Below are 57671 nucleotides of genomic sequence, written 5' to 3'. Positions count from 1 at the left end.
CCGAGATCGGCGCGGCGATCGTCCTCGCCTACGACACCGACGGCGCGAACGCCGTGCTGGCCGGTTACTTCACCGCCGCTGAACGGCTCGACCCGGGCGCGCTGCGCGCCGCGCTGGCCGATGTCCTGCCGAGCTACATGGTGCCCACGCAGCTGCGGCAATTGGAGATCTTGCCGCTCACCGCGAACGGCAAGGTCGATCGCGCGGCCTTGCCGCGCCCGGAGCCGCACGCGCGGGAATCCCGCGCCCCCGGCACCGATCTGGAACGTGCCGTGTGCGCGGACTTCGCCGAGGTGCTCGCCGCCGAGCGGGTCGGCCTGGACGACAACTTCTTCGAACGCGGCGGCAACTCGCTGCTGGCCACCCGCTTGGCCGTCCGCCTGAGCGCGGCGCTGGGCGAGCAGATCCCGGTGCTCTGGCTGTTCGCCGCGCCGACGCCGGCGCGCCTGATCGCCCAGCTGGAGCAGCACCGCTGCGGTCGCGGCCGGGTCGACGCGGCCGCCGCGTTCGACGTCGTGCTCGCGCTGCGCACCGGCGGCGCTCGGGAGCCGCTGTTCTGCATCCATCCCGCCGGTGGTGTGGCGTGGTCCTTCGCGGGTCTCGCTGCGCACCTGGACCCGGAGCGGGACGTGTACGGCATCCAGTCGCCGGTGCTGAACCCGGGCGAGGCCCTTCCGGAGTCCATCGACGACTGGGCGCGCCGGTACGTGCGGGAGATCCGCGCCGTGCAGCCCGAGGGGCCGTACCACCTGCTCGGCTGGTCGCTCGGCGGCGTGCTGGCGCACGCGGTGGCGACGCAGTTGCAGGAGCAGGGCCAGCGGGTCGCGGTCCTGGCCATGATGGACAGCTCGCTGCGGGTCGACGCGGAGGAGGCCACCGCCCTGCCGGTCGCCGATCTGCTCGGCGGGTTGCTCGGCGAAGCGGCCGATGACGGGGACGCCGAACTGGACCTGCCCCGGCTCGCGCGCAGGCTCGCGCGACTGCCCGAGCCGTTCGCCTCGTTCGGCGCCGACCACCTCGACCGAGTGCTGAGCGCGGGGGCCGGGTCACTGGAGTTGATCCGGCGCTACCGCCCCCGCCCGTACAAGGGCAACCTGCTGTACTTCACCGCCGCGCTGGACGATCCCACCGGCGCCGCGGGCGCCGCGAGCTGGGCCGACGCCGTGGACGGCACCGTGCACAACCACGCGGTGCACGCCTCGCACTGGCGGATGACCTCGGAGTCCGCGCTGGCGCGGATCGGCCACGTCCTCACCGCGGCGCTGGCGGACACCGAGCGCCCCTAGATCCCCCCCCGACCCGACCAGGAAGAAGGAAATCCGAAATGACCAATCCGTTCGAAAACGACGACGCCAAGTTCTACGTCCTGATCAACAAAGAGGGCGAACACTCCCTGTGGCCGGTCTTCGCCGCCGTCCCCGGCGGCTGGACCATCGCCTACGGCGCCGCCAATCGCAAGTCCTGCCTGGAGTACGTGGAGACGCACTGGGTGGACATGCGCCCCAAGTCGCTCATCGAGGCCATGTCCAGCGAGGCGAACTGACCACCTGAATGCGCGGGGCGCGCCGGTCCCCATCCCCCCCTGCCGACCGGCGCGCTCCGCCTCAGGCCTTGACCTGTGCCGAGTCGATCACCGCGTGCGCCCGCTGACGCCATTCACCGACGGCTCTGGTGCGCAGCCCGCCGAGCGCCGAGTCGAACTGCTTGGCGCGCTGGGTGACGGTGAGCCCGACGTAGGTGTGCGCGTTCGTGATGGCGCTGGTCGCCACCGCGCAGGCTTCCTCGATCTCGCCGGAGGCCAGCAGCGCCGTGGCGTGCTCGAAGCGGACCAGGGCGGGCTCCATGGTCTCCGACGGGTCGTACAGCGCCATCGCGCGGGCGGCCGCCACGGCGGTCTCGTCGGCTCGGCCGAGGCGGGAATATCCGATCGCCTGATAAAAGGCGAGTTTCTCCGGGCGGAAAGAAAAAATACCGACCGAAAGGTCTTCCGGCCCGACGTCTTCCAAAGCCGATGCCGATCGCGTGATACAGCGCGCGAATTCGTCGGCGTGCCCGAGACTGGCGTGCGCGCGCGCCGCCATTCCCCACAACCATGCGGCGGCCGGGCCGTAGGACGGATTTTCTTGCAATCGGCCGTCGAGTAACTGCAAAACTTCCTTCGGCTTATCGCTATAGGTGGGCAAATACGCGAGCCCGGCCAGTGCGATGTCCTCCGAATAGCGGTCGCCGATGTCCTGGGCGGCATGGATCGCGGTGGCATACCACATCCGCGCCTGGCCGAAATGCCCCTCGTTGAACAGGATCTCGCCGACCACGTTCGCCAGTCTGCCCGCCGTGCGCACCAGCCGGACCTGATGATGGGTGGGCTGCCGTTCGCCGAGACAGCTTCGGACCATCCGGAATTGCTCGAGCCCGGTCTGCAGCAGTTCGTGCGGCGGCACCTGCACCACCCGTGTGCCGAGGACCTCGGCCGACTGCTCCAGGAACGCCAGTCGCCGTTCGCTGATCGACCCCGCGTCGAGGGTTGCCAGCATCCGTTCCGGTTCGCTCGCCACCAGGTCTGCCGCCTGGCCTGCCAGGCCCGCGCCGATGCAGGCCAGCAGTTCTCGCCTTCTCACGTCGTCTTCCTCGACTTCCTTGTCGAGCCCGATTTCCCTACCGAGCTTGGTGTGCCTTTCGGGCGCCGAATCAGCGCTTTCGTAGTCGGGGGCGGTCGCCCGGCCCGTGGCGATCGCACGCTCGAATCGTTCGGCGACGACGGAATCGACCTGCGACAGGACTCTGTCGAGGAGACGCTGGCTAGCGGCGTGCATCCGGGTTGTCCGGCCGTTCTCCCACAGGACCACGGTGCGCGGTGTGACGCCCACCAGACGCGCGAATTCATAACGGCTTCGCTTCATCGCCGTGCGAAGCGCATGTACAGCTTCGCCCGTCCAGTCGACCTCCACCATAGGTCTCTCTTCCTCGCTCCAGGCCGCTACAAACGGAAAGTACTCGCAATTACCGCATTCGGGTCTGTTATCTACCGAATCGCAACGCGCACTGTTGAACCGCACCCGGCATCGGGGGTCCGCCCAAACCCTGTCGAGGGCGCCCGTTGTCCGGAACCCGGCGCACGGTCCCGACACGGCCCGATCCATCCGTGTCGAGCGCGATCCGGCGGCGCCTTCTCGGTGCCGGGTGCACTGCTCAAGTGGAGGTGAAAGATGGACGTGTTGCACTCGGACGTCAGAGAATTGTGGCTGGTGCAAAGCCGCGACTGCACACAGGAACCGCTCGGTCTGACCTACGACCGCGCACGGTTTCTCTGCGCCGTCCACGCGGGACACGGCGCGACCTGCCGTCAGTACCTAACCGCCTCGGCGTTCTGTTCCCGGCAGGCCGCCGGCCAGTAATCCGCCGTGGAACCGCTGCTGGGCATGCTCGGCGCGTGCACGCTGCTGGTGGCCGCCATCATCGGTGTCGGATCGTGTCTGCCGCACGGCGGCGCCGAGGACGCGCACCGCCCGCCCGAGCATCCGTTCACCATCGAACAGGCGCATCGGGTGATGCAGGGTCACCGCCCTTGCCGCGCCGACGCCTGCCCCCGCAAGCAGGCGGCCTTCCGCACCCTGGTCGCGTCCGGCCGCGTCATCCCCGACAGCCGGGCCGACGGATACTCGCGCTGACCGACCGTCGGCGCACCGAACTCGTTGCCGCCCAGCGTGATCCGCTCGGCAGCGCAGTTCACCCCACCGGTCGGGACTCGGCGAGGGAGTCCCGACCGGTACCACCGTCCCCCCCATACTTCCAATCCAGAGTCGATGTCGGAGGGGAACATCGACCCACGCCCATCTCGCCGCCGCCGCTTGTGAGTGGCACAGATGTGCCACTCGGGCGGCCGGTTCCCGGCTATCCGGTTGCTGCCGAGAGGGCTTCGAATTCCTCGTCCGTCAGCGTGATTCGCGCGGCGGCGATGTTCTCCTCGACGTGCGCGACGCTCGAGGTGCCGGGTATCGGCAGCATCACGGGGGAGCGGCGCAGCAACCAGGCCAGGGCGAGTTGGGCGGGGGACGCGCCGTGGTCGGCGGAGATGGCCGCCAGCGGACCGCCGGGGGCGGCGAGTTCGCCCGTGGCGATCGGGAACCACGGGATGAATCCGATGTTCTCCTGCTCGGCGTAGTTCAGCACGTCCTCGTCGGCGCGGTTGGCCAAGTTGTACAGGTTCTGCACCGAGACGATGGTGGCGAGTTCGCGTGCCTGGCGCAGCTGTTCGACGGTGACCTGGGAGAGGCCGATGTGCCGGATCTTGCCCTCCTGCTGGAGCGCGACGAGTTCACCGAGCTGGTCGGCCAGCGGTACCTGGGGGTCGATGCGGTGCAGCTGGTACAGGTCGATGCGGTCGACGCCCAAGTGGCGCAGGCTGAGTTCGGCTTGCTGACGCAGGTATTCGGGCCGGCCGACCGGACGCCATTCGTTGGGGCCCTGACGCGTGAGACCGGCTTTGGTGGCGATCACCAAGTCCTCCGGGTAAGGCCGCAGGGCCTTACGGATCAGCTTCTCGCTGACGAACGGGCCATAGGAGTCGGCGGTGTCGATGAAGTTGACGCCGAGCTCGACCGCGCGGCGCAGAACGCGCACCGCTTCGTCCGGGTCCTTGGGATCGCCCCACACCCCGGGGCCGGTCAACTGCATCGCGCCGTACCCGAGCCGATGCACCGGAAGATCGCCGCCGATGGCGAAGGTTCCGGACGCCGCCGCGGTCTGCGCGTCGAGATCTGTGCTCATGTGGATGTTCCTTCCGAAGTCGGGAATGCTCTACGGGCGTCGCGCCGGTCCGGGCGCGCGCTCTCCTGCCGCAACAGCGCTGTCGCGAGGTCGATTCCCACCGCGGTGTTCGCCGGTGGCGTGAACACCCACCGGGTCCCCGGCCGACCCGACATCGACACCTGCGCCCATGTCCGGCGCACCGGCATCCCCCCGGTGAATGGCACGGGCCCCACCGTACTCCGCCCACCCGCGGCGAGTGGCACACCACCGAGGGACCTACTCGCGAAATGGCGCAGCCATGTGCCACCGGTGGGGCGTTTCGGCCGCGAATCGGCGGGCTACGGCGTGGGGACCGCGGGCCGGTCGAAGAGGATCGCCTGCATCAGGCGGATCACGCGGCGCGGCGAGCACGCCGGGTCGGTGGAGCCGAAACGCTCGCCCAGGTCGACGACCAGTGCGAACGCGGCGTGCACCAGCAGGCGCGCCTCGGCGGCCGATAGCTCGGGCCGCACGCCGACCAGCAGTTTGGCCCACTCCTCGACATTGAGGCGCTGGATGTTGCGCAGCACGGTGCGCTCCTCCGGCGGCACGTTGCTGATCTCGGCGTAGTAGACGAAGGTGAGCTCACGCTCGGCGAACGAGCCCGCCACGTACAACTCGATCAGAATGTCGAGCGCTTGCCCCGGCGTCTCGGCGGCGGCGACGGCAGGTCCGATGGCGGCCGACACTCGATCCGCCGCCCGGCGGAACGCCGCCGTGAGGATGTCGCCCTTGCCGCGATAGAACCGGTACACCGCCGAGGAGGCGGGCAGCCCGGCGGCGGTCGCGATGTCCTCCACGCTGACGTTCGGGTATCCGCGCTGGTGGAACAGCTCGACCGCGCGCATCAGCAGCAATTCGTGTTTGAAGGTCAGCGGGATCTCGGTCGCGGCGAAGCTCTCCGCTTCGGCGTTACCGGCAGGCGGCAGCTCGCACGCGGCGAGTGCGCGGCAGGCCGCGGTCAGTTGTGCGGTGAGCGCCCGCACCGGAATCGACACGTGGTGATCGCCGATGCTGCTGAGCACACTCAGCTCCGCGGCGGCGAGCACGGAGCGGTCGGCCTTGGGTAGCGCGGGCCTGGTCTCCGCGAGCAGCGAGGTGAGCGCCGCGTTCACCCCCGCGAGCTGATCGGCCAGGGTGGCCGCGTCGGCGTCCTCCAGGTAGCGCCGCTGCCAACGCAACAGCGCGGCGCTGCGCCGGTTGGCGATCGCCGCGTCGATCAGGGCGTCGAGCACGCGTTCGAGCCGTTGCGCCGGGGGCAGGCCGGTGGCATCCGGCAGCCGGGCCGCTTCCTGACTGACCGTGCCCAGCCGCAGCACTTCCTCGCAGAACAGCGCGTACTTGCTCGGATAGTGGCGGTACAGCGCCGCGGAGCTGATGTCGAGCCGGGAGGCGATGTCGTCCATGCTGACGCCGTGGTAGCCCAGCGCGCCGAACGCCTCGGCCGACGCGGCCGCGATCTGCGCGCGGCGGTCGCGTGGGCGGCGCCGGATCACCCGTGCCGGTGTCCCGTCGGCCGCCTTGTCCGCAGCGTGGCGGTCCTGGGCACCCATGCCGCGATGGTAGCCCAAGCCAACGTTTGGTACATCGATGCTGCCCCGCCTGGGGAACAACTGAATGATAGATCACAAAGAAGCTGTGAACCGGCCTTCATGTCGCGCTATGCAGCTGATCGATCGAGAATTCTCGATAACATACCGGGCTAGCGCGCGGGCCGCCCGAACAGCACCAACTGCATCAGCAGCCGCACCCGGTCCTGGGCGGCCAGCGGCTCGTCGCCGAAGGCCCGGCCCAGATCGACCACCACCGCGAAGGCGGCGTGCACCAGAATTCGTGCCTCCGCCGGAGCGAGTTCCGGGCGCACCTCGCGCAGCAACCGGGCCCACTCCTCGACGCTGAGCCGCTGGATATTGCGCAGCACCGTGCGCTCCTCGACCGGAACGTGCTGGAACTCCGTGTAATACACGAAGGTGAGCGCGCGTTCGGCGAACGATCCGGCCACATACTGCGCGATCAGCGCCGTGAGCGCGTCCTCGGAGCTGGTGGCCGCCGCCACGGCGGGGCCCACGGCGCCGGAAACACGTTCGGCGGCCCGCCGGAACGCGGCGGCCAGGATGTCGCTCTTGCCGCGGTAGAACCGGTACACCGCCGAGGCGGCCGAAAGCCCTGCGGCCGTGGCGATGTCCTCGACGCTGACATTGGGGTAGCCGCGCTCGTGGAACAGCTCGACTGCCTTGCGCAGCAGCAGTTCGTGTTTGAAGGAGTCCGGGATCTCCACCACCGCGACCGGCTCGGCCGGCCGGGTGGCGGGCAGCTTCGCGTGCGCGACCGACCAGCAGGCCGAATGCAGAAGGCGGGCAAGAGGTTTCGCCGGGAGCGCGGCGTGGTGGTCGGCGATGCTGGTGATCGTGCTGAGCAGGGCGGCGCGCAGCACGCGCACGTCCTGCTCGGCGAGTTCGGGGCGCAGCGCGGCGAGTTGGCTGCCCAGCGCGCCGAGCACCGTGGCCTGCTGGTCGTTGAGCGTGATCTGGTCGTCCGGCTCGAGGTACCTGACCTCCCAGCGCACCAGCGTGATGGTGGGGCGATTGTCGATGGTGACCGCGATCAGCGCGTCGAGGACGTGCTGGAGCCGCTGTTCGGCGGGCCGGTCCGCCGCCTCCTCGGGCAGCTCCACCGATTCGGTCATCGCCCGGCCGACGCGCAGCAGTTCCTCCCGGAACAGCGCGTACTTGCTCGGATAGTGGCGGTACAGCGCCGCGGAGCTGATGCCGAGCCCGGAGGCGATGTCGTCCATGCTCACGCCGTGGTAGCCGAGCGCGCCGAACGCGGCCGCCGACGCCGCGGCGATCTGGGCACGGCGATTCTTCGGCCTGCGCCGGATCTCCCGAGGTGCCGAGTCGCCGCTGCTCGCCTTCCGCGCCGTACGGCGATTGTCGACACTCATGAGGAACATCGTAACGACCTGGCCGTATGGCCGGGGTCGCCGCGTCACGGGATACGGCTCCCGGGGATGAGCGGCCCCCGGGAGCTGTACCTGTTCTCCGGTGCGCGCCGGCATGCGACAAGGCGGGATGTGCGCGCCGGTGCGTCCGGAAGTCGACAACCGGACTCGGCCGAGCGCCGGGGCACCATGCGCGCTGGGCCGGACAGGTTGTCGAACATGGATAAACTTACACCACGATATGGCCAGCACAACAGCAGATCGTGCAAAGAATCATTATTCACATATTTGTCAGCCGCGCGGGCTGATCACCACCCGCGCCCGCCCGCCCGGCACGGTGGTGATGTTGCGGACCTTGCCGCGCTCCGGCTTGCCGTCCGCCGGCAGCGAAAGAGTGTGGCGGAGGAGGATTTCCCGCAGCACGGTGACGCCTTCCAGTAGCGAGAATCCCGCGCCGATGCATCGCCGCACACCCCCGCCGAACGGCAGCCAGGTGTTCGGCGCCACCTCGCCGTCGAGGAAGCGGGCCGGACGGAACACGGCGACGTCGGGGTAGGCATCGGCACGCCGGTGTGCGAGGACGATGGAGGTGGCGACAACGGTGCCCGCGGGCAGCCGCCGTCCTCCGATCGTCATGTCCCTGGTCAGTTTTCGATTGGTGCCGGAGATGATGGTGTGCAACCGCATGGCCTCCTTGAGCACCGCGTCGAGGTACTTCTCGTCGCCCGTGCGCGCGGCCTCCGCCGCCGACCGCTGGATCTCGGGGTCGGCGGCGAGTTCGTAGAGCGCCCAGGACAGCGCCGAGGCGGTGGTCTCGTGCCCGGCCAGCAGCAGAGTGATGAGTTGGTCGCGCAGCTCGGCATCGGTGAGCGGCGCGTCGTCGTCGCTCGCGCCGACCTGGAGCAGGCGCGACAGCACATCGGCGCGCTCGGCCAGATCGGTCGCGCGCCGCCGTTCGGCGATCTCCGCGTAGAGCAGGTCGTCCACCGCCGCCAGGTTCTCGGCGAACTTCCGCCACGGCCCGATCCGGCGCATGCGGTCGCTTTTGAGGCCCAGGAAGATCAGCGGGTTCAGGTGGACGATCCGGTTCAGTCGCGGGCTCAGTTCGGCTTCGGTCCGCTCGTCGGTGACGCCGAAGACCACCCGCGTGATCACCTCGAGGGTGAGCGCGTTCATCCGGTCCAGCATGCGCATCGTGGACCCGGCCGCCCAGCTCCCCGCCTCCGCCGCCGCGATCTCGGTGATCAGTGCCCGGTAGCCGCGCAGTGCGGAACCGTTGAAGGCGGGCATGAGCAACCTGCGCGCCCGCGCGTGCTCGGCCTCGTCGGTCAGCAGCAGCGAATGCGGACCCATGATCGCGCCCAGGATCTGATTGCCCTCGCCCGCGTGCAGATCGTGCGGGTCGCCCGCGAAGATCTCCTTGATGTGCTCGGGGCGGGAGTACACCACCACGCGGTCGGCGAACGGCGGAACCCGCAGGGCGAAGACGTCGCCGTAGCGGCGCGCCATCGCGGTGAGGAAACAGGCCCGGTCCCGCTGGAACAACACGCTCTGCACGAGCGGCGGCAGCGGCGGCCCGGGCGGGAACCCCTCGTGCTCGGTCCGCTCTCGGACGTCCTGTGCGGCCACGATGCCACCTCCACGCGGGTATCGGACTGGTTGTCGCTTCCACGCTAGGAGAAACCCGGACGCCGGTCCATGCCCGATGGCCACCGTCCGGGCGGAGTCGCTGCCCGGAGCCCGCGTTCATCCGGAAGCGCGGACCTCCGAGGAACCGCATACGTCGCGACCACGTTTCGGCCGAATTCGACTGTACCGGTGCGTCTTTCTGGTAAGGAGTTCGTCATGGCCTTGGCTTTGCGCCCGGTGGACCCCATACCGGTGCTGGGCGCCGTGATCGCCGTGGCACGGCGGATCGCGGCGCGCTATCGGCTGACCCCGCAGGAGAAGCGCAACCTGGCCGCCACCCGCGGCGCACGGCCTGCGGTCTTCACCGCGTCCATCGGCGGCCGCGCCTACCGCGGATAGCGCCGACTGCGCCGCGGTGACCTCGCGGCGAGTTCGGCCGGACGGTGGCGTACCGGTCGAGCAGGGGCCGGGACAACGTCGCGACCGGCATTTTCTTTCAGTGCGGGATGCTGGAGAGAACTCGCGGGTACGTATACGCGCCCTGCGCTGGATCGGAGGTATGCATCGAGCCTGGGTGTATTGCTCTGAAGGTTTCCCTGGATATACTCTTGTATATATGAAGACGATGATCGACCTGAACGACGAAGCCCTGGCCCTGGCTGCCAAAGAGCTGGGGACCACCACCAAGAAAGACACGGTGAACGCGGCGCTGGAATTCGTTGCTGAACGGCGCCGCCGAATCGAACAAGTCTTGACCGATCCGTACGGCTTCGGGGTCGGTCCCGACATCGGTGACGCCGAGATAATGCGCGAGGCTCGCCGTTGAGCGAGACCACTCCTCTTCGACTGCACCTCGTGGACACCTCCGCAAGCGCCAGGCTCGGGCACGATCCGGTGCGCGCGGTGATCGCAGGGCTGATCGCCGACCGTGCGGCCGCGACCTGCGTCACGGTAGATCTGGAAGCGGGTTATTCGGGACGCAATCTTGCCGATCTGCAGAACATTTCACAGCGCCGTCGCGCTCTGTACGTCAACCTGCCGATCAATGAGACGATCGCCGATCGTGCACGAGAAGTCCAGCAATTGATGGCACGCAAAGGTCACCACCGGGCCGCGGGCATCGTGGACCTGCTCACTGCCGCCGTTGCCGAATTCCACGGGGCCGTGCTGGTCCATTATGACGCGGATTTCGAACACATCGCGGCGGTGACGAGGCAGCCCCAGGTCTGGGTCGTGCCACAGGGCAGCATCGACTAGATATTCCGTCTCGCGTGGATAAGCGAAAATCCGGGCACTGCGGCCGCTCTCGGGAGCGACCTCAGTCCTGCCCGCCGGGCCGCACGGTGCCGTACCAGTCGAGCAAATCCGGGTTGTCCACCGCGCTGCGTTCGACGACGCGGGCCGGGTCGGCGCCTTGGAACAGTTTCTTGATCGGCACTTCCAGTTTCTTGCCGGTGCGGGTGTGCGGGATGCCGGGGGCGAGGATGATCTCGTCGGGGACGTGGCGGGGGGAGACCTCGGTGCGGATGGTGCTGTTGATGCGGGCTTTCAGCTCGTCGGTGAGTTCGGCGCCGGGGGCCAGCGTCACGAAAAGGGGCATCCAGTAGCCGCCGTCGGGTTGCTCGGCTCCGATCACCAGTGCCTCGGCGATCTCCGGGAGCCGCTCGACGGACTGGTAGATGTCGGCGCTGCCCATCCGGATGCCGTGCCGGTTGAGTGTGGAGTCCGACCGCCCGTGCACGATCACACTGTGGTGATCGGTGATGGTGATCCAGTCGCCGTGCCGCCACACGCCGGGGAACATGTCGAAATACGCGTCGTGGTAGCGCTTTCCGTCCTCGTCGCGCCAGAAGGCGACCGGCATGGACGGCATCGGCGCGGTGACGACCAGTTCGCCCACCTCGCCGCGCACCGGCTGCCCCGCCGGGTCGTAGGCGTCCAGCGCGACGCCGAGATAGGGCGCCGACAGCTCGCCCGGCCACACGGGCACGGTGCGCACGCCGCCGATGAACGCGGACACCACGTCGGTGCCGCCGCTGATCGAGGAGACCTGGACGTGCTCGCCGACGTTCTCGCCCAGCCACAGCGCCGAGGAGGTGGGCAGCGAGGAACCCGTGATGCCGACCGCGCGCAGCGCCGACAGGTCGTGATCGGTACGCGGTACGGAGCCCGCTTTGATGCACGCCAGCACATAGCCGGGGCTGGCGCCGAGCACGGTGGCCCCGACCTCGGCGGCGATGCGCCACAGCGCGTCGGGGGTGGGAGCGGTCGGGCTGCCGTCGTAGGTGACGATGGTGGCCCCGGTCAGCAGGCCCGCGATCTGGAAGTTCCACATCATCCAGCTCGGGCTGGTGTACCAGAAGAAGGTGTCCTCGGGGCCGATGTCGGATTGCAGGGCAACGGCTTTGAGATGCTCGAGCAGCACGCCGCCGTGGCCGTGCACGATGCCCTTGGGCAGGCCGGTGGTGCCGGAGGAGAACACGATCCAGAGCGGATGGTCGAAATCCACCGACTCGGTGGTGATCACCGGCGGCAGCGACTCGGTGCTGGTGATCGCGTCGTCCCATGAGGTCGCGTCCGGTACCTCGAGCCCGAGCCGGGGGACCACGACCGTGCCCTTCAAGCTGTCCAGGCCCGCGCGCAAGGCGGCGACGTCCGCGCGCTTGTCGTGCGCCTTGCCGCCGAAACGGTAGCCGTCGGCGGTGACCAGCACGGTGGGTTCGAGCTGCCCGAGCCGGTCCAGCGCGGCTTTCGGGGAATAGTCCTGCCCGCAGGCGCTCCAGACCGCGCCGATGCTCGCGGTGGCCAGGAACGCGATCACCGCCTCCGGGATGTTCGGCAGATACCCCGCCACCCGGTCACCGGGCCGCACACCCAGCGAACGCAGCGTTTGTGCGAAAGCGGCGGTGTGGTCGATCAATTCGGCCCAGGACACCTCCCGGATCGGCGCGTCCTCGCTGACCGCCTTGATCGCGGGCCGGTCGGTGCGCAGCTGCCGGATCACCTGGTCCACGTAGTTCAGCCGGGTGCCGGGAAACCATCGCGCCCCCGGCATCTCGGCGTTCGCCAATACCTCTCCCGCGACGTCGCCGAGTTGGAAATAGTCCCACAGCGCGTGCCAGAACCCGGCGAGATCCTGCACCGACCACTGCCACAGCGCGTGATAGTCGGCCGTGCGCACACCGGTGCGCTCGGCGACGAATCGCGCGAAGTCGGTGACTTTCGCCGCGGCGATGTCTTCTGCGGTCGGCACCCATTGCGGTTGCATCGCGGTCCTCCTGACTGTGGAAACTCGGTGCTCAGGCGCGGTCGGCGCGCCGCACGATCTGCTCGGCGTGCCGGAATACGGGGCCATCGACCATCCTGCCCTCCAGGGCGAAGACCCCGCGGTGCTTCGGCGCTTCCTCCAGCACTCGCCGGGCCCAGGTGACCTCTTCCTCCGAGGGCGCGTAGGCGGCACGCAGCACCGCCACCTGACTCGGGTGGATGGCGACCTTGGCGTCGAAACCGACCGCGACCGCGTCCTCCGCCTCCGCGCGCAGCCCGTCCAGATCTCGGATGTTCAGATACACCGAATCCAGCGCCAGCTTGCCGTAGGCCTTGGCGGCCAGCAACGTGCTGGAGCGCACGTGGCGGGCCACGTCGCGGTAACTGCCGTCGGCGTGCCTGCTCCCGGTGCCACCGAGCCCGGCCACCAGATCCTCCGCGCCCCACATGACGCCGATCGCGTTGTGCGCCGTCATCACATGGCCGACTGTGAGCGCGCCGAGCGGCGACTCGATCAGCGCGATCACCTCGTGCTCGGGCAGCGCCGTGACCTGTTCGGCCGACTCGCATTTCGGCAGCATGAGCCGCCGGTAGGCGGTACCTGCGAGGGCCGCGAGATCGAGCGCGTGGTCCTCGGTGCCCGCCGCGTTGACCCGCACCACCGTGGTCGCCGGATCCAATGGGGTGTCCACCAGCGCCTTACGCGCCGCCGCCTTGTCGTGCGCGGCGACGCCGTCCTCGAGGTCGAGGATCACCACATCCGCCGCTGCCGCCGCCTTCGCGAAGCGTTCCGGGCGATCGGCGGGGCAGAACAACCAGGCCGGGCCCGCCATCTGCCAGTTCATACCGTTTCCTTCATGCTGTGTCTGCTGTCGGCGTGAGCGGGGGCCTGCGTGGTCACGCTGCGCTGCCGCCTCCGGCCCTGACCGCTCACGCCGAGCCCTCCGGGGCTTTGCGGACCAGCGTCTTTCGGACGGCCGTGGCGATGACGTCGCCGTGCTGGTTGCGCCCGGTGTGCGCGAAGGTCACGATGCCCTCGCCCGGACGGCTTTTGGACTCGCGCTTGTCGGTGACCACGGTCTCGGCGTACATGGTGTCGCCGTGGAACACCGGCTTGGGGAACGCGACCTCGGAGAAGCCGAGGTTGGCCACGATGGTGCCCTGGGTCAGCTGCGCCACCGACAGCCCGATCAAGGTGGACAGCGTGAACATCGAGTTCACCAGCCGCTGGTGGAATGGCGGCAACTGGTCGCTGAACGCCGCGTCCAGGTGCAACGCCTGGGTGTTCATGGTCAGCGTGGTGAACAGGACGTTGTCCGCCTCGGTGATGGTGCGGCCGGGCCGGTGCTCGTAGATCACCTCGGTGTCGAACTCCTCGAACCACAGGCCGCGCTGCACGACCGCACGCCGGGTCACAGGCCCAGCTCCCGGCCGATCAGCATCAGCTGCACCTCCGTCGTCCCTTCGCCGATTTCCAGGATCTTGCTGTCGCGATAGTGCCGGGCCACCGCGTATTCGTTCATGAACCCGTAGCCGCCGAAGATCTGCGTCGCGTCGCGGGCGTTGTCCATGGCGGCCTCGCTGGCCACCAGCTTCGCGATGGACGCCTGCTTCTTGAACGGCTTGCCCGCCAGCATCAGCGCCGCCGCGTCGTAATAGGCGGCCCGGGCGGCGTGCGCCCGCGCCTCCATTCTGGCGATCTTGAACGCGATGGCCTGGTTGCGCCCGATCACTTGGCCGAACGCCTCGCGCTCCTTGGCGTAGCGCACACTTTCGTCCACACAACCCTGCGCGGCCCCGACCGAGAGCGCGGCGATGGCGATGCGCCCCTCGTCGAGGATGCGCAGGAAGTTCGCGTAGCCGCGCCCGCGCTCGCCGAGCAGGTTCTCCTCGGGTACGCGCACGTCGGTGAAGCTCAGCGGATGGGTGTCGGAGGCGTTCCAGCCGACCTTGTTGTACGCGGGCTCGGCGACGAAACCGGGCGTGTCGGTGGGCACCAGGATGGTGGAGATCTCCTTCTTGCCGCCGGTCTGCCCGGTCACCGCGGTCACCGTGACGAGCTTGGTGATGTCGGTGCCGGAGTTGGTGATGAACTGCTTGCTGCCGTTGATGATCCACTCGCCGCCGTCGGCGACCGCGGTGGTCCTGGTGCCGCCCGCGTCGCTGCCCGCGCCCGGTTCGGTGAGCCCGAACGCGGCCAGGTTGCGGCCGCTGGTCAGCTGCGGCAGCCATTCCAGCTTCTGCTTGTCGTTGCCGAAGCGGTAGATCGGCATCGCGCCGAGCGAGACCCCCGCCTCCAGCGTGATCGCGACGCTCTGGTCGACCTTGCCGAGTTCCTCCAGCGCCAGGCACAGCGCGAAGTAGTCGCCGCCCATGCCGCCGTACTCCTCAGGGAACGGCAGGCCGAACAGGCCCATCTCGGCCATGCCCGCGACCACCTCGTACGGGAAGGTGTGGTTCGCGTCGTGCTCGGCCGCCACCGGAGCGACCACCGACCGCGCGAAGTCGCGCACGGTCAGCGCGAGATCCCGGTACTCCTCCGGCAGCGTGCCGGTGGACAGGAAGTCGGTCATGTGGGGATTCCTTCTCGTTCGGCGTGATTCGCTTCGGCCTGCGCGACGACGCGCGCGAGCACCTGGTCCAGGCGCACCTGCGCGCCCGGCTCGACCAGTAGTTCGACGGTTCCGGCGACCGGTGCGGTGAGCGAGTGCTCCATCTTCATCGCCTCCACGATGACCACCGGATCGCCCGCGGCGACCGCGACACCCGAGGCGACCGGCACCGCGATCACCGAACCCGGCATGGGGGAGCGGATCTCGGCGTCGCCCACGTGTTCGTCGCCGCCGCGCACGTTGACCTCGGCCACCTCGCGCAGCGCCGCGATACCGGCGGGTCCGGCCACCCACAGCAGGCCGTCCTGCTCGGCGACCCGGTAGGTGCGGCGCAGGCCGTCCAGCGTGAGGGTGAGCACTCCCGCGCAACGATCACCGGTGAATGCGGCTGTCAGCGAACGTGTTTCACCATTGTCACCGACTCGAACCGCGCCGTCGCCGGGTGTACCGGAGAGATGGACGTGCTCGACCCGCTCCCCGCCCGCGAGCCGGATCGGTGTGGGCGCGTCGGCTCCGATTCGCCAGCCGGACGGGATCTCCCATGGATCGCGCGGCGTGGCGGGCCAGCGGCGCAGCCAATGCCGGGCAGCGGCGGCGGCGAACTCGTCGTCGCCGACGGAAGCGGGACGGAAGTCGGCCACCCGGCGGTCCAGCAGGCCGGTGTCCAGTCGTCCCTCCGCCACGTCCGGATCGGCCAGCAGGAAGCGCAGGAACTCGATATTGCTGGTCACCCCCAGCAGCACGGTGTCGGCCAGCGCCCGATCGAGTTTCGCGAGCGCGGCGGTCCGGTCGGCGGCATGCGCGATGACCTTCGACAGCATCGGGTCGTAGTCGCTGCCGACGCGCGTGCCGATCCGCAAGCCGGAATCGACCCGGACACCGGGGCCCTCCGGCTCGTCGAGGTCGAGCACCGTGCCGCCGGTCGGCAGGAACCCGCGTCCGGGATCCTCGGCGTACACCCTGGCCTCGATCGCGTGCCCGACCATGCGGATGTCGTCCTGCGCCACCGCCAGCTTCTGCCCGGCCGCCACCCGGACCTGGCATTCCACCAGGTCGACGCCGGTGACCAGTTCCGTGACCGGATGCTCCACCTGGAGGCGGGTGTTCATCTCCATGAAGAAGAACTCGTCGGGGCGGTCGGCGGAGACGATGAACTCCACGGTGCCGGCGCCCACGTAGTCCACGCTGCGCGCGGTGTTGCAGGCGGCGGCGCCGATCCTGGCCCTGGTGGCCGCGTCCAGCAGCGGCGAGGGCGCCTCCTCGATCACCTTCTGGTGGCGGCGCTGCAAGCTGCATTCGCGCTCGCCCAGGTGCAGCACGTTGCCGAACTGGTCGGCGAGCACCTGCACCTCGATATGCCGCGGCCGGGTGACGAAACGCTCCAGGAACAGCGTGTCGTCACCGAACGCGGCGGCCGCCTCGCGCCGGGCGCTGCGCAGCGCCTCCGGCAGCCGGGCCGGATCGTCCACCCGGCGCATGCCCTTGCCTCCACCACCCGCCGACGGCTTGACCAGGACCGGATAGCCGACTTCGGCAGCGGCGGCGATCAGGTCGTCGTCGGTCAGGCCGGGCGTGGCGATGCCGGGCACCACCGGGACGCCGAACGCGGCCACGGTGTTCTTCGCGGTGATCTTGTCGCCCATCACCTCGATGGCGCGGGCGGGCGGGCCGAGGAAGACGATGCCCGCCTCGGCCAGCGCCGCGGCGAAAGCGGCATTCTCCGAGAGGAACCCGTAGCCGGGGTGGACCGCTTGCGCGCCGGCGCGCACGGCGGCGGCCACCACCCGGTCGATGGCGAGGTAGCTCTCCCGGGCGGGGGCCGGGCCGAGGCGCACCGCCGTGTCCGCTTCACGGACGTGGCGGGCGTCGGCGTCGGCGTCGCTGTAGACGGCCACCGAGCGGATGCCGAGCGCGCGCAGCGTGCGGATCACCCGCACCGCGATCTCGCCGCGATTGGCGACGAGCACGGTGTCGAACCCGACGGGAACGGATTTGTTCAGCATCGCCATCACATCCGGAATACGCCGTAGGAAACGGGTTCGAGCGGGGCTTGCGCGCACACCGAGAGAGCGAGCCCGAGCACGGTCCTGGTGTCGGCGGGATCGATGACGCCGTCGTCCCACAACCGGGCGGTCGAGTAGTAGGGGTTGCCCTGGCTTTCGTACTGCTCCCGGATCGGGGCCTTGAACGCCTCCTCGTCCTCGGCCGACCAGGGCTGCCCGCTGCTGTCGAGCTGGTCACCGCGCACAGTCGACAACACCGACGCGGCCTGCTCGCCGCCCATCACCGAGATGCGGGCGTTCGGCCACATCCACAGGAATCGCGGCGAATACGCGCGCCCGCACATCGAATAGTTGCCCGCGCCGTAGGAGCCGCCGATGACGACGGTGAGCTTCGGCACGCGCGCGCAGGCCACCGCGGTGACCATCTTCGCGCCGTGCTTGGCGATGCCGCCCGCCTCGTAGTCGCGGCCGACCATGAAGCCGGTGATGTTCTGCAAGAACAACAGCGGGATGCTGCGCTTGTCGCACAGCTCGATGAAATGCGCGCCTTTCATGGCGGATTCGCTGAACAGCACGCCGTTGTTGGCGACGATGCCCACCGGATGCCCGTGGATGTGCGCGAAGCCGGTGACCAGGGTCTTGCCGTAGCCGGCCTTGAACTCGTGGAAGCCGCTCTCGCCCTCCGCAGTCCCGTCGACCAGGCGGTGGATCACCTCACGCACGTCGTAGGGGGTGCGCAGATCCACCGGCACCACGTCGTAGAGCTCGGATTCCGGCGCGGCGGGCGCGATGACGGGCCGGAGGTCCCACGGGACCGGCGTGCGCGGTCCGAGGGTGGCCACGATGCGGCGCACGATGCGCAGCGCGTCCTGGTCGTCCTCGGCCAAGTGGTCGGTGACGCCCGAGGTGCGCGAGTGCAACTCGCCGCCGCCGAGTTCCTCGGCCGTGACCACCTCACCGGTCGCGGCCTTCACCAGCGGCGGGCCGCCGAGGAAGATGGTGCCCTGGTTGCGCACGATCACGGCCTCGTCGCTCATCGCGGGCACATAGGCGCCACCGGCGGTGCACGAGCCGAGCACCGCGGCGATCTGCGGGATTCCCTTGGCGCTCATGGTCGCCTGGTTGTAGAAGATGCGCCCGAAATGCTCCCGGTCGGGGAACACTTCGTCCTGGTGCGGCAGGTAGGCGCCGCCGGAGTCGACCAGGTACACACACGGCAAGCGGTTCTGCGCCGCGATCTCCTGCGCGCGCAGATGCTTCTTGACCGTCATCGGGTAGTAGGTGCCGCCCTTGACCGTCGCGTCGTTGGCCACGATTACGCATTCCCGGCCGGACACCCGTCCGATCCCGGTGATGATCCCGGCGCCGGGGGAGTCGTCGCCGTACATCCCGGTAGCGGCGAGCGGGGAGAGTTCGAGGAACGGGCTTCCCGGGTCCAGCAGCTGGTCCACCCGCTGCCGGGGCAGCAGTTTGCCCCGCGCGATATGGCGCTCGCGCGCCTTCGCGGGCCCGCCCAGCGCCGCGGCGTCCAGCCGGGCGCGCAGGTCGTCGACCAGCGCCGTGTGCGCGGCCCGGTTTCCGACGGCCTCTTCGGTAACGGTCATCACGCCATCCTGTCGTCCAGTTAGTCGACGATAACTGGAATTCAGGTTAGTGTTGATTAACCGAGATGTCCAGGTCGGTGGAGAGGAACGCGTGTGACCAGTGCCGAACCCGTCGCGCCCACCCGTCGCGAGCAACTGAAGGCGCAACGCAGGGCGCAACTGCTGGAAGCCGGAGCGCGGTTGATCGCCGATCGCGGCTTCCTCGGTATGCGCCTGGACGACCTGGGCGCGGCCGTCGGCATCAGCGGTCCCGCGGTCTACCGGCACTTCCCGAACAAAGAGGCACTGCTGGTGGAGCTGCTGGTCGGGGTGAGTCAGCGCCTGCTCGACGGCGGCAAGGCGGTGGTGGCGGGCACGAACTCCGCCGAGCTGGCGCTCGCCGGGCTGGTCGATCACCACCTGGACTTCGCGCTCGGCGAACCGGAGCTGATCCGCATCCAGGATCGCGACCTGGACAACGTGCCCGCCCCGGCCCGCAGGGAGATCCGCCGCACCCAGCGCCAGTACGTGGAGATCTGGGTGGGCGTGCTGCGCGAATTGCATCCGGAGCTACCCGAGGAGACGGCGCGGGTGCAGGCCCACGCCGTCTTCGGCCTGATCAACTCCACCCCGCACAGCGCGGGCGAGGCGACCGCCGCCCGGGCCCGGCCGGTGCTGCGCGGGATGGCGCTGACCGCGCTGGGCTGAGCGCGCCCTCATCGCGCGCTCCACCCGCCGTCCATCGTGTAGGCCGCACCGGTGACCATGCTCGCCTCCGGCGAGGCGAGCCAGCCCACCAGCGACGCGACCTCCTCCGGCTCGACGAGGCGTTTGATCGCGCTCTCGGTGAGCAGGATCTTCTCCACCACCTCCTGCTCGGGCACGCCGTGCGCCTTGGCCTGGTCGGCGATCTGCTTGTCCACCAGCGGTGTCCGCACATATCCCGGGTTGACGCAGTTGCTGGTCACGCCGTGCGGGCCGCCCTCGAGGGCGGTGACCTTCGACAGCCCCTCCAGCCCGTGTTTGGCCGTCACGTAGGCCACCTTGTACTCGGAGGCGCGCAGCCCGTGCACCGAGGAGATGTTGACGATCCGTCCCCAGCCCTGCCGGTACATGTGCGGCAGCGCCGCGCGCACCAGCAGGAACGGCGCCTCGACCATCAGGGTGAGCAGATCGCGGAACCGCTGCGGCGCGAAGTCCTCGATCGGGCTGACGTGCTGCACCCCGGCGTTGTTCACCAGGATGTCGGTGTCGAGTTCCAACCCTTCCAGCGACGCGACGTCGAGCAGATCCACCGCCCACGACTTGCCGCCCAGTTCCCTGGCCACCGCCTTCGCGCCGACATCGTCGACGTCGGCCACCGTCACCGTCGCGCCGCGCGCCGCGAGCACGCGGGCGCAGGCCGCGCCGATGCCGCTCGCGCCGCCGGTGACCAGGGCGCTGCGCCCGGCCAAATCGCTCATCGCACGGTCACTTCGGTCCGCGCGCCGAGGGTCTCGGCGTCGGCGTGATCGATGCTTTCCAAGGTCAGTCCCTTCGTCTCTCGTGCGGCGAGCACGGCGATCGCGCTCACCGCCGCGGCGCCCGCCAGGTACCAGGCGATCGGCACCGCGGAGTGATAGGTGTTCAGCAGGCGGACGGCGATGATCGGCGCGAGCGAACCGGCCACGATCGAGGTCACCTGATAGCCGAGGGACACGCCGGAATAGCGCATCCGGGTGGGGAACATCTCGGCCATGATCGCGGGCTGCCCGGCGTACATGAAGGCGTGGAAGATCAGGCCGATGATGATGGCGGACATGATGACCGCGTTGTGGCCGCTGTCCATCATCGGGAAGGCGAAGAAGCCCCAGGTGCCCGCGGCCAGCGCGCCGACCAGGTAGACCGGTCGCCTGCCGAAGCGGTCGGACAGGTTGCCCACCAGCGGGATCGTCACGAAGTGCACGGCGTGCGCGGCGAGCAGCCACCACAGGATCACCTGGGTGTCGGCGTGTACCTCGACCTTGAGATAGGTGATCGTGAACGTCACCACCAGGTAGTACATGACGTTCTCGCCGAAACGCAGCCCCATCGCGGTGAGCACGCCGCGCGGGTAGCGGCGCAGCACCTCGACCACGCTCAGCGAGGTCGCCTCGATCCGCTCGGCCTCCCGCTGCGCCGCGACGAAGATGGGCGCGTCGGTGATCTTCGTGCGGATGTAGTAGCCGATCAGCACCACCACCGCGGACAGCCAGAACGCCACCCGCCAGCCCCAGCCGAGGAACGCCTCGTCCGACAGCGTGGAGGTCAGCACCAGCAGCACCACGGTCGCCAGCAGATTGCCCGCGGGCACGCCCGCCTGCGGCCAGCTCGCCCAGAATCCGCGGCTGCGGCTCGGGCTGTGTTCGGCGACCAGCAGCACCGCGCCGCCCCACTCACCGCCGACCGCGAAACCCTGGATGAAGCGCAGGGCGACCAGCAGCGCGGGCGCCCAGTAGCCGATCTGTCCGAAGGTGGGCAGGCAGCCCATCAGGAAGGTCGCGCTGCCCACCAGTACCAGGCTGAATTGCAGCAGCTTCTTACGGCCGTATTTGTCGCCGAAGTGCCCGAAGACCACGCCGCCGAGCGGACGCGCCGCGAAGCCGACCGCGTAGGTCACGAACGCGGCCAGGATGGCGTCCAGGTCGCTGGTGTCCTTGGCGAAGAACACCTTGCTGAATACCAGCGTGGCGGCGGTGCCGTAGAGGAAGAACTCGTACCACTCCACGATCGTGCCCGCCATCGACGCGGCCACCACGCGGCGCAAGCCACTGGTCGTCGCGCCCGAATCCGCCGCCGCGGTCGCTGCGGCGCTGTGCTCCCTCATCGCACTTCTCCTTCGTGCCGGGGGCCACACTTCGTTCTCGATGTGACGGCCCCCACAATGCTTGGCTGCACCGAGTATTAGTGCAGACGAATCGTGCCGCAATGACCATTTGTGCAGTGCCTCTCTGCAAAGATGCAGATATGCGTCCGGCGTCGCCTGGTCGTCCCAGTGCCGACGACCTCCTCGTACTCCTGGCTGTGGGGCGGTCGGGCCGATTCGTCACGGCCGCCGAAGAACTCGGCATCAACCACACCACCATCTCCCGGCGCATCGCCGCCTTGGAGCAGACGCTCGGCGGCCGAGTGCTCACCAGGGTCACCGGTGGCTGGGAACTTACCGATCTCGGCAGGGCGGCCCTTGCCGCGGCCGAGGCGGTGGAGTCGGCGGTGAAATCGCTGGCCGCCGACGCCGGCGGCAACCTGGAGGGCGTGGTCCGGGTCTCGGCGACCGACGGCTTCAGCGCCTACATCGCCGCGCCCGCCGCCGCCGAGGTGCAGCGGCGGCATCCGAAGATCTCGGTCGAGATTGTGGCGACCACCCGGCGCGCGTCGCAGCAGCGATCGGGCCTGGACCTCGAGATAGTCGTGGGGGAGCCGCAGGTGCACCGCGCCACCGCCACGCATCTGGCCGACTACTGCCTGGGCCTGTACGGCTCCCGCGAATACCTGCGCGAACACGGCGCGCCCGCCACCATCGACGATCTGGCGCGGTATCCGCTGGTGTACTTCATCGATTCCATGCTGCAAGTCGACGATCTCGACCTGGCCTCCAGCTTCGTGCCCGCGATGCGCGAATCGGTCACCTCCACCAACGTTTTCGTGCACGTGGAAGCCACCCGCGCCGCCGCCGGTCTGGGCCTGCTGCCCTGCTTCATGGCCGACCGGCACGCGGATCTCGTTCGCGTCCTCGCCGATTCGGTGACCGTCACGCTCGGCTACTGGCTCGTTGCCCGCACCGAAACCCTCCGCCGCCCGGAAGTGGCCGCCGTCGTCACGGCGATCCGCGCCATGGTGGCCGACCGGCGCGACACCCTGCTCGGCCGCCCGCGCTGAGACTCGCTGGTCATCGGGAGTGCTCGGCGTCGTCGCCCACGTGCGCGGTCGACGGCTACCCGGACGGGGCCGCCCCCCCCCGTGGCGGCCCCGCGATCCTGGAGCCGGCCCGAGCCGCGAAGTAGCTTCGCGCGGTGCCGAGCGCGGCCGTCAGGGAGTGTCTGCGCGTGCGGCGGTCGCGGCCAGGGTGGTGTAGTCCATCGTGAAGGATCCGCCCAGCGAGTCGATGGCGGCGCCGACCGCGTCCAGTATCTCGGCCAGCTGATCGGCACGCAGTGGGGTGAGGCCGCCTGTGGTGGGGAGCAGCTCGAGCCATTGGTCGCGCGTATAGGGCTGCTGCCAGTCGAATCGCCACTGTTCGGGATCTCCGAATAGTTCGGTCTCGCGGATCTGGTCGGCGAATTTCGCGTATCCCGCTTGGTAGAGCTCGAGGGGGCGCCGAGCCGGTTGGCCGCTGAACGGGGAGTCCGGCGCGACCCGCCGGTAGGCGGCGGCGAACGGTTCCGCGACTTCGGCGGGTGGCTCGTACACGTGCCCGAAGATCGCCAGCCGTCCCCCTGGACGCAGCACGCCGGCCGCCTTCGCGGCACCGGTGCCCGGGTCCACCCAATGCCACGACTGAGCGGCGATCACCGCGTCGAACATCCGGTCGCCCGGCTGCCATGCCTCGAAGGTCGCCACCTCGACCCGCAGCCCGCGGGCTCGCGCGAAGTCGGCCATCCGCGCATCGGGTTCCACGCCGAGCACCGTGCACCCTGCGGCTTGGAACTGGCGACCGGCGATGCCGGTACCGCAGCCCACGTCGAGCACGTCCGTCCCCGGGGCCTCGGCGAGGATTCGCGCCACCAATGCGTCGGGGTAGGCGGGCCGGGCCTGGTCGTAGCGCTGTGTGTCCAACCCGAACGACACGGCCATCTGCTGGAACTGTCCCGGCTGCGCCGGGGGCGGTGCTGGTTGCTCCTGCGGCATTGTGGGCATGCGCCCACCTTAGTGGGCGCATGCCCACTGAGCAATAATGCCGCTGGATCTACGCACGAGAGGATTGGTGAGTGCCGACCGGGATGCACCTTCGCGACGCGCGGCAGCAACTGTTCGACGCCGCCGAGCGCGTGCTGCTGCGCGACGGGCCGAACGGGCTGACCAGCCGGGCTGTCACCGACGAGGCGGGCTGCGCCAAAGGCGTTCTGCACCGGCACTTCACCGACTTCGACACTTTCCTCACCGATCTCGTGCTCGATCGGGCCGCGCGGCTCGAAGCGCAGGCCGGTGCGCTATGCGCCTCCGCGGGCTCCGGCACGGTGGCCGCCAATCTGACCGGCGCTCTGACCATTCTGTTCGGCCCCGTGCCGCTGGCGATCATCCCGCTCATCACCTTCCGCGACGAACTGCGCGCCCGACTGCGGCAAGCCAGGCCCGGCGGCGGCATGGCGATCCTCGCCGAGGCGACGACCGCGATCTCCACTTACCTGACCGACGAGCGCGAACGGGGCCGCATCGCCGCCGACGCGGACATCGACTCACTGACCCTCTCCCTGGTCGGTGGCGCCCACCTGTTGTTCACAGACCGCGACCCCGGCCCCCCGACTACAGCGGCAGTCGAAAAGTTCGTCGCAGCAGTCATCTCCGACGCCGTGCGACGACGACCGGCCTGAACCCGGCCCGCATCGAGGGGACTGTGGATCCAAGGGCTCTTCTCTGTGTCACGCCTTGATGAGCAGAAGGCGCACCCAGACCGGCTGCGGCGGGTACGTCAGTAGGCGGGATCGAACAATTCACGCTGCTCATGGGCGAACTCGGCGAATGTAAACGGTCGTCGGCCGATCAACCGCTCGAGGCCGACCGGGTCGGCGGGCAATGTCGGTGCTCCGGCCGCCTGGATAGCCGCCCCGACCGCGCTGATGTGTGCGGCCATATCGGCGTTGATCATCGTGCCCTGCTGCGCCGCGGCAAGCGCGGTCAAGTCGTCCTGCCACGCCTGGCTGGATATCCCCTCGAAACGCACCGGTCGTCCCAGCTCCGCGGAGAGCACGCCGGCCAGTTCGGTATGCGAGGCGATCTCGGAGCCACTCAGTCGCTCGACGATGGCGCCGGAGAATCGCTCCGGGTGCAGCAGGGCGGTTACCGCCAGCTCTGCCGCGTCCCTGCCCGCGATCCACGGTGCCGGCGCGTCTCCGAAACTATTACCGAAGGTGTTGTTCTCGCGGATCGACTGGGCGTGCAGGACTGCCACATTCTCGTGGAACAACGCCGTGATACGCAGTATCAGCAGATCGATCCCCGCCCAGGTGAGGACTTCCTCGGCCAGCCATTGCGCACGGCCGAGATGGCTGGGGCTGTCGGGGAACGCGGGGCCCATCGACATCACCACCACTCGCGGCGAGCGGCCGACCTGTCGTACAGCGGCGGCGAAGTTGGCAGCCGCCGGGATCACCCCGTCGGCGATGGGGTAGGTCAGGTAGATCAAATCGACACCGTCCAATGCCGGGACCAGGCTCGCCCGGTTGTGCAGGTCGCCGACTACGATCTCGGCCCCCTGCGACGCCAGGTACGTCGTGTGCTCGGTCAACGCGCGAGTGAGCACCCGGACGTCATGGCCTTCCTCCAGTAGGCGACGCACCACATACCGGCCGGTGCCGCCGTGGCGGCCTGTCGCACCGGTGACGAGGATCGGCTTGGCGGGCTGGTTCATCGGTTCTCCTATCCATTTGCCTTGCGTCGCTGCGCGGCTATTCTCAGGCGCTCGTGAATTTCCGGCCCCGCTCCGGGGCCTGCGGTCAGAACGGCTCGCCGTTGGGCGATGGGTTCTCGGGTGGCGGCATCGACGACTATCGGGTCCATGACTGCGCCGTTGTCGCGGTCGATGAGTACGAGAGCCGGTCCTGCCGGGCCCGCCAGGTGGCGGTTGCCCCAAGCGAGCAGGGCCACCACGACGGGGTGAAAGTCGCGGCCTTTGTCTGTGAGGACATATTCGTCGCGCGGCGGTCGCTGACTGTAGCGGTGCCTGACTAGAAGGCCGTTCTCCACCAAGGCGGTTAACCGCCTGGTCAACGTGGTGGGTGCCACACCGAGGCTGCGCTGAAACTCGTCGAACCTGCGCAAGCCCAACATGGCGTCCCGCAGGATCAGAATGCTCCACCACTCCCCGACTTCCTCGAGGCTGCGGGCGACCGGACACTCCATGCCCAAGTAACTAGTCCGTTGCGTCACGATAGTGACAGTACGTGCCTAACTATCGTTATGCAACCAACTCTGGCGCAGGCCCACCGCGCTGTCGTCGTCCGCCGGGCGGTAGATCGATTCGAGCCCCTCGCAAAGCAGGATCGCGCTGGGATGCGCCATGACGATGGAGTTGCCCGCGTATTGCGTCATTGCCCGAGCCTGATCGCACTGCACCGGTGTGCGTCGAAAACGATCGATCGCGAGACACCCTCGGCGGCAACACGTTTGTCCAGGACGATTGTGTAAAGGTTGCCGTGTACGCGGCAATGTCAACCTATCGAGGGTTGGCGATACGCTGCGCCGCGTGCGAATCGGCTACGGGCGCGTCTCGACGCGCGATCAGCATCCCGAAGCACAACACGACGCGTTGACCGCGGCCGGCTCGACCAATCCTGCGCTGCGGATCCTCAAACGCCGGCTCTCCGACGTCGTCTACCGCGCGATGATCGCCGACCTCGATCACCCGTCAGCCGAAACTCCCACCGCTGCTTGACAGAGGAGCAATCCACAGTCCCGCTGGCCGCGTTCACCTCGATTTCAGGTGCTGGGTGGTCGGAGCCGAGAATCCGCTCAGAATCGGCACTGCGAGCTGCGGTGCTGGCTTAAACGGGCGGTGCGGGGCGTTCGGGTCATGCGGTGCGGGTGAGGGTGTCGAATCGAAGGCGGAAGTGTTGGGCGTCGTCGCTGTGTGTGTGGTCGGCGGCTGTGCGGACGGGGCGTAGTTCGGTCAGGAGGCGTGGTGAGTTGACCGGGCCTTCCAGCAGGGTGAGGGCGGTGTGGGCTTCGGTGATCGCGGAGGTGGTGTCGCCGAGGCCGGCGAGGGCGGCGGCGTAGTAGGTGCGGTACGACGCTTCGTCGCGCGGACGCTGGGTGCCGCCGTCACCGATCGTGTCGCGGTAGGTGCCGACTGCCCGGTCGTGCTGTCCCAAATAGACGCGGCCGCGTGCCTCGATCGATCTGATTTCGGTCGGTGTGACGTGATGCAGCCAGACCGGCTCGTCGACATCGTCGAGTCCACGATCGACCTCACGCCAGGCACGAGTCATCGCCTGCTCGAAATCCTGTCGTTCCCCGATTGCCGCGTGCGCCACGGCTTCACGGGCGGACCGGACCGCGTTCAGCCGAGCCGACGGGATGCGACGAGCCAGATGGCTGGCGCGCTGCGCCAGGCGCACCGGTTCTCGGCTGGCCGGTCTCTCGGTGGTCAGAAACGTCAAGCTGGCCAGCGCGTTGGCGAGCAGTTCGTCGTTGTCGGCCTGCTCGGCCATCAACACCGCTTCGATGTAGCACCGCCGCGCGACAGTGATGCGCCCAGCGTCCAGGCAGAGCCAACCAGCGCAGCGCGCAAGGCGGCTCGTCTCGGTCAACAGGCAGAGGCCGGTGTGTCGGCCATACACGCCGTGGTCCAGCAGGCGACGAGCCAAACCGTATTGACGGAGGGCGAACTCGGCGATGTCCCCGCCACCGAAGTGATTGTCGTGATTCCACATGCGCCGAGTCAGCGTCTGGAAGTAGTTCACATGGCCGGACCCGACCTGGAATGACGCGGAAGGTGCCGGGGCGCTGGCGGCCATCGTAGTGATCGTCGCTGCCAGGCCGAATTGTCTGCGGTCCATGTCGTCGGCTCCTTTACCCCCGTCTTCGATGGTCCTCGGATCAACCGGTCCCAGCAAGATTGGAAGCAACGCCTTACGCGGCACCCCCAGTGCGTCGGCGGCGCGGACCAATTCGCGAATGTCGAAGATGGTCCCCACTTCTCCGCGTTCCACCCGCCCCGCGTGGGTGCGGTCCCAATGCAGGAGGGCGCCGAAGTCGGCTTGGGAGAGTCCCATTTCCTTGCGGACGAGGGCGAGGGCTTGTCCGGGCTGCCCTTCGGCGAGCAACTTGCGGAATCGCGGCGTCGTCCACACGCCGTCCATCTCGTATTTGGTCACTTCCGGCCCCCTGACCCGAAATTATTGCTGTGCAAGAAATCTGAGCCACACAGCATGGATTATGCAAAGCAGCGGTGGATTCGCTCAGTTGAACCCGGGCGCTCGACAGTGGCGCGATGTGCCTTCGTACTTCGAGGTTCGAGCTACACGTGCCGTCAGGATGATGTCGTGTGGGCACGGCACTCCGGACGCTGTGAGCTGCGGGCGGTGGCTGAAACGCCCGGCGTTGGACGTTCGGGTCATGCCGTGGCGGCGAGGGTGTCGAATCGAAGGCGGAAGTGTTGGGCGTCGTCGCTGTGTGTGTGGTCGGCGGCTGTGCGGACGGGGCGTAGTTCGGTCAGGAGGCGTGGTGAGTTGACCGGGCCTTCCAGCAGGGTGAGGGCGGTGTGGGCTTCGGTGATCGCGGAGGTGGTGTCGCCGAGGCCGGCGAGGGCGGCGGCGTAGTAGGTGCGGTACGACGCTTCGTCGCGCGGGAAACAGCTCTCGTGGGAGACGCTCTCCCGACACAGCTCGGCCGCTCGCGCGTGGTGTCCGAGCATGCGGAGTCCGCGCGCCTCGTGAGCGCGCAGCTCGGCCTCGTTGACGTGCTCCAACCACGCCGGGTCGTCCGGGCTGTCGAGACCGCGATCGGCCTCACGCCAGACTCGCGCCATCGCGCGGTCGAATTCCTGTTCGTCACCGACGGCCGCGTACGCGGTTGCCTCCTCGGCGGCCTTCAGAGCGTTCATGCGAGCCGACGGTATGTTGCTGACGAGTTCGGTCGAGCGCCGGGCAATGCGCACGGGCTCGGCGAACGAGGCAGGGGAGGAGGCGGCCAGATTCGCGAGGTCTCCGAGGGCAGCGGCCAGCAAGGCGTTGTCACCGCACTGTTCGGCCAGCAGAACCGATTCCGTCAGGTGCCGCCGAGCAGTGCCCGGGTGATTACTGTCGCGAGCCAGCCAGGCAACGGTATTCGACAGCCATCCCGTGGCACTCAGCAATTCGGCTCCAATGCGGTGGCCGTATGACTTGGAGTCGAGCAGCCGCCGCACGGAAGCGTATTGCCGCGATGCGTAGTCGAATGCCCCGCCGCCTCCGTGCTGGTTGTCGTGCTCCCACAGCCGTTGCGTGAGCACACGGATATAGGTGATATGGCCGGTGCCGACTCGAATCGGTTCAGCCGCCCCGGTCGGCGGCATGGAGACGCCCGCCACCGCCGTAATCGTCGCTGCCAGGCCGAATTGTCTGCGGTCCACGTCATCGACTCCTTCGACCCCCCTGTAGTCGATGGTCCCCGGATCGGGTGTCGCGAGCAAGAGTGGCAGCAGCGCGGAGCGGGGAATACCCAGTGCGTCGGCGGCGCGGACCAATTCGCGAATGTCGAAGATGGTCCCCACTTCTCCGCGTTCCACCCGCCCCGCGTGGGTGCGGTCCCAATGCAGGAGGGCGCCGAAGTCGGCTTGGGAGAGTCCCATTTCCTTGCGGACGAGGGCGAGGGCTTGTCCGGGCTGCCCTTCGGCGAGCAACTTGCGGAATCGCGGCGTCGTCCATGCGCCGTTCATCTCGTGGTCGATCACTTTCCGGCCCCCTGTTCGGCGAAATCCGCTGTGATGAGCGAACTTTAAGCACAAGTTCCCAGGTGGGGAGGGACAACGGCAGATATCGCACACCTGGCCTCGCGCGCTTGACAGCGTCGCGGTGCGCTCTGCGTTCCTCGAGGCTCTAGGGGCGCGCGCCGCCGGGGCGATGTCGTGTCGGCACGGCACTCCGGACGCGGTGAGCCGCGAACGGTGGCGAAAGCCCCCGGCGGCGGGCGCTCCCATCGAACGAGAGGTGAACATGAAGCCGAAAGTGGTCGGGTATCTGCGCCGCGACATCTCCGGGCGGCGCGCGCGCAGGCACGAGATGGAAATCCGGGCGCTGGCGAAGGCGTCGGGTTTCGATCTGGCGCGCACGCTGGTCGCCGGTCCGACCGCCCCCGCGTCGCTCGCGGCGCTGCTCACCGTGGTGCGTCGCGTCGGCGCGGTCGCGGTGCTCACTCCGACGCTGAACCATGTGGAATTTCGTGCGGACGAGATCATGGCGGTGTGCGCGCTGATCACTCTCGAATCCCGGCAGATCCCGGCGCAGGGGCTCGGTCGGCGCCCGGCCGCGCCGCCACACCGTGGGTTCCCGGGCCACATGTGAGCGGAGGGACCGACGCGCGGGCCGCCTTCCTCGGCAGCCTTGACGCACCGGAGATCGAATGACCGCTGGACGATAGCGGGTCAGTAGCTTTGATATCGCCGTGCTGTAGCTCGCTCATGTCGCACTCGACGGCACGGCGCCCTCGCCGGAGTCGCTCATCACGCCCGGGTGGAACCGGGGTGCATCTGGAACCGGAGCGATCCACTCGCAGTGACTTCCTCCCGCTCCGGTAGTAGGTTGCTTCCATGAGACGTCAAGTCCGCTCCCGAGATGCCGCTCGGGTCGGAGGTCGTGCCGCTGTCGGACGTCTCGTCGCGGGTGAAGATGAGGGTTCATGGCCGAGTACACGCCGAGTTCGGTGGCGATCTATGACGTCGGTTATGCGCGACCACGCCGCGTAGCCGAATTTCGGTTGGACACCGATGGCGGTGTGACGCTCACCGTGACCGACCCTGACGGATGCTTGTTCGCCGAAAGGTTGTATGAGCGCGGTGTCGCAGCGTTCGACCCGCCCGCGCGGATGATGCCGACCGAAGGTCCGCCTTTCCTGCGTGCGTTGCTGGAGGCGCCGCCGACGAGTTACTACCGCGTCGTCGACGAAAGCCCGGAAGAAGCGCCGCGGCCGGGCCGTCGTACCCCGTGGTCCGCGAACCCGGCATCGGGTTCGGATGGCGCGTCGGCGCCGTCCTCGCGGTGAGAAACAGTGTCACCCCTCTACTTCGCAACATCACCCAACGCCTGACCAGAACCCTCGATCTGGGGTCGAGGAGGGCCGCGGGCACCTATCGGCGCACCAGTAGCACGTTGGACCTCGGTGCTCGCGAGTTCCGGGATGCCGACGAGCGGTCGTCGCATCTGCTGGAAGAGGCGCGTACCCGGATGCAGGTGCATCCGGCGCAGGCGGCTCGGCAGCGAACGTGGGATTACCAGCCCGGTGCGGCCGAATCCGCCATGCGTGCACGTCGGCTGACCACGGATGTCGGGTTCGAGGGCGAGATGAGGGGAGCCGTAGCGAAAAGCTCCACCGCAGTAAGGAGGATGCGCTCGGACGACGGCGAATTGAACATCTACAAACCGATCCATGGTGAGCACTACGACGCGGGGTTGCCTTTCGTGCATGCTCCCGGTGCGTTGACGAGTCGCGAGATCGCGGCATATCGAGTCGATGAACTACTCGGTTTCGGCAGGGTGCCACCGACCGCTCGGACGGACGGTGTGATCGGACCCGACGGCAGGGCCTCAGGGCCGGGCATGATCCAGCAGTTCGTCGAGTCCAAGCCCGCGCGGGCGGTCGGCGACTATCCGAAAGGCCAGCAACAGCAGGTCGCGGTACTCGATTACGTGATCGGTGCGCTCGATCGCCATCCCGGCAACTATCGCACCGTCGAACGCGACGGGCAGCTCGAAGTGGTCGCCATCGATCACGGTCGATCGTTTCCCCTGTCGACTCGACCGCTGGAAATCAATATCGATTCCGATTTCGCCATGGCGCAGAAGGGTGTGCGACTCGAGGGTGATGTGCTGCGCGGGGTTCATGGCGTCGATATGGACCGCTTCCGGGCGGCGCTCGGCGACGCCGGTCTCCACGACAACGCCATCAATGGCGCGGTGGCACGGTTGGAGAGGATACGAGAACTCGGCATGATCCCTGCCGATGCCAGGGTGCTGCCACCCTGATACGCGCATCAGCGGCGGAGTAGTTCTCCGGGGCGCTCGGTCTGCTCGCCCATCCGGAGCGCGGACGCCGTACGGGTCATCCGGCCTGTGGATGCGGGCGCAAGTCGATCGTGTTGCTCGCCCGTGCCCACACCGCCTGCACTTCGAATTCGGGGGCTTGCCACGAGTCGGTGGCGACGCGGACCCGGCCGCGCCATTTCCGCATGATGTCGGTGTGCACCGGCCAGCGCACGAACCGCCGCATGTCCTGCTCGGTTTCCCACACGGAGATCGAACCGCCGCGCGCCTCCGAGGGCCTACCCCACAGCCATAGGCCGACCGCGCCCTGCATCACGGGCCAGGTCCGGCCCAGTCGCATCCCCGTTTTGTAGATCTCCTGAACGTCCTCCTCGGAGGAGGCGAGGAAGTCGGTCACGCTGACGAACACCGGACTTGGTGTGTCGTGTCGCGGCCCGGCTTGCCAGGGCATCAGCACGGTCCCCGCGGAAAACGGCTGTTCGCCGGTGCCGCTGGACCGGTCGTCGGTCTGATGATCGGAGGAGTTAGTAAGCATTCGCAGATGATATGCGTTTGCGTATGAAATTGCCAGTGGGGTCGCCCTGAAGGGCATCCGCGGCGGGAATGTCAGGTGCGGATAGCGCGGTCGGTGCGCGAGTGTCGCGTGCTCGGTCATCGGCCGCGACCTAGGGTGAGCGGATGGCCTCTCTCTCCGATCCCGCAGTGCGCGACTTCCTGTCCCATGGCACCCGCACCGGCAAGGTGGCGTTCGTGGCCGCCGACGGCAGTCCGATGGTGACGCCGGTGTGGTTCGTCATCGACGGGGACGAGCTGGTCTTCAACACCGGCAGGTCCACCGCGAAGGGCAAGGCGTTCGCCAGGGACGGGCGCGTCTCGGTATGCGTGGACCTGGAGGAGCCGCCCTACGCGTCGGTCCAGTTGCGGGGCACGGTCACTCTCTCGGAAGACCCGGACGAACTGCTGCGCACCGCCACCGAGATCGGCGGCCGCTACATGGGCGCCGACCGCGCCGAGGAGTTCGGCAAGCGCAACGGCGTCCCCGGTGAACTCGTCGTCCGCCTGCGGCCCGACAAGGTGATCGCCCACTTCGACGCCACCGCCTGAGCGGCCGGCCCTGCATCCTGGGTGCTGGGTGGGCGGTGTGCGGTCAATACACTCGCGCGCATGACCGTGCACTTCATCGGGGCCGGGCCGGGCGCGGCCGATCTGCTGACGGTGCGCGCGGTCGAGTTGCTGCGCGCGTCGCCGGTGTGCCTGTACGCGGGGACCTATCTCGATCCCGGCGTGCTGGCGTACTGCGCGCCGGACGCCGAGCTGGTCGACACCCAGCACCTGGATCTCGACCAGATCATCGAGCGTCTGGTGCGCGCGGACCGTGCGGGTCAGGATGTGGCTCGTCTGTGCTCGGGTGACCCGTCGCTGTACTCGGCGCTGACCGAGCAGACCCGCAGACTCGACGCGCACGGGGTGCCGTGGGATGTCACGCCGGGCGTGCCCGCCTACGCCGCCGCGGCGGCGGTGCTCGGCGCGGAGCTGACGGTGCCGGAACTGGTGCAGTCCGTGGTGCTGACCCGCACCCAGGCCCGCTCCACCGCGATGCCCGAGTCCGAAGCGCTGGCGAACTTCGCCGCGACCGGCGCCACGCTCGCGCTGCACTTGGCCATCACCCGCATCCGCTCCCTGGCCGCCGAACTGGCCGCCGACTACGGATCGGACTGCCCGGCCGCCGTCGTCTACCGCGCCAGCCAACCCGAGCAACTGGTGTTGCGTGGCACCCTGGGCGACATCGCCGACCAGGTCGAGGCCGCCGGACTGCGGCAGGCAGCGGTGATCCTGGTGGGCCGCGCGCTCACCCCAACGGTCTCGTGCGCCGAATCCCACCTCTACGACCCGGCGCGGATCCGTGGGTCCGCTGCGGATAGCCGACCGGAGCGAGAGCAATCAGAAACCGGGCGGTATCCGCGCCGACGGGACGGAATGCGCTGATGAGGGGGGGTGATTCGGTGCCCGACGCAGACGCCGACGGCCGGTTCGATCTGCTGCTGTGCCGAGCGATTCCGCTGGTTCTCGCCCCGGCAGGTAACGCTGCCGGTCCCCGGGTACGTGGAGTGGTACGCGCTGGCTCCGGGCACGCGCGGATCGTGCTGTCATCCGACGCTGCGATGAGTTCCGGTGTCGCGGTCGATTACGAACTGACCCCCGACGTGGGTGGGCTGCTCGATGTGACCGGCGCGGTCGACCACGCGCGGTTCACCGTCGGGCCCGCTGTCACACAGTTGCTGGCAGTCCACTCGGACCGGCCGCGTGACAGTCACGGCAATACCGTCCTTACCGCGGTCGATTCCGGGTTCGACTACAAGGGCTCGGTAGATTCCGGTGACCAGCGCCTCTTCAGTCTGTTCAGCCTGCTGGTCGGTGGCGGGCTGCCGTGGTTCGCGGATGACTACAGCTTCGCCGGATTCATGTTTGTCGAGGCAGACACCTGTCGGATCTACGTACGTGTCACCCGCACGGACCACACCTACGGCATAGATTTGGCCGTCAGCGGCACCGACGGGCGTCCGACCGGTTACGCCTACCTCGCCCAGGAGCTGGCGCCGTTGGCCCGTAATGGCGACCTCGCGCGCCAACCGGTCCTCGACGACTCCGACGACTATTGCGATGCTGTCGTGGATCTGCGTGCGTGGATGGGACCAGCCGGGTCCAGTGCAGTCACTGCCGTCTGAGGACCGGGTTCGACTCGCAGGACGCCCTCCGCAGTCGTGATCGCCGCGGTGATCTTGGTCTCCGGCGCTCCTTTCGGTGGCTCCGGATGCTCTGCCGCCTCGGCGCGAAAGTGCCGGACTGGCGTATCGGTGACCTCTGTGAGAACCGCAACATCCTTCTGGCAAACCCGTGCGGCGCGTTTGCCTGCGGTGATGTCCAGTGGCTATCAGTGATGGTTGGTCGGGTGCCGGAGGCGACGGTAGATTGATCCGGTGATTCGCAAAGAAGGTCCCGGCGGAGCCGGTCAGTGGGTTCTGGGCACGGTCGAGCCCATGTAACAAGCCCGGCCCGTTGGACAGATAGTTCAAATGAACATTTTTTGCCTGATTTGATGTGAGAACTCAACCTGGAGACGCAGGCGCCACGCTCGGATAGGTGCGCGTCCCCTCCGGGTGTGGTCGGGGAGCGCTTGCGTGGTGTTCCGGAAGCGAGGTTACGGTTGGACCGGCTGGATTTCGGCGGAAACGGCGAAACTGGTGGCGAACGGGCACACGCTGGTTCCGGGGTAGAACCCGGCCTGTCCAGCGCCTTCCCGTTGTCACCTGCTCAGCTGGGCATCTGGTACGCGCAGCACGTGGACCCGCAGGTGCCGGTCAATATCGCGCAGTACGTCGACCTGCGCGGCGAGCTGGATGTCGAGCTGCTCAGCCGGGCCAGCATCGATGCCTCGCATGAGCTCGGCTCCGGCTTCCTGCGCATCGTCGAGCGCGACGGCGAGCCGTTGCAGTTCGTCGACCACTCGATCGCCGACTACGACCGGGTCGAGTACGTCGACCTGCGTGACGAGGACGACCCGGAAGCCGCCGCGCTGGCCTGGATGCGCGCCGAGTACAGCCGCCCGGTGGACCTGACCACCGACCGCCTGATCAAGGCCGCCGCGCTGCGCCTGGCCGACGATCACTGGTACTGGTACTCCCGCTCGCACCACATCGCTCTCGACGGCTTCGGCGCCATGACGAACGTCAACCGGATCGCCGAGCTGTACACCGCCTACGCCACCGGCGCCGAACCCGCGCCGTCCAAGGCGACCGATCTGCCCACGCTCTACGAGCAGGAGATCGCCTACCGGGACAGCACCCGCTTCGCCTCCGACAAGGAGTACTGGGCCCAGCGGGTGGCGGGGCTGGAGGAAGGCACCAGCCTGACCGGCCGTTCCGCGCCGCCGGCCGCGATCAACGGGATCGCCAGCGCCGCGCTGTCGGACGAGCAGAACGTCCAGTTGGAAGCGGCGGTCGCGCGGCACGATTCGTCGCCCGCCGGTCTGCTGCTGGCCGGTTTCGCCGCGTACCTGGCGCAGTGGAACGGCGTCGAGGACGTCATCCTCAGCCTGCCGGTGACCGCGCGCACCACCGCCGCGATGCGCCGCTCCGGTGGTGTGTCGTCGAACATCGTGCCGCTGCGGCTGCACGTCGGCCACGACACCACGGTGTCCGAGCTGCTCAAGCAGGTCCAGGTCGAGGTCTCCGGCGCGCTGCGCCACCAGCGCTACCGGCACGAGGACATCCGTCGCGACGCGGCCGGTGACGGCGTGGTGACCACCGAGTTCTTCGGGCCGTGGGTCAACATCATGCTGTTCCACGACGAGATCGCGCTCGGGCCGGTCGTCGGTCAGATGCACGTGCTGTCCACCGGCAGCATCGAGGATCTGGGCGTCAACTTCTACCAGTCGGTCGCGGGCACCCGCTCGCACATCGACTTCGAGACCAACCCCAACCTCTACACCGAGGACGAGGCGCGCCGTCACCACGGCCGCTTCCTGGAGTTCTTCGACCGCTTCCTCACGGCGGGCGTGGACGAGCGGGTGTGGAGCCTGCCGGTCGCCACCGCGGGCGAACGCGAGCGGACGCTGCTGGAGTGGAACGACTCCGAGCAGGACGTCCCGGAGACCACGCTCGTGGCGCTACTGGACGCGCAGATCCCGCTGACCCCCGACAACATCGCCCTCGACTTCGAGGGCGCGACTCTGACGTACGCGGAGTTCGACGCCCGGGTGAACCGGCTGGCCCGCTTCCTGATCGCCGACGGCGTCGGCCCGGAGTCGCTGGTCGCGCTGGGCATGCGCCGCTCGCTGGAGCTGGTGATCGGCATGCACGCGGTGCTGAAGGCCGGTGGCGCGTATGTGCCGATCGATCCGGATCACCCGGCCGAGCGCACCGCCTACATCCTCGACAGCGCCGCGCCGGTGTGCGTGCTGACGCAATCGGCCGACGAGCTGGAACTGCCGCAGGCGGTGCGCCGGGTGGAGATCGACACCCTGGACACCTCGGCGTACGCGCCGGACCCGGTCACCGACGCCGACCGCCTCGCGCCGCTGCGGCCGGACAACACCGCCTACGTCATCTACACCTCGGGTTCGACCGGTCGCCCCAAGGGCGTGGCGGTCACCCATCACGCGATCGTCAACCAGCAGCTGTGGATGCTCGACGAGTACCGGCTCACCGCGGCGGACGTGTACCTGCAGAAGACCGCGACCACGTTCGACGTGTCGCTGTGGGGCTACTTCCTGCCGCTGCTGGTGGGCGCGAAGCTGGTCATCGCGTCGCCGGACGGGCACCGCGACCCGCTGTACGTGGCGGAGATGATCTCCCGGCACGGGGTCACCGTGACCGACTTCGTCCCGTCCATGCTCACCGTGTTCGTCGCGCACGCCACCCCGGCCCAATGCGCCACGCTGCGCGCGGTTTTCGTGATCGGCGAGGCGCTGCCGCCGGAGACCGCGGCGGGTTTCCGCGCGATCACCGACGCGGGCTTGCACAACCTGTACGGCCCGACCGAGGCCGCGGTCTCGGTGACCTACTGGGAGGCGACGGCCGCCGACACGGTGACCGTGCCGATCGGTATCCCGGAGTGGAACGTCCAGGTGTACGTGCTGGATTCGCGGCTGCGCCCCGCCGCGATCGGCGCGCCGGGTGAGCTGTACCTCGGCGGGCGTCAGCTCGCCCGCGGCTACCGCGGCCGTCCGGATCTGACGTCGGATCGCTTCGTCGCCAACCCGCTGTCGAGCACGGGTGAGCGGATGTACCGCACCGGCGACCTGGTGCGGTGGAACGACGCGGGCACGCTGGAATACATCGGCCGCACCGACTTCCAGGTGAAGTTCCGCGGCCAGCGCATCGAGCTGGGCGAGATCGAGACCGACCTGCTCGCCCATCCCGCGGTCAGCCAGGCCGTGGTGCTGGTGGTGGACACCGCCACCGGTCAGCAGCTGGTGGCCTACGTCGTTCCCGCGCCCGGCCACACCGTGGAACCGGTGGAGCTGACCAGGTTCGCCGCCGAGAAGCTGCCCAGCTACATGGTGCCCGCGTCGATCATGGTGCTGGACGCCTTCCCGCTCAACACCAGCGGGAAGCTGGACCGCAAGGCCCTGCCGGAGCCGGTGTTCAGCGCCGACGCCGGTGATTTCCGCGCCCCGCGCACCCAGGCCGAGCAGATCGTGGCGGGCATCTTCGCCGACGTGCTCAGCCAGGAGCGCATCGGCATCGACGACAACTTCTTCGAGCTGGGCGGCAACTCGCTGGTCGCCACCCAGGTGGTGGCGCGCATCGGCGCCGCGTTCGGCGCCCAGATCGGGGTGCGCGCGCTGTTCGAGACCCCGACCGTCGCCGGTATCGCGGCGCGTGCGGAGAACGCCGCTCCCGTAGGCGAATCGCGTCCGCCGCTGGTGGCCCAGCAGCTCCCCGAACGGGTGCCGCTGTCGCTGGCGCAGCAGCGCATGTGGTTCATCAACCAGTTCGACCCCACCGTGCCGACCTACAACCTGCCGTTCGTGGTGCGGTTGCGCGGCCAGGTGGACCTGGCGGCGTTGCAGTCGGCGCTGCTGGACGTGGTCGAGCGGCAGCAGTCGCTGCGCACGATCTTCCCCGAGTCCGGCGACGGCGGCTACCAGCAGGTGCTTCCGGTCGACCAGGTCGATCTCGGCATCGAGGTGCAGCCGATCGACGAGGCCGAATTGCACGGCGCGCTGGCCGAATTCGCCGCGCGCGGCTTCGACGTCTCGCGGGAACTGCCGATCCGGGTGCGGGTGTTCGCGGTCACCGGCGGGCGCGGCAACGGCGTCGCCGACTACGCGGTGGCGTTCGTCGTGCACCACATCGCCGCCGACGGTTTCTCCTTCGGCCCGCTGGCCCGCGACGTGGCCGCCGCCTACCTGTCCCGCACCGCGGGCGAGGCGCCGAGCTGGGCGCCGCTGCCGGTGCAGTACCAGGACTTCAGCGTGTGGCAGCGCGAGTTGCTCGGCGCGGAGTCCGACCCCGCGTCCATGGCGGCGCGCGAGATCGCCTACTGGCGCAGGGCTCTCGCCGGCCTGCCGGATCAGCTCGACCTGCCCGCGGACCGCCCGCGCCCGCCGGTGCAGAGCTTCCACGGCAGCCGGGTGAGCTTCGACATCGACGTCGAGTTGCACCGGCGTCTGGTCGCGCTGGCCCGCGCGCAGGGCGTCAGCCTGTTCATGGTGATGCACGCCTCGCTGGCCGTGCTGCTGGCCCGGTTGTCCGGCACCAGCGACATCGCGATCGGAACGCCGGTCGCCGGACGTGGGGAGCAGGCGCTCGACGACCTGATCGGCATGTTCGTCAACACCCTCGTGCTGCGTTCGGAGGTGGACGGCAGCGAGCCGTTCGCCGAATTCCTCGGCCGCACCAGGGAAACCGACCTCGCCGCGTTCGCGTTCGCGGACGTGCCCTTCGAGCGCCTGGTCGAGGTGCTCAACCCGACCCGCTCGCAGGCGCGCCACCCGCTGTTCCAGGTGATGCTGTCGTTCCAGGAGATGTCGCACGCGACCCTGGAACTGCCCGGCCTCTCGGTCACCGCCGACGAGCTCGAGGTCGACATCGCCAAGTTCGACCTTCAGTGGACGGTCACCGAGGAGCGGGGCGCCGACGGCGAGCCCGCGGGCATGGGCGCGGTCATCTCCTTCGCCACCGACCTGTTCGACGCGCCGACCGTCGCCGAGTTCGGCCGCCGCTACCAGCGCGTGCTGGAAGCGGCCGTCGCCGCGCCGGGAACCGCCGTGCGCGACATCGAGATCCTCGACGACGCCGAGCGCGCCCGGGTGCTGACCGAGTGGAACCACACCGGTCACGACGTGCCCGCCACCACCGTGCTCGAGCTGTTCGAGGAGCAGGTGCGGGGCAGGCCCGACGATCCCGCCGTCGTGTTCGACGGCGGCTCGCGCGGCGCGGACGAATTCGGCCTGCCGGTCGAGCTGACCTACGCCGAGTTCGCCACCCGGGTCAATCGCCTGGCGCGCAAGCTGATCGACGCGGGCGTGGGCCCGGAAACGCTGGTCGCCGTCGGTATCCGCCGGTCGGTGGACATGCTGGTGGCGATCTACGCCACGCTGACCGCGGGCGGCGGCTACGTGCCGATCGATCCCGACCACCCGGCCGAGCGCACCGAATACGTGCTCGACAGCTCTTCGCCGGTGTGCGTGCTCACCACCACCGCCGACAACGTCACCGCCGCGGGCATCCCGGTGCTGACGCTGGACACGCTGGATCTGAGCGAATTCGGCGACGGACCCGTCACCGACGCCGAGCGCCGCGCGCCGCTGCGGGCCACCAACACCGCGTACGTGCTGTACACCTCCGGCTCCACCGGACGCCCCAAGGGCGTCGCGGTCAGTCACGCGTCGGTGGTCAATCAGATCGCCTGGATCACCGGCGAGTACCGCATCGGCCCCGCCGACGTGATCCTGCAGAAGACGCCGGTCACCTTCGACGTGTCGGTGTGGGAGCTGTTCGGCACGCTGGCCGTCGGCGCCCGCATGCTGATCGCCGCGCCCGACGGCCACCGCGATCCGATCTATCTCTCGGAGATCATCGGACGGCACCGGGTCACCATGACCTCGTTCGTGCCGTCCATGCTCTCGGTGTTCGCCGGGGCCGCGTCCACGGCCGAATGCGCTTCGCTGCGTGCGGTTCTCGTCGCCGGTGAGGCGCTGCCGCCCGCGACCGTCACCGCGTTCCGGCAGTTCTCCACCGCCGCGGTGCACAACCTGTACGGCCCCACCGAGTTCACCGTGCACGCCACCGCCTGGCACCTCAACGAGGTCGCGCCCACGTCGGTGCCGATCGGCCGCCCGGTGTGGAACGCGCAGACCTATGTGCTGGACGAGGGGCTCGCGCCCGTTCCGGTCGGTGTGCCCGGCGAGTTGTATCTCGGCGGCGTGCAGACCGCCCGCGGCTACCACGGGCGCCCCGACCTGTCCGCCGAACGCTTCGTCGCCGACCCGTTCGGCGCGCCCGGCTCCCGCCTGTACCGCACCGGCGACCTGGTGCGCTGGGTGCAGCCGCGCGATCCCGAGGTGGGCAGCGCGGGCGTGCTGGAGTACATCGGCCGCACCGACTTCCAGGTGAAGTTCCGCGGCCAGCGCATCGAGCTCGGCGAGATCGAGACAGCGCTGCTGGACCATCCGGCCGTCAACCAGGCCGTCGTGCTGGTGATGGAGACCGTCGCGGGCGACCAGCTGGTCGCGTATGTGGTCAGCACCGGTGGCCCGGTCGACATCGACAACATCAAGAACGCGCTGCACCGCACGCTCCCCGCGTACATGGTGCCCTCGGCGATCGTGGTGCTCGAGGCGTTCCCGCTGAACGCCTCCGGCAAGCTGGACCGCAAGGCGCTGCCCGCCCCGGTGTTCGAGGTGCGCGAATTCCGCGCTCCGACCACGCCGATCGAGGAGATCGTCGCGCAGATCTTCGGTGAGGTGCTCGGCATCTCCCGCGTCGGCGTGGACGACGACTTCTTCGAACTCGGCGGCAACTCGCTGATCGCCACCCAGGTCGCCTCCCGCCTCGGCATCGCGCTGGACACCAGGGTGCCCGTGCGCATGCTGTTCGAGGCGTCCACCGTCGCGGCGCTGGCCGCGCGGGTGGAGTCGCACGCCGGTGACGGCGCGCGCAAGGCGCTGGTCGCCAGGAACCGTCCGGAGCAGGTGCCGTTGTCGCTGGCACAGCAGCGCATGTGGTTCCTGAACCGGTTCGACACCTCCTCGGCGGTCAACAACATCCCGGTCGCCATCCGGCTGTCCGGTGATCTGGACATCGCCGCGTTGCAGGTGGCGGTCATCGACGTGATCGACCGGCACGAGTCGCTGCGAACGGTGTTCCCGGAGACCAAGTCCGGCCCGGTGCAGGTGGTGCTGGACGCCGCGCAGATCGTGCCGGACCTGACCCCGGTGCGGGTGACCGAGCACAATCTGATCGATCACCTGGTCGAGCTGGCCTCGATGGCGTTCGACGTGACCAACGAAGTGCCGTTGCACGCCCGGCTGTTCGAGATCAGCGAGACCGAGTACGTGCTCGGCATGGTGGTGCACCACATCTCGGCCGACGGCTGGTCGATGGGCCCGCTGGCCCGCGACGTCATGGTGGCCTACGCCGCCCGCACGTCGTGGGAGGCGCCGGCCTGGTCGGCGCTGCCGGTGCAGTACGCCGACTACGCGCTGTGGCAGCGCGAGGTGCTCGGTTCCGAGGACGACCCGAGTTCGCTGATCTCCAACCAGATCCGCTACTGGACGCGCGAACTGGCCGATCTGCCCGACGAATTGGTGCTGCCCTCGGACCGGCCGCGCCCGGCCGTGGCCTCCTACCGCGGCGGCACCTACCCGTTCGTGATCTCCGGCGAGACCCAGCGCGCCCTGATCGAGCTGGGCCGCAGGCACAACGCGTCGTTGTTCATGGTGCTGCACAGCGCGCTGGCGGTGTTGCTGGCCCGGGCCAGCGGCACCGGCGACATCGCGATCGGCACCCCGGTCGCCGGTCGCGGCGAGGCCGCGCTGGACGACCTGATCGGCATGTTCGTCAACACTCTCGTGCTGCGCACCGAGGTGGACGGCGCGACGAGCTTCGCCGATCTGCTCGCGCACGCCCGCGAGACCGACCTGCACGCGTTCGCGCACGCCGACGTGCCGTTCGAGCGGCTGGTCGAGGTGCTCAACCCGGCCCGTTCGCAGGCGCGTCACCCGCTGTTCCAGGTGATGCTGACCTTCCAGAACACCCGGCAGGCCAACCTGGAGCTGCCCGGTCTCTCGGTCAACGGCATCGACTACGACGCCCGGCTGGCCAAGTTCGACCTGCAGCTGACCCTCTCGGAGACCCAGGACGAACAGGGCGACTCGGCGGGTATGTCGGCCGAGTTCTCTTACGCGCTGGATCTTTTCGACGAGCCGACCGTAGCGGCGTTCGCCCGTCGCCTGGACCGCATCCTCGCGGCCGTGACCGCCGACCCGGACGTGCCGATCGGCGACATCGATCTGCTCGCGTCCGAGGAACGCGCGCGGGTGCTGATCGATTGGAACGACACCGGGCATCCGGTGGACCAGCACGCGACGCTGGTCTCGCTGTTCGACGCGCAGGCGGCGGCAACGCCCGACGCGATCGCGCTGGACTTCGAAGGCGAGCGGCTGACCTACCGCCAGTTCCAGGAACGGGCCAACCGCATCGCCCGGCAGCTGATCGGCGCGGGCGTCGGCCCGGAATCGCTGGTGGCGCTGGCACTGCGGCGTTCCACCGAACTGGTCGTCGCGATGTACGCGGTGGTGCAGACCGGTGCGGCCTACCTGCCGCTGGATCCGGATCAGCCCGCCGACCGGGTCAACTACATCATCGAGACCGCGCGTCCGCGGATGATCCTCTACCGCTCGGCGGACGGCTTCGGCCTGGACCCGCAGCCGGAGGTCACCGCGCTGTCGGTGGAGGGCATCGAGGGCGTGCCCGGTTTCGCCGCGACCAGCGGCGCGCCGATCACCGACGCCGAACGCACTCGCCCGCTGCGGCCGGAGAACACCGCGTACGTGATCTTCACCTCCGGTTCCACCGGTCGCCCGAAGGGGGTGGCGGTCAGCCATTCCGCGATCGTCAACCGGCTGCTGTGGATGCAGCACGAGTACCCGATCGGCCGCGAGGACGCGGTGCTGCAGAAGACGCCCGCCACCTTCGACGTGTCGGTGTGGGAGTTCTTCTGGCCGTTGCAGACCGGGGCCAGGCTGGTCGTCGCGAAGCCGGACGGGCATCGCGACCCGGTGTACCTGTCCCGGATCATCGCCGACGAGCAGATCACCACGGCGCATTTCGTGCCGTCGATGCTCTCGGTCTTCGTCTCCACGTTGGGCAACGAGAACGGCGACGGGCTCCCCGTGCCGCGGCTGCGGCAGGTCTTCGCCTCCGGTGAGGCGCTGCCCGCGCAGACCGCGCAGCGTTTGCGCGAGCTGACCGGCGCGCGGCTGCACAACCTGTACGGCCCGACCGAGGCCGCCGTCGACGTGACGTACCACGAGGCGACCGAAGCCGACGCGGTGTCGGTGCCGATCGGACGCCCGGTGTGGAACACCCGCGTCTTCGTGCTCGACAGCCGCCTGCACCCGGTGGCGCCGGGTGTCGCGGGTGAGCTGTATCTCGCGGGTGAGCAGCTGGCGCTCGGCTACCTGGGGCGCTCCGACCTGACCGCCGACCGGTTCGTGGCCAACCCCTACGGCGCCCCGGGCGAGCGGATGTACCGCACCGGCGACCTGGTGGCCTGGACCCCCGGTGGCGAGCTGGACTACTTGGGCCGCACCGACTTCCAGGTGAAGCTGCGCGGCCTGCGCATCGAGCTGGGCGAGATCGAGGCCGCGCTGCTGGCGCAGCCCGGGATCGCGCAGTCGGTGGTCGTGCTGCGCTCCGACGCGCACGCAGGCGATCAGCTGGTGGGCTACCTGGTTTGCGAACCGTATGTGGCCGTCGACATCGACGAGGTGAAGGCCGCGCTCGCCACGGCGCTGCCGGGCTACATGATCCCGGCCGCGCTGGTCGTGCTGGACGCCTTCCCGGTCAACGCCTCCGGCAAGCTGGACCGCAGGGCGCTGCCCGCCCCGGTGTTCGAGGCCAGGATCTTCCGCGCGCCGTCGACGCCGATCGAGGAGATCGTCGCGGAGATCTTCGCCGACCTGCTCGGCGTGCCGCGCGTCGGTGTGGACGACGACTTCTTCGAACTCGGCGGCAACTCGCTGGTGGCCACCCAGGTGGTCGCCCGCCTCAGCGCGGCGCTGAACACCGAGGTCGGTGTGCGCGTGCTGTTCGAGGCCCCGACCGTGGCCACGCTGGCCGCCCGGGTCGAGTCGCACGCCGGAAGCGGTGCGCGCCAGGCGCTCACGGCACAGGTGCGTCCCGAGCACCCGCCGCTGTCGCTCGCCCAGCAGCGCATGTGGTTCCTCAACCGCTTCGACGCCGACTCCGCCGCGAACAACATCCCGGCCGCGGTGCGGCTGGAAGGCGCGCTGGATCTGGACGCGCTGCGCGGCGCGATCGCCGACGTGGTGGCGCGGCACGAATCGCTGCGCACGATCTATCCGTCGCGTGACGGCGTGGCCTACCAGCGGGTGCTGAACGCCGCCAGGGCCATCCCCGAGCTGGACGTGGTCGAGGTGGCCGAGGGGCAGTTGCTCGGCGTGCTCTACGAATTCGTCGAGCGCGGCTTCGACGTGACCAGCCAGGCGCCGGTGCGCCTGCGCGCCTACCGGCTCGGTCCGGACGACTACGTCCTGGTCGTCGTGGTGCACCACATCGCGGCCGACGGCTTCTCCATGCGGCCGCTGGTGCGCGACCTGATGACCGCCTACGTAGCGCGTACCTCCGCGGCCCAGCCGGGCTGGCCGCCGCTGGCGGTCCAGTACGTGGACTTCGCGCTGTGGCAGCGCGACACGCTGGGCTCCGAGGACGATCCGACGTCGCTGATCTCCGAGCAACTCGACTACTGGCGCGATGCGCTGGCCGGTCTGCCCGACGAACTGCGCCTGGCCGGTCGTCCGCGGCCCGCCGTCGCCTCCTACGGCGCGGGCACCTACCGGTTCCGCGTTCCGGGCGATCTCATCGAGGACCTGAACCGGGTCGCGCAGACGCACGGCGGGACGCTGTTCATGGTGGTGCACAGCGCCTTCGCAGCCTTGCTCGCACGGTTGAGTGGCTCCGACGACATCGCCGTCGGCATCCCGGTCGCCGGTCGCGGCGAGCAGGCGCTCGACGATCTGGTCGGCATGTTCGTCAACACCCTGGTGCTGCGCGCTCAGGTGGACACCGCCGAGTCGTTCGCCGACCTGCTCGCCCGGGTCCGCGAGCGCGACCTGCAGGCGTTCGCGCACGCCGACGTGCCGTTCGAGCGGCTGGTCGAGGTGCTCAACCCGGCCCGCTCGCAGGCGCGCCACCCGCTGTTCCAGGTGATGCTGTCGTTCCAGAACCTCGGCCGCACCGCGCTGGAGCTGCCCGGGCTCACCGTCTCCGAGCTGGGCATCGACCAGCCGACGGCGAAGTTCGACCTCCAGCTCACGCTCAGCGAGGTCCCCGGCGGCGAGGCGGCGATGGACGCCGAACTCGTCTACGCCACCGATCTGTTCGACGGCGTGTTCGCCGGTACCTTCGCCGAGCGTTTCGTGCGGGTGCTGCGCGGGGTCGCGGCCGAGCCGTCGGTCACCGTCGGCGACATCGATCTGCTGGACGACGCCGAGCGGTCCTTGGTGATCGAGCGGTGGAACGCCACCGAGTTCCCGGTCGACGCCGCGCTCACCTCGCCGGTCGGCGACGCCGCCGCGACCCTGGTCTCGCTGTTCGAGGCGCAGGTCGCGCGCACCCCGGACAGTCCCGCGGTCACGTTCGAGGGGACAACTCCGGCCCACCCGTCGCCCGACCACCACCCCTCATCGAGTCGTGAAACGACGCTGACATATCTCGAGTTCGCCCGCCGGGTGCACCGGTTGGCGCGCTGGCTCAAGGTCAACGGCGTCGGGCCGGAATCGTATGTGGCCCTCGGCATGCGCCGCTCGATCGACCTGGTGGTCGGCATGTACGCGGTGAACGCCGCGGGTGGCGCGTACGTGCCGCTGGATCCGGACCATCCGGCCGAGCGCATCGACTACATCCTCGAGACCGCGCGCCCGGTGTGCGTGCTGACCTCCGGCTCCGACCTGGAGACCACCGTCTCCAGGCAGGTGCGCATCGATCAGCTCGACCTGTCGGAATTCGCCGACGGCCCACTGACCGACGCCGACCGGCACAAGCCGCTGCGTCCGGCCAACACCGCGTACGTGATCTTCACCTCCGGTTCGACCGGCCGCCCGAAGGGTGTGGCGGTCTCGCACGCCGCGATCGTCAACCGCCTGGTGTGGATGCACGCCGAATACGGGTTGGCGGCCTACGACGTGGTGTTGCAGAAGACGCCCGCGACCTTCGACGTGTCGGTGTGGGAGTTCTTCTGGCCCTTGCAGGTCGGCGCCCGGTTGGTGGTGGCGAAGCCGGACGGCCATCGCGATCCCGCGTACCTGGCGCGGCTGATCGTCGACGAGCAGGTCACCACGGTGCACTTCGTGCCGTCGATGCTGTCGGTATTCGTGGCCGAGGAACGCGCGGCCGAATGCACCAGCCTGCGTAACGTTTTCGCCTCCGGTGAGGCGCTGCCCGCGGTGACCGCGCAGAAATTGCGCGAGCTGACCGGCGCGCGGCTGCACAACCTGTACGGCCCGACCGAGGCCGCGGTCGATGTCACCTTCCACGAGGTGACCGAGGACGACACGGTGTCGGTGCCGATCGGCGCACCGGTGTTCAACACCCAGGTGTACGTGCTGGATTCGCGGCTGCGGCCGGTTCCGGTCGGTGTGCCCGGTGAGCTGTACCTCGCCGGCGCGCAGCTGGCGCACGGCTATGTCGGCCGCCCCGACCTGACCACCGAGCGTTTCGTGGCCAACCCGTTCGGCGACGCCGAGCGGATGTACCGCACCGGCGACCTGGTGGCCTGGACCGAAGACGGTGAGCTGGAGTACCTGGGCCGCACCGACTTCCAGGTGAAGGTGCGCGGTCTGCGCATCGAGCTGGGCGAGATCGAGTCGGCGCTGACGGCGCTGGAGTCGGTGGCGCAGGCGGTGGTCGTGGTGCGCGCCGATGAGCGGACCGGTGATCAGCTCGTCGCGTACCTGGTGACCGACCCGGACCGGGTGGTGGACGTCGAGTCGGTCAAGGCCGAACTCGGCGCGCGGCTGCCCGGCTACATGGTGCCCGCGGCCTACGTGGTGCTCGACGAGTTCCCGCTGAACGCCTCCGGCAAGCTGGACCGCAAGGCGCTGCCGGACCCGGTGTTCGAGGCCAAGGTTTTCCGCGCGCCCGCCACGCCGGTGCAGGAGATCGTGGCCGAGACCTTCGCCGAGGTGCTCGGCGTGGAGCGGGTCGGCCTGGACGACGACTTCTTCGAGCTGGGCGGCAACTCGCTGGTCGCGACGCAGGTGGCGGCGCGGCTCGGCGAGGCGCTGAACACCCAGGTTCCGGTGCGCGCGCTGTTCGAGGCGTCCACCGTGGTCGCGCTGGCGGCGAAGGTGGAATCGGCCGCCGGAGAGGGCGGCCGGACGCCGCTGGCCGCGCGGGAGCGCTCCGAGCTGGTGCCGCTCTCGCTCGCCCAGCAGCGGATGTGGTTCCTCAACCGGTTCGACAACCGCACCGCGGTGAACAACATCCCGGTCGCGCTGCGGCTGACCGGTGAGCTGGACATCACCGCGCTCGGCGCGGCCATCGGCGATGTGCTCGCGCGGCACGAGGCGCTGCGCACGATCTACCCCGAGGTAGAGGGCACCGGCTACCAGCGTGTGCTGCCGGTGAGCGAGGTCGCCTTCGACCTGGTCGCCGAACCCGTCGGGGCGGACGAGCTGCCCGCGCGGATCGTCGAGCTGGCGAGCGCCGGTTTCGACGTGACCGCCGAGATCGGGTTCCGGGCGAGCCTGCTCGCGCTGTCGGCGACCGACCATGTGGCGGTGCTGGTCATGCACCACATCAGCGCGGACGGCTTCTCGCTGCGGCCGCTGCTGCGCGATGTCGTGCTCGCCTACACCGAGCGCGCCCGTGGCGAGGTGCCGTCCTGGGCCCCGCTCGAGGTGCAGTACGCCGACTACGCGCTGTGGCAGCGTGAGGTCCTCGGCGCCGAGGACGACGCGGATTCCGTCGCGGCCCGGCAGATCGCCTACTGGACCGAACAGCTGCGCGACCTGCCCGACCAGATCGAACTGCCCGCCGACCGGCCGCGGCCGGAGAGCGCCTCCAACGCCGGTGGCACACACGATTTCTCGGTCGACGCGCAGGTGCACGAAGCGCTGTCGGAGCTGGCGCGCGCCCGTGGCGTGACGCTGTTCATGGTGGTGCACGCCGCGCTGGCGGTGTGGGCGGGCCGACTGTCGGGCAGCACCGATGTCGCGATCGGCACCCCGATCGCGGGCCGCGGTGAACGCGCGCTCGACGACGTCGTCGGCATGTTCGTCAACACGCTCGTGCTGCGCAGCGAAGTCGATCCGGGCGCTCGCTTCGACGAGCTGCTCGACCAGGTGCGCCGCACCGATCTGGCCGCCTTCGCCAACGCCGACGTGCCGTTCGAACGGCTGGTCGATGTGCTCAGCCCGGTGCGCTCGCAGGCGCACCACCCGCTGTTCCAGGTCGCGCTGACCTTCGAGGCCGCCTCGGCGGCCGATCTCGGCACCGTCGCGCTGCCCGGCGGCCTCGACGTCGCCGCCGTCGAGTTCGACCCGGGCACATCGAAATTCGACGTGCAGCTCACCGTCGGCGAGTCCGCCGAGGGCGGGCTGACGCTGTCGTGGAACTACGCCACCGAACTGTTCGACCCGGAGACGGTGGCCGCGTTCGCCGACCGTTTCGTGCGCATCCTGCGCGGTGTGGCCGAAGATCCGCGGGTCGCCATCGGCGATATCGATCTGCTCGGCGAGGGCGAGCGGCTGGACGTGTCGCAGCGCTGGGTGTCCTCCGGCGCCCAGAGCGTCGCCGGCGCGTTCGCCGATCCGGACATCACGCTGGTCGGGTTGTTCGACGCGGCCGTCGCCGCGCACCCGAACCGGATCGCGGCGCGCTTCGGCGTGGAGACGCTGACCTACGCCGAGCTGGACCGGCGCGCGAATGTGCTGGCGCGCAGGCTGATCAGTGACGGCGCGGGACCGGAGACCCTGGTCGCGGTGATCCTGCCGCGGTCGCTGGACCTCGTGGTCGCGCTGCTGGCCGTGGTGAAGACCGGCGCGGGTTACGTCCCGGTCGACCCGACCTACCCGGCCGAGCGCATCGCCTACGTGCTCGCCGATTCCCGGCCCACCAGCGTGGTGCTCGACTCCACGGTGCAGGTCGAGGTGCCCGCCGGGCTGCCCGCCGTCGTATTGGACGGGTTCGCGGTGGAGACCGGCAACGTCGAGGACGCCGACGACGCGCCGATCACCGACGCCGACCGCAACGCGGCGCTCACCCCCGACAACGTCGCGTACGTGATCTACACCTCCGGCTCGACCGGCCGCCCCAAGGGCGTCGCGGTCGCGCACCGCAATGTGGTGCGTTTGTTCGCGAACACCGACCGTGACTTCGGTTTCGGGCCCGAGGACACCTGGACGCTGTTCCACAGCTACGCGTTCGACTTCTCGGTGTGGGAGCTGTGGGGTCCGCTGCTGTTCGGCGGCACCCTCGTGGTGGTCGACTACTACACCTCGCGCTCGCCGGAGCAGTTCCTGGAACTGCTGCGCGCCGAACGCGTCACGGTGCTCAACCAGACCCCGTCCGCGTTCTACCAGCTGGCCGAGGCCGACCGGAACGCCGCGCCCGACGCCGCGCCGCTGGCGCTGCGGTATGTGGTGTTCGGCGGTGAGGCGCTGGAACTGCGCAGGCTGTCGGACTGGGTGGCGCGCCACGGCGACGGCACCGGTGCGTCCGCTGCCGGGCCGCTGCTGGTCAACATGTACGGCATCACCGAGACCACGGTGCACGTGTCCTACCGCGCGCTGGACGCCGCGACCATCGCCGCCGCCTCCGGCAGCGTGGTCGGCCGTGCCATCGCCGGTCTGCGGGTGTACGTGCTCGACAACCGGCTGCGTCCGGTGCCGGTCGGCGTCGCGGGCGAGATGTACGTGGCGGGCCCGCAGCTGGCCCGCGGCTACCTCGGCCGTCCCGATCTGTCGGCCACCCGCTTCGTCGCCGACCCGATGGGCGACGCGCCGGGCGGGCGACTGTACCGCTCCGGCGACCTGGCGCGCTGGAACCGGTTCGGCGAGCTGGAATACCTGGGCCGCGCCGACGACCAGGTGAAGGTGCGCGGCTTCCGCATCGAGCTCGGCGAGATCGAATCGGCGATCCTCGCCCAGCCCGGTATCGCGCAGGCCGCGGTCATCGTGCGCGAGGACCAGCCCGGCGATCAGCGGATCGTCGCCTACGTGGTGTCCGAGCCCGGCGCCGAGCCGGTGCTCGACGCGGTGCGCGACGGCGCCGCCGAGCAGCTGCCCGCCTACATGGTGCCCTCGGCCGTGGTGCGGCTGGAGTGGATCCCGCTGACCGTCAACGGCAAGCTGGACCGCCGTGCGCTGCCCGCCCCGACGGCGACCTCGCGCGCCTTCCGCGCGCCGGTCACCCCGGTGCAGGAAACCGTGGCCGCGGTGTTCGCCGACGTGCTCGGCCTGGAGCGGGTCGGCGTGGACGACGACTTCTTCGATCTGGGCGGCAACTCGTTGATCGCGACCAGGGTGGTCGCGCGCATCGGCGCCGCGCTCGGCGCGACCGTCGCCGTGCGCACGCTGTTCGAGGCCTCCACCGTGGAAGCCCTCGCCGCGCGGGTGGAATCGCACGCCGACGGCGCAGCCAGGGAGCGGCTGGTCGCGCGCGAGCGCGCGGCAGGCGAACTGGTGCCGCTGTCGTTCGCACAGCAGCGCATGTGGTTCCTGAACAAGTACGACACCGCCTCGGCGGCCTACAACCTGCCGATCGCCATCCGGCTCACCGGCGCGCTGGACGTCGAGGCGCTGCGCCTGGCGGTCGCCGACGTGGTGCGCAGGCACGAATCGCTGCGCACCCGCTACCCGGAGCACGGCGGCACCCCGGTCCAGGTGATCGTGCCCGCCGAGAACATCGTCCTGGATCTGCATCCCGTGCCGGTGGAGCAGGAGCGGCTGATCGAGACGGTGACCGAGTTCGTCACCACCGGATTCGACGTGGCCGAAGAGGTTCCGCTGCGCACCCGGCTGTACGCGGCCGGGCCCGACGAGCACGTGCTCGTCGTGGTGGTGCACCACATCGCCGCCGACGGCTTCTCGATGGGCCCGCTGACCCGCGACGTGATGGCCGCCTACACCGCGCGCAGCACCGGCAGCGCACCCGGCTGGGCTCCGCTGGCGGTGCAGTACGCCGACTTCGCGGTGTGGCAGCGCGAGATCCTCGGTTCCGAGGAGGATCCCGACTCGCTGCTGGCCGAGCAGGTCGCGTACTGGCGGCGCGCGCTCGACGACGTCCCCGACGAGCTGGCCCTGCCGACCGACCGCCCGCGACCGGCCGTCGCCTCGCACCGCGGCGCGACGCTGCACCGCGAGCTGTCCGGCGACCTGGTCGCCGCACTGGAGGAGGTCGCGCGGCAGCGCGGCGCGTCGCTGTTCATGGTGATGCACGGTGCGCTGGCGGTGCTGCTGTCGCGCCTGTCCGGCAGCGACGACGTCGCGGTGGGCACCCCGATCGCGGGCCGCGGCGAGGCCGCGCTCGACGACCTGGTCGGCATGTTCGTCAACACCCTGGTACTGCGGACCGGCATCGAGCCCGGCGAGTCGTTCGCCGACCTGCTCGGCCGCGTGCGCCGCACCGACCTGGACGCCTACGGCAACGCCGACGTGCCGTTCGAGCGGCTGGTGGAACTGCTCGCGCCGGAGCGCTCGCAGGCCCGCAACCCGCTGTTCCAGGTGATGCTGGCGTTCCAGAACCTGGAGCGCACCACCCTGGAGCTGCCCGGTCTTTCGGTGTCCGCGCTGGACCTGGAAGAGAACGTCGCGCGCTTCGACCTGCAATTCACCCTCGCCGAGCGCGGTGACACCGGTTCCGGCGCCATGGCTTTGGCGCTCACCTACGCCACCGAGCTGTTCGACGAGTCCACCGCGGCGGCCATCGTGGACCGCTGGGAACGCGTGCTCGCGGCGGTGGCGGCCGACGCGTCGGTCACCGTCGGCGCGATCGACGTGCTCGACGCTGCCGAGCGGGCCGACCTGCTCGCGCGCACCGGCGCGCCTGCCACGCCCGCGCGGACACTGCCGGACCTGATCGCCGAGGCCGCCGCCATCGATCCCGAGGCGCCCGCCGTGGTGTTCCGGGGCAGAAGTGTGGCCCACCCGTCGCCCGACCACCACCCCTCATCGAGTCGCTTCGCAACGCTGACATATGGCGAGCTGGACGCGCGGTCCAACCGCCTGGCCCGCTTGCTGATCGAACGTGGCATCGGCACCGAGGACCTGGTGGCGGTCGCCGTGCCGCGCTCGGACGAGTCGTACTTCGCCGAATGGGCGGTGTCCAAGTCCGGCGGCGCGTTCGTGCCGATCGACCCCACCTACCCGGCCGACCGCATCGCGCACATGGTCACCGATTCGGGCTGCCCGATCGGTCTCACCGTGGCCTCGGTGCGCGCCGAGCTGCCCGAGTCGGTCGAATGGCTGGTGCTCGACGAACTGGATCTCGACGGGTTCGACGACGCCGCGGTCACCGACGCCGACCGGGTGCGCCCGCTGCGGCCGGAGCATCCCGCGTACGTCATCTACACCTCCGGTTCCACCGGTCTGCCCAAGGGCGTCGTGGTCACCCACACCGGTCTGGCCAACTTCCGCGACGAGCAGAACGCCCGCTACGACGTCGATTCCGACACGCGCGCACTGCATTTCGCCTCGCCCAGCTTCGACGCCTCGATCCTGGAATTCCTGCTGGCGATCGGCCGCGGCGGCGCCCTGGTGGTCTGCCCGCCCGGCGTCTACGGCGGCGAGGAGCTGTCCGAGCTGATCCGCGCCGAGCGGGTCACCCACGCGTTCATCACCCCGTCGGTGCTCGCCTCGCTGGATTCGGCCGCGCTGGCCGGCATGCGGGTGATCGTGGCCGGTGGTGAAGCCGTGCCCGCCGATCTGGTCGCCAAGTGGGGTGGCGCGCCCGACGGTTCGGGCCGCCGCTTCCACAACGGCTACGGCCCGACCGAGACCACGATCATGACCAACATCAGCGACGCGCTCGCGCCGGGCGACCGGGTCACCATCGGTGGCCCGACCCGTGGCATGCAGTCGCTGATCCTGGACGCCCAGCTGCGGCCCGTTCCGGTGGGTGTCGCGGGTGAGCTGTATCTGTCGGGCGTCCAGCTGGCGCGTGGCTACCACGCGCGACCGGGCCTGTCGGCGGAGCGGTTCGTCGCCAACCCGTCGGTGCCCGGTGCACGGATGTACCGCACCGGTGACGTGGTCCGCTGGACCCGCACCGGCGAGGTGGAATACGTCGGGCGCTCCGACTTCCAGGTGAAGGTGCGCGGTTTCCGCATCGAGCTCGGCGAGATCGACGCCGCGCTGGCCTCGCACGAGACCGTCGACTTCGCGGTCACCGTCGGCCACAGGAGCGCCGCGGGCGCGGTGTCGCTGGTGTCGTACGTCGTCGCCGCGCAGGGACACTCGATCGACGTGGCCGCGCTGACCGCGCACGTCGAGGAGCGCCTGCCCGCCTACATGGTGCCCTCGTCGATCATGGTGATCGACCACGTGCCGCTCACCCCGGTGGGCAAACTGGACCGCAAGGCGCTGCCGGAACCGGTGTTCGCCACCGAGGTGGTGTTCCGCGCGGCCCGCACCCCGGTCGAGCAGACCATCGCCGAGGTGTTCGCCGAGGTGCTCGGCGTGGAGCGGGTCGGCGTGGACGACTCCTTCTTCGCGCTCGGCGGCGACAGCATCGTCTCCATCCAGCTGGTCTCGCGGGCCAAGGCGCGCGGCGTGGTGTTCACCCCGCGGCACGTCTTCGAGCAGCGCACCGTGGCCGGGCTGGCGTCCGTCGCCGAGACCACCGAGGCGGCCGAGGCATCGGCCACCACCCTGGCCGAGCCGCCCGGCGGCGGCATCGGCGCGATGCCGTTGACGCCGGTGGTCCGGTTCATGGCCGAGCGGCGCGGCTCGTTCGGGCGGTTCAACCAGACGCTGGCGCTGGAACTGCCGGTCGGCATCGACCGGGCGGGCATCGCCGCGACGGTCGGCGCGGTCATCGATCGACACGACATGCTGCGCGCGAGCCTGCGCCGCGACGGCGACGACTGGGTCGTCGAGACCGCCGCGCCCGGCACCGTCGAGGTGGACGCGCTGATCGACCGCACCGAGTTCGCCGCGAACGCCAGCGATGCCGAGTTGTTCGCGATCGCCTCGGCCGCACTGGACGAGTCGCTGGACCGGCTCGATCCCGCCGCGGGCGTGGTCATCCGGTTCGTCTGGCTGGAACCCGATTCCGCCGAACGCGCCGGACGCCTGATCGTCGTGGCCCACCACCTGGTGGTGGACGGCGTCTCCTGGCGCATCCTGGTGCCGGACTTCGTGACGGCGTGGGGTCAGCGGACCGCGGGGCAGACGCCCGAGCTGGTCGCTCCGGCCACCTCGATGCGCGCCTGGGCGCATGCGCTGGAACGCGAGGCCGCCAGCCCCGAGCGAGTGGCCGAGCTGGACTACTGGCGTTCGGTGGTCGCCGCGGCCGATCCGCTGCTGACCGAACGTCCGATGGACCCGGCCATCGACACTTCCGGCGTCATCGAGAAACTGCCGGTCGAGGTGTCCGCCGAGGTCACCAAGGCCCTGCTCACCACGGTTCCGGCGCTGTTCCACGGCAGCGTGAACGACGGTCTGCTCACCGCGTTGGCGCTGGCCACCGCGAAGTGGCGGGCGCGGCGGGTGGCCGCCAGGGGCGAGGACTCGCTGCTGATCCGCCTGGAGGGCCACGGCCGCGAGGAAGACGTGGTGGCGGGAGCCGATCTGTCGCGCACCGTCGGCTGGTTCACCGCGATCTACCCCGTCCGGTTCGATCTGGCCGGCATCGACGTCGACGCCGCGTTCACCGGCGGACCCGCGCTGGGCGCGGCCGTCAAGGCGGTCAAGGAGCAGTTGCTCTCGGTGCCGGACAAGGGCATCGGCTACGGCTTGCTGCGTTACCTGAACGCCGAGACCGCCGCCGAGCTGCCGCGCGAACTGCCCGGCCAGGTGAGCTTCAACTACCTCGGCCGGATCTCCGAGGGTGACGTGCCGGAGTCGCTGCGCGGCTTCGGCTGGATCCCCGCGCCGGAACTCGGCGCGCTGGGCGGAGCCTACGACGCGGACATGCCCGCGATGGCGCCGCTGGACGTCAACGCGATCGTGGTCGGCGACAAGCTGACCGCCAACATCGGCTACCCGGCGACCCTGCTGTCGGCCGCCGACGTGCGCGAGTTCGGCGAGCTGTGGACCGCCGCGCTGGAAGCGGTGGCGCGCCACGCCAATTCGGCGGGCGCGGGCGGGCACACCCCCTCGGACTTCGCGCTGGTGCGAAGCACGCAGCGCGACATCGACACCTGGGAGCGGCGCTTCCCGGCACTGGCCGACGTCTGGCCGCTGTCGGCGCTGCAGGCCGGTCTGCTGTTCCACGCCCGCCTCGCGGCGAGCTCGGTGGACGTGTACACCGCCCAGGCGGTGCTGACGCTCACCGGCCGGGTGGACGCCGCCCGGTTGCGCGCTGCCGCACAGGCATTGGTGGACCGCTACGAGAACCTGCGCACCGCGTTCGTCAGCGACCACGACGGCAACCCGGTGCAGATCGTGCTGGACAGCGTGCGCGTCGCGTGGGCCGAGCACGACCGGATCGAATCCGGTTCGGCCGAGGACCTGATCGAGGCCGACCGCATGCGGCGGTTCGACCTGGCCGCACCGCCGCTGATCCGCTTCACGCTGATCCAGGTGGCGCCCGACCGCTGGCAGTTCGTGGTGTCCAACCATCACATCCTGCTCGACGGCTGGTCGATGCCGCTGCTCATGCGGGATCTGCTGATGCTCTACGCCGTGCACGCGGATACCGCCGCGCTGCCCGCCGTGCGCTCCTACCGGCACTTCCTGGACTGGACCCGGCAGCAGGACCACGCGGCGTCGCTGGCCGCGTGGGCGCACGCGCTGCGCGGTGTCGGTGAGCCGACCCTGCTGGCGCGGCCGGACGCCGGTCGCGAGATCACCTCGCTGTCCGGCGAGTACTTCTTCGAGCTGGACGAGGCGACCACCGCGCGGCTGACCGCGCTGGCCGGCTCGCTCGGCGTCACCCCGAACACCGTGTTGCAGACGGCGTGGGGCATGCTCGTCGGCCGGATGACCAGCCGCGACGACGTGCTGTTCGGTACCACCGTCTCCGGGCGTCCCGCGCAGCTGTCCGGCGTGGAGGCGATGGTCGGTCTGTTCATCAACACCGTGCCGGTGCGGGTGCGCTTCGACTCGTCGGAGTCCGTGCGCGATCTGCTGGCCCGCACCCAGGGCGAGCAGGCCGACCTGCTCGACCACCACTACGTGGGCCTGGCCGACATCCAGTCGGTCGCGGGCATCGGCGGACTGTTCGACACGCTCGTGGTGTTCGAGTCCTACCCGGTGGACGCCGCGGGCCTCCAGGCGCAGGCCGCGGACATCGACGGCATGGCCGTGGTCGGCCTGGACGCGGCCGACGCCACGCACTACCCGCTGACCCTGATCGCGCAGCTGGATTCGCGGCTGCGGGTGCGCGCGGGCTACCTGCGCGACCTGTTCGACGAGCAGACGGTGCGCCGCATCGCCGACCGCCTGATCCGGGTGCTCACCGCGATCACCGCCGCGCCCGACGCGGTGGTCGGCGACATCGAGCTGCTCGACACCGCCGAGCGCGAACTCGTGCTGCGCGGCTGGAACGACACCGAGTTCGATGTGGCCGCGGTCTCCGCCGACGGCGCGACCCTGGCTTCGATGTTCTACGACCAGGTGGAACGCACCCCCGACGCGACCGCGATCACGTTCGAGGGGACAAGTCTGTCCTACGCCGAGTTCTCCTGGCGGGTGAACCAGCTGGCGCGCTGGCTGATCGCGCGCGGCGTGGGTGCGGAATCGTATGTGGCGCTCGGCATGCGGCGCTCGATCGATCTGGTGGTCGGCATGTACGCCGTCGTCGTGGCCGGTGGCTCGTACGTGCCGCTGGACCCGGATCACCCGGCCGAGCGCACCGAATACATCCTCGGCACGGCCGATCCGGTGTGCGTGCTGACCTCCGGCAGCGATCTGGACATCGACACCGCGCAGGTGCGCATCGATCTGCTGGACCTGAAGGGGTTGTCGGAGGCTCCGGTCACCGACGCGGATCGTCGTGCGCCGCTGCGTCCTTCGAACACCG

General features: G+C 69.6%; 37 protein-coding genes (1 of these 37 running past the window's edge). 17 read left to right on the top strand and 20 right to left on the bottom strand.

The window, feature by feature from the left end; all coding sequences use genetic code 11:
• Both ON29_RS25180 and ON29_RS25175 read left to right on the top strand, forming a co-directional pair.
• A protein-coding gene (locus ON29_RS25180) for a non-ribosomal peptide synthetase (RefSeq protein ID WP_306307226.1) crosses the window boundary here: on the top strand, positions 1–1286 show its 3' end. 4315 nt of this gene lie to the left of the window's left edge; 1286 of the gene's 5601 nt are visible here — the last part of the coding sequence; its start codon lies beyond the left edge, outside the window; it ends in the stop codon at positions 1284–1286.
• A 38-nt stretch (positions 1287–1324) separates the two neighbouring features.
• Positions 1325–1543, top strand: a complete 219-nt coding sequence (locus tag ON29_RS25175; protein WP_040870086.1) for an MbtH family protein — start codon at positions 1325–1327, stop codon at positions 1541–1543.
• Between the two features lie 61 nt (positions 1544–1604).
• Here the strand turns inward: ON29_RS25175 and ON29_RS25170 are convergent, their stop codons facing one another.
• Positions 1605–3329, bottom strand: coding sequence for a helix-turn-helix domain-containing protein (locus tag ON29_RS25170; RefSeq protein WP_157172896.1), 1725 nt, complete (start codon positions 3327–3329; stop codon positions 1605–1607).
• A 72-nt stretch (positions 3330–3401) separates the two neighbouring features.
• On the opposite strand from ON29_RS25170, the gene ON29_RS25160 reads away from it, so the two are divergent.
• Entirely contained in the window at positions 3402–3668 is a 267-nt protein-coding gene (locus ON29_RS25160; RefSeq protein ID WP_040870082.1) for a hypothetical protein, read from the top strand.
• A 223-nt stretch (positions 3669–3891) separates the two neighbouring features.
• Here the strand turns inward: ON29_RS25160 and ON29_RS25155 are convergent, their stop codons facing one another.
• The 4 genes from ON29_RS25155 to ON29_RS25140 form a co-directional block, all read right to left on the bottom strand.
• Entirely contained in the window at positions 3892–4767 is an 876-nt protein-coding gene (locus ON29_RS25155) for an aldo/keto reductase (RefSeq protein ID WP_040870081.1), read from the bottom strand.
• A gap of 320 nt (positions 4768–5087) precedes the next feature.
• On the bottom strand, positions 5088–6341 hold the full coding sequence (locus ON29_RS25150) for a TetR/AcrR family transcriptional regulator (protein WP_040870079.1): 1254 nt from the start codon (positions 6339–6341) through the stop codon (positions 5088–5090).
• 149 nt (positions 6342–6490) lie between these two features.
• Positions 6491–7732: a TetR/AcrR family transcriptional regulator gene (locus ON29_RS25145; RefSeq protein WP_040870099.1), complete on the bottom strand. Its 1242-nt coding sequence runs from the start codon at positions 7730–7732 to the stop codon at positions 6491–6493.
• Positions 7733–8020: 288 nt separating this feature from the next.
• Entirely contained in the window at positions 8021–9358 is a 1338-nt protein-coding gene (locus ON29_RS25140; RefSeq protein ID WP_040870078.1) for a cytochrome P450, read from the bottom strand.
• A gap of 216 nt (positions 9359–9574) precedes the next feature.
• Here ON29_RS25140 and ON29_RS25135 point away from each other — a divergent pair, with 216 nt between their 5' ends.
• The 3 genes from ON29_RS25135 (at position 9575) to ON29_RS25125 (ending at position 10615) form a co-directional block, all read left to right on the top strand.
• A complete protein-coding gene (locus ON29_RS25135) occupies positions 9575–9757 on the top strand; it encodes a hypothetical protein (RefSeq protein ID WP_040870077.1) in 183 nt (60 codons plus the stop codon).
• A gap of 160 nt (positions 9758–9917) precedes the next feature.
• Complete coding sequence (locus tag ON29_RS37530; protein WP_085994942.1) at positions 9918–10184, top strand: type II toxin-antitoxin system VapB family antitoxin; 267 nt, start codon at positions 9918–9920, stop codon at positions 10182–10184.
• Positions 10181–10615, top strand: coding sequence for a PIN domain nuclease (locus tag ON29_RS25125; protein WP_051175571.1), 435 nt, complete (start codon positions 10181–10183; stop codon positions 10613–10615). The genes ON29_RS37530 and ON29_RS25125 overlap by 4 nt, the downstream gene beginning before the upstream one ends.
• A gap of 61 nt (positions 10616–10676) precedes the next feature.
• On the opposite strand, the gene ON29_RS25120 is transcribed toward ON29_RS25125, so the two are convergent.
• The 6 genes from ON29_RS25120 to ON29_RS25095 form a co-directional block, all read right to left on the bottom strand.
• Positions 10677–12626, bottom strand: coding sequence for an acetoacetate--CoA ligase (locus tag ON29_RS25120; protein ID WP_040870076.1), 1950 nt, complete (start codon positions 12624–12626; stop codon positions 10677–10679).
• Positions 12627–12657: 31 nt separating this feature from the next.
• The gene (locus tag ON29_RS25115) at positions 12658–13470 is read right to left on the bottom strand and encodes an HpcH/HpaI aldolase/citrate lyase family protein (RefSeq protein WP_040870075.1); all 813 of its coding nucleotides are present in this window, start codon (positions 13468–13470) and stop codon (positions 12658–12660) included.
• 85 nt (positions 13471–13555) lie between these two features.
• Complete coding sequence (locus tag ON29_RS25110; RefSeq protein WP_040870074.1) at positions 13556–14041, bottom strand: MaoC family dehydratase; 486 nt, start codon at positions 14039–14041, stop codon at positions 13556–13558.
• Positions 14038–15198, bottom strand: coding sequence for an acyl-CoA dehydrogenase family protein (locus tag ON29_RS25105; RefSeq protein ID WP_040870073.1), 1161 nt, complete (start codon positions 15196–15198; stop codon positions 14038–14040). Before ON29_RS25105 ends, ON29_RS25110 begins: the two co-directional genes overlap by 4 nt.
• Positions 15195–17240, bottom strand: a complete 2046-nt coding sequence (locus tag ON29_RS25100) for an acetyl/propionyl/methylcrotonyl-CoA carboxylase subunit alpha (protein ID WP_040870094.1) — start codon at positions 17238–17240, stop codon at positions 15195–15197. The genes ON29_RS25105 and ON29_RS25100 overlap by 4 nt, the downstream gene beginning before the upstream one ends.
• Positions 17241–17245: 5 nt before the next feature.
• Complete coding sequence (locus ON29_RS25095) at positions 17246–18844, bottom strand: carboxyl transferase domain-containing protein (RefSeq protein WP_040870071.1); 1599 nt, start codon at positions 18842–18844, stop codon at positions 17246–17248.
• Positions 18845–18937: 93 nt separating this feature from the next.
• Here ON29_RS25095 and ON29_RS25090 point away from each other — a divergent pair, with 93 nt between their 5' ends.
• A complete protein-coding gene (locus ON29_RS25090; RefSeq protein WP_040870070.1) occupies positions 18938–19531 on the top strand; it encodes an SACE_7040 family transcriptional regulator in 594 nt (197 codons plus the stop codon).
• Positions 19532–19539: 8 nt separating this feature from the next.
• Here ON29_RS25090 and ON29_RS25085 read toward each other — a convergent pair whose 3' ends face one another.
• The gene (locus ON29_RS25085) at positions 19540–20286 is read right to left on the bottom strand and encodes a 3-hydroxybutyrate dehydrogenase (RefSeq protein WP_040870069.1); all 747 of its coding nucleotides are present in this window, start codon (positions 20284–20286) and stop codon (positions 19540–19542) included.
• The gene (locus ON29_RS25080) at positions 20283–21668 is read right to left on the bottom strand and encodes an MFS transporter (RefSeq protein WP_040870068.1); all 1386 of its coding nucleotides are present in this window, start codon (positions 21666–21668) and stop codon (positions 20283–20285) included. Before ON29_RS25080 ends, ON29_RS25085 begins: the two co-directional genes overlap by 4 nt.
• A gap of 101 nt (positions 21669–21769) precedes the next feature.
• On the opposite strand from ON29_RS25080, the gene ON29_RS25075 reads away from it, so the two are divergent.
• Complete coding sequence (locus ON29_RS25075) at positions 21770–22720, top strand: LysR family transcriptional regulator (protein ID WP_040870066.1); 951 nt, start codon at positions 21770–21772, stop codon at positions 22718–22720.
• A 150-nt stretch (positions 22721–22870) separates the two neighbouring features.
• Here ON29_RS25075 and ON29_RS25070 read toward each other — a convergent pair whose 3' ends face one another.
• A complete protein-coding gene (locus tag ON29_RS25070) occupies positions 22871–23698 on the bottom strand; it encodes a class I SAM-dependent methyltransferase (RefSeq protein ID WP_040870064.1) in 828 nt (275 codons plus the stop codon).
• Between the two features lie 71 nt (positions 23699–23769).
• Between ON29_RS25070 and ON29_RS25065 the strand changes: the two genes are divergently transcribed.
• Entirely contained in the window at positions 23770–24372 is a 603-nt protein-coding gene (locus ON29_RS25065; protein ID WP_040870063.1) for a TetR/AcrR family transcriptional regulator, read from the top strand.
• 98 nt (positions 24373–24470) lie between these two features.
• Here the strand turns inward: ON29_RS25065 and ON29_RS25060 are convergent, their stop codons facing one another.
• The 3 genes from ON29_RS25060 to ON29_RS36105 are packed head-to-tail and all read right to left on the bottom strand — an operon-like array spanning position 24471 to position 26089.
• Positions 24471–25409, bottom strand: coding sequence for an NmrA family NAD(P)-binding protein (locus ON29_RS25060; protein ID WP_040870062.1), 939 nt, complete (start codon positions 25407–25409; stop codon positions 24471–24473).
• A gap of 8 nt (positions 25410–25417) precedes the next feature.
• On the bottom strand, positions 25418–25927 hold the full coding sequence (locus ON29_RS25055; protein WP_217999288.1) for a winged helix-turn-helix transcriptional regulator: 510 nt from the start codon (positions 25925–25927) through the stop codon (positions 25418–25420).
• A gap of 18 nt (positions 25928–25945) precedes the next feature.
• Positions 25946–26089 carry a hypothetical protein gene (locus ON29_RS36105; protein ID WP_157172895.1) on the bottom strand — a complete coding sequence of 48 codons (144 nt, stop codon included), beginning with the start codon at positions 26087–26089 and terminating at the stop codon, positions 25946–25948.
• 154 nt (positions 26090–26243) lie between these two features.
• On the opposite strand from ON29_RS36105, the gene ON29_RS36750 reads away from it, so the two are divergent.
• Positions 26244–26432, top strand: a complete 189-nt coding sequence (locus ON29_RS36750) for a hypothetical protein (protein WP_040870059.1) — start codon at positions 26244–26246, stop codon at positions 26430–26432.
• Positions 26433–26568: 136 nt separating this feature from the next.
• Here ON29_RS36750 and ON29_RS25045 read toward each other — a convergent pair whose 3' ends face one another.
• Both ON29_RS25045 and ON29_RS38005 read right to left on the bottom strand, forming a co-directional pair.
• Positions 26569–27858 (bottom strand): helix-turn-helix domain-containing protein, encoded by a 1290-nt coding sequence (locus tag ON29_RS25045; RefSeq protein WP_281032568.1) that lies wholly within the window; start codon positions 27856–27858, stop codon positions 26569–26571.
• Positions 27859–28112: 254 nt separating this feature from the next.
• Positions 28113–29693 (bottom strand): helix-turn-helix domain-containing protein, encoded by a 1581-nt coding sequence (locus ON29_RS38005; RefSeq protein ID WP_217999287.1) that lies wholly within the window; start codon positions 29691–29693, stop codon positions 28113–28115.
• Here ON29_RS38005 and ON29_RS25035 point away from each other — a divergent pair.
• The 3 genes from ON29_RS25035 to ON29_RS25025 all read left to right on the top strand — a co-directional run bounded on the left by ON29_RS25035 (position 29692) and on the right by ON29_RS25025 (position 31716).
• Positions 29692–30039 carry a hypothetical protein gene (locus tag ON29_RS25035; RefSeq protein ID WP_051175570.1) on the top strand — a complete coding sequence of 116 codons (348 nt, stop codon included), beginning with the start codon at positions 29692–29694 and terminating at the stop codon, positions 30037–30039. The two genes, ON29_RS38005 and ON29_RS25035, sit on opposite strands and share 2 nt — an antisense overlap.
• A 334-nt stretch (positions 30040–30373) precedes the next feature.
• Entirely contained in the window at positions 30374–30736 is a 363-nt protein-coding gene (locus ON29_RS25030) for a hypothetical protein (protein ID WP_040870055.1), read from the top strand.
• Positions 30733–31716, top strand: coding sequence for a protein kinase family protein (locus ON29_RS25025; RefSeq protein WP_157172894.1), 984 nt, complete (start codon positions 30733–30735; stop codon positions 31714–31716). Before ON29_RS25030 ends, ON29_RS25025 begins: the two co-directional genes overlap by 4 nt.
• A 76-nt stretch (positions 31717–31792) precedes the next feature.
• On the opposite strand, the gene ON29_RS34010 is transcribed toward ON29_RS25025, so the two are convergent.
• Positions 31793–32269, bottom strand: a complete 477-nt coding sequence (locus tag ON29_RS34010; RefSeq protein WP_051175569.1) for a hypothetical protein — start codon at positions 32267–32269, stop codon at positions 31793–31795.
• 143 nt (positions 32270–32412) lie between these two features.
• On the opposite strand from ON29_RS34010, the gene ON29_RS25015 reads away from it, so the two are divergent.
• From ON29_RS25015 to ON29_RS25000, 4 genes are all read left to right on the top strand, one after another.
• Positions 32413–32838, top strand: a complete 426-nt coding sequence (locus tag ON29_RS25015) for a PPOX class F420-dependent oxidoreductase (RefSeq protein WP_040870050.1) — start codon at positions 32413–32415, stop codon at positions 32836–32838.
• A 60-nt stretch (positions 32839–32898) separates the two neighbouring features.
• Positions 32899–33720 carry a precorrin-4 C(11)-methyltransferase gene (gene cobM / locus ON29_RS25010; RefSeq protein ID WP_083864059.1) on the top strand — a complete coding sequence of 274 codons (822 nt, stop codon included), beginning with the start codon at positions 32899–32901 and terminating at the stop codon, positions 33718–33720.
• Positions 33721–33737: 17 nt separating this feature from the next.
• The gene (locus ON29_RS25005) at positions 33738–34460 is read left to right on the top strand and encodes a hypothetical protein (protein ID WP_157172893.1); all 723 of its coding nucleotides are present in this window, start codon (positions 33738–33740) and stop codon (positions 34458–34460) included.
• Between the two features lie 479 nt (positions 34461–34939).
• Positions 34940–57671: non-ribosomal peptide synthetase (locus tag ON29_RS25000; RefSeq protein ID WP_040870047.1), on the top strand; the 22732-nt coding region annotated here is incomplete at its 3' end.

Source organism: Nocardia exalbida NBRC 100660 (assembly GCF_000308575.1).
In the GTDB taxonomy this organism is placed as follows: Bacteria; Actinomycetota; Actinomycetes; order Mycobacteriales; family Mycobacteriaceae; genus Nocardia; species Nocardia exalbida.
The sequence above is the reverse complement of the archived record's forward strand: the minus strand, read 5'-3'. Positions and strand labels throughout refer to the sequence as shown.

Coding starts and splice junctions, on each gene's coding strand:
- ON29_RS25100 (WP_040870094.1), bottom strand. CDS start 17,240: ATGCTGAACAAATCCGTTCCCGTCGGGTTCGACACCGTGCTCGTCGCC.
- ON29_RS25135 (WP_040870077.1), top strand. CDS start 9,575: ATGGCCTTGGCTTTGCGCCCGGTGGACCCCATACCGGTGCTGGGCGCC.
- cobM (WP_083864059.1), top strand. CDS start 32,899: ATGACCGTGCACTTCATCGGGGCCGGGCCGGGCGCGGCCGATCTGCTG.
- ON29_RS25095 (WP_040870071.1), bottom strand. CDS start 18,844: ATGACCGTTACCGAAGAGGCCGTCGGAAACCGGGCCGCGCACACGGCG.
- ON29_RS25080 (WP_040870068.1), bottom strand. CDS start 21,668: ATGAGGGAGCACAGCGCCGCAGCGACCGCGGCGGCGGATTCGGGCGCG.
- ON29_RS25075 (WP_040870066.1), top strand. CDS start 21,770: ATGACCATTTGTGCAGTGCCTCTCTGCAAAGATGCAGATATGCGTCCG.
- ON29_RS25175 (WP_040870086.1), top strand. CDS start 1,325: ATGACCAATCCGTTCGAAAACGACGACGCCAAGTTCTACGTCCTGATC.
- ON29_RS25070 (WP_040870064.1), bottom strand. CDS start 23,698: ATGCCCACAATGCCGCAGGAGCAACCAGCACCGCCCCCGGCGCAGCCG.
- ON29_RS25060 (WP_040870062.1), bottom strand. CDS start 25,409: ATGAACCAGCCCGCCAAGCCGATCCTCGTCACCGGTGCGACAGGCCGC.
- ON29_RS25105 (WP_040870073.1), bottom strand. CDS start 15,198: ATGACCGACTTCCTGTCCACCGGCACGCTGCCGGAGGAGTACCGGGAT.
- ON29_RS36105 (WP_157172895.1), bottom strand. CDS start 26,089: ATGACGCAATACGCGGGCAACTCCATCGTCATGGCGCATCCCAGCGCG.
- ON29_RS25015 (WP_040870050.1), top strand. CDS start 32,413: ATGGCCTCTCTCTCCGATCCCGCAGTGCGCGACTTCCTGTCCCATGGC.
- ON29_RS37530 (WP_085994942.1), top strand. CDS start 9,918: ATGCATCGAGCCTGGGTGTATTGCTCTGAAGGTTTCCCTGGATATACT.
- ON29_RS25085 (WP_040870069.1), bottom strand. CDS start 20,286: ATGAGCGATTTGGCCGGGCGCAGCGCCCTGGTCACCGGCGGCGCGAGC.
- ON29_RS25045 (WP_281032568.1), bottom strand. CDS start 27,858: ATGGACGGCGTGTGGACGACGCCGCGATTCCGCAAGTTGCTCGCCGAA.
- ON29_RS25115 (WP_040870075.1), bottom strand. CDS start 13,470: ATGAACTGGCAGATGGCGGGCCCGGCCTGGTTGTTCTGCCCCGCCGAT.
- ON29_RS25145 (WP_040870099.1), bottom strand. CDS start 7,732: ATGAGTGTCGACAATCGCCGTACGGCGCGGAAGGCGAGCAGCGGCGAC.
- ON29_RS25155 (WP_040870081.1), bottom strand. CDS start 4,767: ATGAGCACAGATCTCGACGCGCAGACCGCGGCGGCGTCCGGAACCTTC.
- ON29_RS25150 (WP_040870079.1), bottom strand. CDS start 6,341: ATGGGTGCCCAGGACCGCCACGCTGCGGACAAGGCGGCCGACGGGACA.
- ON29_RS25035 (WP_051175570.1), top strand. CDS start 29,692: ATGAAGCCGAAAGTGGTCGGGTATCTGCGCCGCGACATCTCCGGGCGG.
- ON29_RS25030 (WP_040870055.1), top strand. CDS start 30,374: ATGGCCGAGTACACGCCGAGTTCGGTGGCGATCTATGACGTCGGTTAT.
- ON29_RS38005 (WP_217999287.1), bottom strand. CDS start 29,693: ATGTTCACCTCTCGTTCGATGGGAGCGCCCGCCGCCGGGGGCTTTCGC.
- ON29_RS25120 (WP_040870076.1), bottom strand. CDS start 12,626: ATGCAACCGCAATGGGTGCCGACCGCAGAAGACATCGCCGCGGCGAAA.
- ON29_RS34010 (WP_051175569.1), bottom strand. CDS start 32,269: ATGCTTACTAACTCCTCCGATCATCAGACCGACGACCGGTCCAGCGGC.